General features: G+C 45.8%; 51 protein-coding genes and 2 tRNA genes (2 of these 53 running past the window's edge). 37 read left to right on the top strand and 16 right to left on the bottom strand.

Annotated features, from left to right (window positions below):
• Positions 1-286 carry the beginning of a zinc ABC transporter permease subunit ZnuB gene (znuB, locus tag J4N39_RS10550; protein ID WP_252018974.1) on the bottom strand. It extends 500 nt beyond the left edge of the window, so the window shows 286 of its 786 coding nt (coding positions 1-286); the start codon lies at positions 284-286; the stop codon falls past the left edge of the window.
• Positions 286-1,068, bottom strand: a complete 783-nt coding sequence (znuC, locus tag J4N39_RS10545) for a zinc ABC transporter ATP-binding protein ZnuC (protein ID WP_252018972.1) — start codon at positions 1,066-1,068, stop codon at positions 286-288. Before znuC ends, znuB begins: the two co-directional genes overlap by 1 nt.
• Positions 1,069-1,153: 85 nt before the next feature.
• Between znuC and J4N39_RS10540 the strand changes: the two genes are divergently transcribed.
• The 4 genes from J4N39_RS10540 to J4N39_RS10525 all read left to right on the top strand — a co-directional run bounded on the left by J4N39_RS10540 (position 1,154) and on the right by J4N39_RS10525 (position 7,699).
• Positions 1,154-2,161, top strand: coding sequence for a zinc ABC transporter substrate-binding protein (locus J4N39_RS10540; RefSeq protein WP_252018970.1), 1,008 nt, complete (start codon positions 1,154-1,156; stop codon positions 2,159-2,161).
• Positions 2,158-3,507, top strand: a complete 1,350-nt coding sequence (gene mepM, locus J4N39_RS10535) for a murein DD-endopeptidase MepM (protein ID WP_252018968.1) — start codon at positions 2,158-2,160, stop codon at positions 3,505-3,507. The genes J4N39_RS10540 and mepM overlap by 4 nt, the downstream gene beginning before the upstream one ends.
• A gap of 146 nt (positions 3,508-3,653) precedes the next feature.
• Complete coding sequence (locus J4N39_RS10530) at positions 3,654-7,052, top strand: AraC family transcriptional regulator (RefSeq protein ID WP_252018965.1); 3,399 nt, start codon at positions 3,654-3,656, stop codon at positions 7,050-7,052.
• A gap of 143 nt (positions 7,053-7,195) precedes the next feature.
• Positions 7,196-7,699 carry a hypothetical protein gene (locus J4N39_RS10525; protein ID WP_252018963.1) on the top strand — a complete coding sequence of 168 codons (504 nt, stop codon included), beginning with the start codon at positions 7,196-7,198 and terminating at the stop codon, positions 7,697-7,699.
• 442 nt (positions 7,700-8,141) lie between these two features.
• On the opposite strand, the gene J4N39_RS10520 is transcribed toward J4N39_RS10525, so the two are convergent.
• Positions 8,142-8,570: an HIT domain-containing protein gene (locus tag J4N39_RS10520; RefSeq protein WP_252018961.1), complete on the bottom strand. Its 429-nt coding sequence runs from the start codon at positions 8,568-8,570 to the stop codon at positions 8,142-8,144.
• A gap of 74 nt (positions 8,571-8,644) precedes the next feature.
• Here J4N39_RS10520 and lpxM point away from each other — a divergent pair, with 74 nt between their 5' ends.
• Complete coding sequence (gene lpxM / locus J4N39_RS10515; protein ID WP_252018959.1) at positions 8,645-9,586, top strand: lauroyl-Kdo(2)-lipid IV(A) myristoyltransferase; 942 nt, start codon at positions 8,645-8,647, stop codon at positions 9,584-9,586.
• Positions 9,587-9,680: 94 nt separating this feature from the next.
• On the opposite strand, the gene argS is transcribed toward lpxM, so the two are convergent.
• Positions 9,681-11,414 carry an arginine--tRNA ligase gene (gene argS / locus J4N39_RS10510; protein WP_252018957.1) on the bottom strand — a complete coding sequence of 578 codons (1,734 nt, stop codon included), beginning with the start codon at positions 11,412-11,414 and terminating at the stop codon, positions 9,681-9,683.
• Positions 11,415-11,708: 294 nt separating this feature from the next.
• Between argS and J4N39_RS10505 the strand changes: the two genes are divergently transcribed.
• Positions 11,709-12,293, top strand: coding sequence for a VOC family protein (locus J4N39_RS10505; RefSeq protein WP_252018955.1), 585 nt, complete (start codon positions 11,709-11,711; stop codon positions 12,291-12,293).
• A gap of 43 nt (positions 12,294-12,336) precedes the next feature.
• Here J4N39_RS10505 and J4N39_RS10500 read toward each other — a convergent pair whose 3' ends face one another.
• The 4 genes from J4N39_RS10500 to purU form a co-directional block, all read right to left on the bottom strand.
• On the bottom strand, positions 12,337-13,557 hold the full coding sequence (locus J4N39_RS10500) for a DNA cytosine methyltransferase (protein WP_252018953.1): 1,221 nt from the start codon (positions 13,555-13,557) through the stop codon (positions 12,337-12,339).
• A 79-nt stretch (positions 13,558-13,636) separates the two neighbouring features.
• On the bottom strand, positions 13,637-14,740 hold the full coding sequence (locus J4N39_RS10495; protein WP_252018951.1) for a hypothetical protein: 1,104 nt from the start codon (positions 14,738-14,740) through the stop codon (positions 13,637-13,639).
• Positions 14,741-14,844: 104 nt separating this feature from the next.
• Complete coding sequence (locus J4N39_RS10490) at positions 14,845-16,464, bottom strand: methyl-accepting chemotaxis protein (RefSeq protein ID WP_252018949.1); 1,620 nt, start codon at positions 16,462-16,464, stop codon at positions 14,845-14,847.
• A gap of 216 nt (positions 16,465-16,680) precedes the next feature.
• A complete protein-coding gene (purU, locus tag J4N39_RS10485; RefSeq protein ID WP_252018946.1) occupies positions 16,681-17,514 on the bottom strand; it encodes a formyltetrahydrofolate deformylase in 834 nt (277 codons plus the stop codon).
• 223 nt (positions 17,515-17,737) lie between these two features.
• Here purU and J4N39_RS10480 point away from each other — a divergent pair, with 223 nt between their 5' ends.
• From J4N39_RS10480 to rnd, 8 genes are all read left to right on the top strand, one after another.
• Positions 17,738-17,938: a hypothetical protein gene (locus J4N39_RS10480; protein ID WP_252018944.1), complete on the top strand. Its 201-nt coding sequence runs from the start codon at positions 17,738-17,740 to the stop codon at positions 17,936-17,938.
• Positions 17,939-18,048: 110 nt separating this feature from the next.
• Entirely contained in the window at positions 18,049-19,965 is a 1,917-nt protein-coding gene (gene yoaA / locus J4N39_RS10475) for a DNA repair helicase YoaA (RefSeq protein WP_252023702.1), read from the top strand.
• 13 nt (positions 19,966-19,978) lie between these two features.
• Entirely contained in the window at positions 19,979-20,671 is a 693-nt protein-coding gene (gene tsaB / locus J4N39_RS10470) for a tRNA (adenosine(37)-N6)-threonylcarbamoyltransferase complex dimerization subunit type 1 TsaB (protein WP_252018942.1), read from the top strand.
• 64 nt (positions 20,672-20,735) lie between these two features.
• Positions 20,736-21,029 carry a chromosome partitioning protein ParA gene (locus J4N39_RS10465; RefSeq protein ID WP_252018940.1) on the top strand — a complete coding sequence of 98 codons (294 nt, stop codon included), beginning with the start codon at positions 20,736-20,738 and terminating at the stop codon, positions 21,027-21,029.
• A 154-nt stretch (positions 21,030-21,183) separates the two neighbouring features.
• A complete protein-coding gene (locus J4N39_RS10460) occupies positions 21,184-21,732 on the top strand; it encodes a Slp family lipoprotein (RefSeq protein ID WP_252018938.1) in 549 nt (182 codons plus the stop codon).
• Complete coding sequence (locus J4N39_RS10455) at positions 21,732-22,583, top strand: alpha/beta fold hydrolase (RefSeq protein WP_252018936.1); 852 nt, start codon at positions 21,732-21,734, stop codon at positions 22,581-22,583. The genes J4N39_RS10460 and J4N39_RS10455 overlap by 1 nt, the downstream gene beginning before the upstream one ends.
• Positions 22,584-22,699: 116 nt before the next feature.
• Positions 22,700-24,388 (top strand): long-chain-fatty-acid--CoA ligase FadD, encoded by a 1,689-nt coding sequence (fadD, locus tag J4N39_RS10450; protein WP_252018934.1) that lies wholly within the window; start codon positions 22,700-22,702, stop codon positions 24,386-24,388.
• Between the two features lie 101 nt (positions 24,389-24,489).
• Positions 24,490-25,611, top strand: coding sequence for a ribonuclease D (rnd, locus tag J4N39_RS10445; protein WP_252018932.1), 1,122 nt, complete (start codon positions 24,490-24,492; stop codon positions 25,609-25,611).
• Between the two features lie 79 nt (positions 25,612-25,690).
• On the opposite strand, the gene minE is transcribed toward rnd, so the two are convergent.
• The 3 genes from minE to minC are packed head-to-tail and all read right to left on the bottom strand — an operon-like array spanning position 25,691 to position 27,457.
• Positions 25,691-25,957, bottom strand: coding sequence for a cell division topological specificity factor MinE (gene minE, locus J4N39_RS10440; RefSeq protein ID WP_252018930.1), 267 nt, complete (start codon positions 25,955-25,957; stop codon positions 25,691-25,693).
• A 6-nt stretch (positions 25,958-25,963) separates the two neighbouring features.
• Positions 25,964-26,776: a septum site-determining protein MinD gene (minD, locus tag J4N39_RS10435; protein WP_252018928.1), complete on the bottom strand. Its 813-nt coding sequence runs from the start codon at positions 26,774-26,776 to the stop codon at positions 25,964-25,966.
• Positions 26,777-26,794: 18 nt separating this feature from the next.
• Positions 26,795-27,457: a septum site-determining protein MinC gene (gene minC, locus J4N39_RS10430; RefSeq protein ID WP_252018926.1), complete on the bottom strand. Its 663-nt coding sequence runs from the start codon at positions 27,455-27,457 to the stop codon at positions 26,795-26,797.
• A gap of 335 nt (positions 27,458-27,792) precedes the next feature.
• Between minC and J4N39_RS10425 the strand changes: the two genes are divergently transcribed.
• Both J4N39_RS10425 and J4N39_RS10420 read left to right on the top strand, forming a co-directional pair.
• On the top strand, positions 27,793-28,074 hold the full coding sequence (locus J4N39_RS10425; RefSeq protein WP_252018915.1) for a YcgL domain-containing protein: 282 nt from the start codon (positions 27,793-27,795) through the stop codon (positions 28,072-28,074).
• Positions 28,075-28,109: 35 nt separating this feature from the next.
• Positions 28,110-29,084 carry a lytic murein transglycosylase gene (locus J4N39_RS10420; protein ID WP_252018912.1) on the top strand — a complete coding sequence of 325 codons (975 nt, stop codon included), beginning with the start codon at positions 28,110-28,112 and terminating at the stop codon, positions 29,082-29,084.
• 168 nt (positions 29,085-29,252) lie between these two features.
• On the opposite strand, the gene folD is transcribed toward J4N39_RS10420, so the two are convergent.
• Positions 29,253-30,107, bottom strand: a complete 855-nt coding sequence (gene folD, locus J4N39_RS10415; protein ID WP_252018910.1) for a bifunctional methylenetetrahydrofolate dehydrogenase/methenyltetrahydrofolate cyclohydrolase FolD — start codon at positions 30,105-30,107, stop codon at positions 29,253-29,255.
• Positions 30,108-30,306: 199 nt separating this feature from the next.
• Here folD and J4N39_RS10410 point away from each other — a divergent pair.
• From J4N39_RS10410 to J4N39_RS10375, 8 genes are all read left to right on the top strand, one after another.
• A tRNA-Arg gene (locus J4N39_RS10410) sits at positions 30,307-30,383 on the top strand.
• Positions 30,384-30,553: 170 nt separating this feature from the next.
• A complete protein-coding gene (locus J4N39_RS10405) occupies positions 30,554-31,321 on the top strand; it encodes a site-specific integrase (RefSeq protein ID WP_252018908.1) in 768 nt (255 codons plus the stop codon).
• A gap of 491 nt (positions 31,322-31,812) precedes the next feature.
• Positions 31,813-32,274, top strand: coding sequence for an RNase H family protein (locus tag J4N39_RS10400; RefSeq protein WP_252018906.1), 462 nt, complete (start codon positions 31,813-31,815; stop codon positions 32,272-32,274).
• A gap of 241 nt (positions 32,275-32,515) precedes the next feature.
• On the top strand, positions 32,516-33,859 hold the full coding sequence (locus J4N39_RS10395) for a hypothetical protein (RefSeq protein WP_252018904.1): 1,344 nt from the start codon (positions 32,516-32,518) through the stop codon (positions 33,857-33,859).
• A gap of 129 nt (positions 33,860-33,988) precedes the next feature.
• A complete protein-coding gene (locus J4N39_RS10390) occupies positions 33,989-34,279 on the top strand; it encodes a hypothetical protein (protein ID WP_252018902.1) in 291 nt (96 codons plus the stop codon).
• A 348-nt stretch (positions 34,280-34,627) separates the two neighbouring features.
• Complete coding sequence (locus J4N39_RS10385) at positions 34,628-35,449, top strand: recombinase family protein (RefSeq protein ID WP_252018900.1); 822 nt, start codon at positions 34,628-34,630, stop codon at positions 35,447-35,449.
• Between the two features lie 195 nt (positions 35,450-35,644).
• Complete coding sequence (locus J4N39_RS10380; protein ID WP_252018898.1) at positions 35,645-36,145, top strand: RNase H family protein; 501 nt, start codon at positions 35,645-35,647, stop codon at positions 36,143-36,145.
• Positions 36,146-36,335: 190 nt separating this feature from the next.
• Positions 36,336-36,412: transfer RNA gene (locus J4N39_RS10375), tRNA-Arg, on the top strand.
• A 131-nt stretch (positions 36,413-36,543) separates the two neighbouring features.
• Here the strand turns inward: J4N39_RS10375 and J4N39_RS10370 are convergent.
• Positions 36,544-37,347, bottom strand: coding sequence for a siderophore-interacting protein (locus J4N39_RS10370; RefSeq protein ID WP_252018896.1), 804 nt, complete (start codon positions 37,345-37,347; stop codon positions 36,544-36,546).
• Between the two features lie 98 nt (positions 37,348-37,445).
• Positions 37,446-38,300, bottom strand: coding sequence for an AraC family transcriptional regulator (locus tag J4N39_RS10365; protein WP_252018894.1), 855 nt, complete (start codon positions 38,298-38,300; stop codon positions 37,446-37,448).
• A 279-nt stretch (positions 38,301-38,579) separates the two neighbouring features.
• Here J4N39_RS10365 and J4N39_RS10360 point away from each other — a divergent pair, with 279 nt between their 5' ends.
• The 12 genes from J4N39_RS10360 (at position 38,580) to J4N39_RS10305 (ending at position 53,429) form a co-directional block, all read left to right on the top strand.
• Positions 38,580-40,880, top strand: a complete 2,301-nt coding sequence (locus tag J4N39_RS10360; RefSeq protein ID WP_252018891.1) for a penicillin acylase family protein — start codon at positions 38,580-38,582, stop codon at positions 40,878-40,880.
• Between the two features lie 73 nt (positions 40,881-40,953).
• Positions 40,954-41,874, top strand: coding sequence for a Fe2+-enterobactin ABC transporter substrate-binding protein (gene fepB, locus J4N39_RS10355; RefSeq protein WP_252018889.1), 921 nt, complete (start codon positions 40,954-40,956; stop codon positions 41,872-41,874).
• A gap of 120 nt (positions 41,875-41,994) precedes the next feature.
• Complete coding sequence (locus J4N39_RS10350; RefSeq protein WP_252023700.1) at positions 41,995-42,918, top strand: FecCD family ABC transporter permease; 924 nt, start codon at positions 41,995-41,997, stop codon at positions 42,916-42,918.
• A 1-nt stretch (position 42,919) separates the two neighbouring features.
• On the top strand, positions 42,920-43,978 hold the full coding sequence (locus tag J4N39_RS10345) for a FecCD family ABC transporter permease (protein WP_503063245.1): 1,059 nt from the start codon (positions 42,920-42,922) through the stop codon (positions 43,976-43,978).
• 14 nt (positions 43,979-43,992) lie between these two features.
• Positions 43,993-44,820 carry an ABC transporter ATP-binding protein gene (locus J4N39_RS10340; protein WP_252018884.1) on the top strand — a complete coding sequence of 276 codons (828 nt, stop codon included), beginning with the start codon at positions 43,993-43,995 and terminating at the stop codon, positions 44,818-44,820.
• A gap of 393 nt (positions 44,821-45,213) precedes the next feature.
• Complete coding sequence (locus J4N39_RS10335; RefSeq protein ID WP_252018882.1) at positions 45,214-47,268, top strand: TonB-dependent receptor; 2,055 nt, start codon at positions 45,214-45,216, stop codon at positions 47,266-47,268.
• Between the two features lie 268 nt (positions 47,269-47,536).
• Positions 47,537-48,217, top strand: coding sequence for a DUF6933 domain-containing protein (locus J4N39_RS10330; protein WP_252018880.1), 681 nt, complete (start codon positions 47,537-47,539; stop codon positions 48,215-48,217).
• 162 nt (positions 48,218-48,379) lie between these two features.
• Positions 48,380-50,083: a class I SAM-dependent methyltransferase gene (locus J4N39_RS10325; protein WP_252018877.1), complete on the top strand. Its 1,704-nt coding sequence runs from the start codon at positions 48,380-48,382 to the stop codon at positions 50,081-50,083.
• A 131-nt stretch (positions 50,084-50,214) separates the two neighbouring features.
• Entirely contained in the window at positions 50,215-51,039 is an 825-nt protein-coding gene (locus J4N39_RS10320; RefSeq protein ID WP_252018875.1) for a restriction endonuclease, read from the top strand.
• 136 nt (positions 51,040-51,175) lie between these two features.
• Complete coding sequence (locus tag J4N39_RS10315; RefSeq protein ID WP_252018872.1) at positions 51,176-51,973, top strand: hypothetical protein; 798 nt, start codon at positions 51,176-51,178, stop codon at positions 51,971-51,973.
• Between the two features lie 312 nt (positions 51,974-52,285).
• Complete coding sequence (locus J4N39_RS10310; RefSeq protein ID WP_252018870.1) at positions 52,286-52,852, top strand: pyridoxamine 5'-phosphate oxidase family protein; 567 nt, start codon at positions 52,286-52,288, stop codon at positions 52,850-52,852.
• Positions 52,853-53,006: 154 nt separating this feature from the next.
• On the top strand, positions 53,007-53,429 hold the full coding sequence (locus tag J4N39_RS10305) for a hypothetical protein (protein WP_252018868.1): 423 nt from the start codon (positions 53,007-53,009) through the stop codon (positions 53,427-53,429).
• An 82-nt stretch (positions 53,430-53,511) separates the two neighbouring features.
• Here J4N39_RS10305 and J4N39_RS10300 read toward each other — a convergent pair whose 3' ends face one another.
• The gene (locus tag J4N39_RS10300) at positions 53,512-54,567 is read right to left on the bottom strand and encodes a porin (protein WP_252018865.1); all 1,056 of its coding nucleotides are present in this window, start codon (positions 54,565-54,567) and stop codon (positions 53,512-53,514) included.
• On the bottom strand, positions 54,567-55,025 hold the full coding sequence (locus J4N39_RS10295) for a hypothetical protein (protein WP_503063204.1): 459 nt from the start codon (positions 55,023-55,025) through the stop codon (positions 54,567-54,569). Before J4N39_RS10295 ends, J4N39_RS10300 begins: the two co-directional genes overlap by 1 nt.
• 123 nt (positions 55,026-55,148) lie before the next feature.
• Between J4N39_RS10295 and J4N39_RS10290 the strand changes: the two genes are divergently transcribed.
• On the top strand, positions 55,149-57,671 hold the 5' portion of the coding sequence (locus J4N39_RS10290; RefSeq protein ID WP_252018861.1) for an ATP-binding protein. The gene runs 129 nt beyond the window's last position; only the first 2,523 of its 2,652 coding nucleotides appear in the window; it begins with the start codon at positions 55,149-55,151; the stop codon falls past the right edge of the window.

The following is a 57,671-nucleotide window of genomic DNA, read 5'->3' as shown; positions in this document are numbered from 1 at the left end:
GTGACAAAGCACTGTGGGCCAAAATACCTAATAGGGTATCGGTCGCCACAATTTTTTGTTTTTGCATGGTGACCAACATGACCGCCAAGGCCATACAACAGATCACCAAAGCTAGGTACAAATTGATGTTCAGTAACAAGCCCAAAGAGATACCAAGCAGTGAAGCGTGTGCGAGCGTATCTCCAAAATAAGCCATTTTTCGCCAAACCACGAATGAACCGAGAGGCCCTGTCAACAAGGCAATGATGGTGCCTGCAATGATAGAAGGTAGTAGAAAATCAAACATTACTGCTGGTGTCCGTGGTGCTGATGATTACATTGACCGGCATCACCCTCTACAGGTTGGCCAGCAAGATCGTGGTGGTGATGACGATGCTGATGTTGGTAAACGCCAAAAACATCTCTAGCACGATGTCCAAACAACTCGAGATAAGACGGGTGTTCAGCGACCGATTGAGGAGAGCCCGAACAACAAATATGGTGCTGAAGGCATACGACTAAATCCGTCTTGGCCATCACCAAATGTAAGTCGTGGGAAACCATCAAAACCGCACAATCAAAGCGGTGACGTAAGTGATCGATTAGCTCGTAAAGATCAATTTGGCCTTGCACATCTACCCCTTGCGCTGGTTCATCCAATACCAGCAAATCTGGGCGGCGAAGTAGCGCACGGGCAATGAGAATTCGCTGAGTTTCCCCGCCAGAAAGTCGATGCATGTTGTGCTCAGATAAATGGCTTGCACCCACTAAACGCAACGCTTCTTCGCGCTCTTGCTGGCTAAATTTGCCCGCAAGTTTTAAAAAGCGCGTAACCGTTAGAGGCAAAGTATCGTTCAAGCGCAGCTTTTGAGGTACATAGCCAATTTTCAACTTAGGTTCTTTGGTCAGTTGACCACTGGTATGTTTGACGAGACCTAATATCGTTTTAACTAGTGTCGACTTACCAGCACCATTTGGGCCGATGAGTGTCGTGATTTGTCCTCGATAAACCTCGAGGTTGATATCGGAAAGCACCGAATTGCCGTCAAATGAAACACCGACGGATTTTAATGAAACTAAGGGGAACATGTGAACCTGAGTTGCAAATTGAATATGTTATAAAGTAACATTAATTCTCATTCTCGACCAATCAACTAAATCAGTAGAGGGAAAAATGTTTCGTTTAGGCCTATTGTCTGCGTCTATCGCATTATGCTCTATCTCAAGCATAGCGAATGCAACCAACGTACTGAGCTCAATTAAACCAGTACAGCTAATTACCAATGAGATTACGCAAGGAGTTGCAGAGTCAGATGTATTGCTAGGCACGAATACATCACCGCATGATTATGCCCTAAAACCTTCAGATCTGAAAAAGATTCGCAATGCGGATTTAGTGATTTGGGTTGGTGAGGATCTGGAAACCTTTATGCACGATGTGCTGGAAAAGCACGAAGGTTCTTTTGCTTTAAAAGACCAGCAGGGTATTAAGTTCAGAAAGTATGGTGGCTGCAACTGTGGGAACCATGGTGATAAACATGATCACGACAAGCACGAGCATCATGACCATGATGAGCACGCCCATCACGATCACGACGGCCACGATCATGATAAACATGATCACGATAGCCACAAACATCATGATGATCACGGCCATGACCACGGCACTCATGACATGCACGTTTGGCTAGGGCCTGAGCAAGCTGCGCAAATTGCACATGCAATTGCGACCAAATTGTCTGAAATTGACCCAAGCAACCAAGCGAAATACCAAGCGAACCTAACGGCGTTTGAAACCAACCTAGAAGCGACTCTGGTGGAGCTGAAAGCGCAGTTAGAGCCAGTAAAAGAGCAAGGTTATTTTGTGTTCCATGACGCATATGGCTACTATGAGAATTACTTTGGCTTGAACAACCTTGGTCACTTCACGGTAAACCCTGAGCGTAAGCCGGGTGCAAAAACTTTGATAAATATTCGCAAAAAGCTTGAATCCAAGGACGCACATTGCGTATTCTCTGAACCTCAGTTTACCCCTGCAGTGATTAATTCTGTGACCCGTGGTACAGAAGTTAATCAGGGAGTTCTTGATCCACTTGGTGTGGACGTGAAGGTTCAGCAGGGGGCGTATTTCGACTTCTTAAAGTCACTTGGTTCCCAATTTTCTAGCTGTTTATCTGAATGACAAATTTTCAAAACGCTGCCACATTGACGTGGCAGCGTTTATCTAAAAACCACCGTACCGCCATCATGGGTGCATTTGCTCTCACAAGTGCATTTATGCTTTGGACCCCAAACGTTGTTGAAGTCACTCATGAGGTTTCTCGAAAACCGATTGAAATCACCACTGAACAACAATCTTCTTTAGCCGATCAAGATAGCGAACCTTTCAGCGAACCTTTAGGTGAGCAAATTGATTCTAATGCTCCTGAATTTTCTGCCCCCAAGGATGAACTCGATTACGAACTCGAAGCCGAGCCAGTTAAACACAGCCATGTCGTGGCCAAAAATGAGCTAGTCAGTGCGATTTTTTCTCAGTACGGATTAAGCTCGCGCGACATGTACGCCATGATAGGTGTCGACCGCTCACTTGAACGAGTGAATCCGGGCATGAACCTCGAGTGGCAGGTAGATGATGAAGGTAAAATCCTCGAGCTACGTATTGAGCGCAGTGCAAAGACCGCGGACGTTTATACTTGGCAAGACGACAAATACCATTTTGAGAAAATCGAAACTCAAGGTGAGATCCAACCTATTTTCCTATCAGGTCGTGTGACTGACAACTTCTACAATGCGGCCAAGTCTGCGGGCTTAACCGATGGACAGATCATCACTTTGTCTAACGCTATGCAGTGGAAGTTCAACTTTGGTCGCTCGGCACGCAAAGGCGACTCTTTTGCGGTTAAGGTCAATAAAGAATTCATTGATGGAAAACCAGTCGGACGCGGTGAAGTGTCAGCGCTTTTATACAAAAGTGGTGGCAAAGAGTACACCGCTATTAAGGCAAGCGACGGTCATTTTTACGATGTAAAAGGTGAAAGCCTATCTCGGGCATTTAACCGCCTACCGACCAACAAACGTTACCGTATCAGCTCTCCGTTTAACCCGAATCGTCGCCATCCAGTGACGGGACGAGTTGCCCCGCACAATGGTACTGACTTTGCCACTCCGATAGGTACGCCGATCATGGCAACGGGAGATGGCGTAGTCGTTAAAGCTCAGAAACACCCACTTGCTGGTAACTATGTCGTGATTAAACATGGTCGAGAGTATATGACTCGCTACCTGCACCTGCATAGAATTTTGGTTAAACCAGGGCAGCGTGTGACTCGAGGTCAGAAAATTGCATTAAGTGGTAATACTGGCCGTTCGACAGGTCCGCACTTGCACTATGAGTTGATCAAACATGGCCGACCGGTCAATGCGATGAAAGTACCGCTACCTCAAGCGGCACCAATCGCAAAAAGTGAGCGCAGTGCGTTTATATCACAAGCCAAGAGTGTACTCACAGCTTTACGTGATCAGGCATAACAAATAACAAAGGTGTATTTCGATACACCTTTTTTCTTAGCGGTTTTTCGATTACCTTTAAGAGATAATTTTTATCTCAAATTAATTAGAGCTTAGTGATGGCCAACATCAGCTAAGCTTTTTGTGTGAATCGATACCTGCTCTCTATGAACCTAAACTCTTTGATGCTGTGGTGTTTACTATTAATAAGCTCCAGTTCAGCGTTTGCATCATCAGTGTTTTATCCGTTGCCCTTTGAGCAACAAGGGCAGTTTATCGTCGCTAACAAACTGTTTAGCGCCGAAGGGGGAGGGTTATGGATTCACGACAACAAAGGGCAATTGCGCTTTTTCGACGGCCAGCACATGCTACCTCGCTCGGGCAGTGTGTTTGACTCCACTCTAGAAACCGTCACCTATCATCAGCAGAATTTTTGGTATGCAGAGGGCAACAAGCTTTACTGCTTCAAGCCATCACAAACCCCGCAAGTGGTTCTTCAACTTGGAAATGGTCGTAACATCACTAACATTGGCTCTGAAAAAGAGTACATATGGATGACAAGTGATGCCTATTTCTACACCTATAACACAGTAACGAAAGCATTTGCCGAATATCCACTCAGCACCATCTATCAACGTAGTCTTGGCAAAAAAGTACAGATTAATGACGTTGCGTTAGTCAAAACTAGCTGGGTGCTGGCGACCACCTCTGGCATTTACGTGGGTCGGGATGGGCAGTTTCGCCATATTCGAAAATCTGCACAAGTTAACGCAAAGACCATCCACTATTCACCGACTCGAGAAGAGTTGGTGATAGGTGAACAAAATGGCGCAAGGATCATCAATATCCACCAACCAGCCGTCACCGTGGCGCATTTTGGTCATGCGGTCGTACATGCGATCACAGAAACCCAGTCGGGTTATTGGGTAGGCAGTGACAGCGGTCTTTATACCTATCATTTTGGTGATGGTTCTGTCCGCCACTTTGAAGGCAGTTTTGACCAAGAGTACTCTCTTGGGGGGCAACGTGTTTACGACATCATTAATGACAAACAGGGGGGACTTTGGATTGCCACTAACAAGGGGATCAAGTATTACTCCTTGTATAGTCAACTCTTTGAACGATTCTCTAGTGCGGATTCTCCTGTAGGCACAATCAATGCTATCGCCTCAGATAGCCAAGGCGTTTCATGGCTTGCGACCAGCTCAGGGGCTTTTTACTATCATAATCAGGCCGAGTTAACGGCGGTGTACTCGGGGCGAGTCAATGATTTAGAAATCGACAGAAATAACGTTTGGCTAGCGACTCGCATGGGGGTCTATCGTTACGATCTTGAAGCGAGAATATTGCAAGAGCAGACGCTACCAGATGAGTTTGTTCTTACCAACATTGAACTGATCAGTCTTGATCACCAAGGAAAACTTTGGTTATCGGTAGCTAATGGTTTAGTTCGGCTAGATCTCCAGACAGGAGAATATAAGAGCTTTGATTTGGGGTGGGTTAACGATAATCACCAAGCGCCTATTATTCGAAATGTGCTCCACGCACGTGATGGAAGCAGTTGGATTATTGCAGATAATGGATTGTTTCGGCACACGCCGGGTGAATTTAGTTTAAAGCACTTCCCGAGTTCTTTGGTCGGGAATGTTTTAAGCTTGGCGGAAACTTCTCACTCTGACCACTGGTTAGTGAATTCGACCGGGGTGATCAGTTATGGTAAGTCGATAGACAGTGTCCAGCGTTTAACGCTTTATGAGCCTGACATCAAAGCACTTTGCTTGCTCTCGACACCTTCGGGTATGTGGCTCAGTAGCTCTAAAGGCTTGAGCCTTTACGATCATCATGGGGCATTAGTCCGACATTTTGGTGCGCCATTTGGCGTGATCAACAATGAGTTTTTGCCTTCTATGTGTCACTACAATTCGCACAGCAATAACTTAAGCTTTGGCTCAAGGCTTGGAGTGATCAGCTTTAACCCTCAGGATCTTATTTCAACCAAGATCCCACCCAGTCGAGTAAAGGTTGGATTGGTACAGATGGATAGGCAGGCCATTGCTCTAGCACCTGCAAGTAATGCGTCGTTTGAGTTTCCCCATGGAAAAGCGATCACTTTTACTATGGGAGTCTTGCCTGATTTTGATATCTGGAACTTGGAGTATCGCTTATTAGGTAAAGGAGTCGCAGAGCAAGAAGTTTGGTTACCATTTGGTGGTGCTCAACTCACCATTGACTACTTACTGCCGGGTGAGTATCAACTCGAGCTTAGAACGGTCGGGCAGATAAACCGCTCACCTCAGCCTACTTCGTTGGCTTTTCGCATCCAGACCCCATGGTTTATGTCGCAGTGGTTCATAATCTTGTGCGCCGCAGCACTCGTGATTGCGATTGGCTTGCTCTATGCGTGGCGCGCTCAGCAAGTGCTCCAGATGAACCGTACCTTGAAAGAAAAAGTAGACTTGAGGACTAGCCAGTTAAGGCACCAGAGTGATGCTCTAGTACAAAGCAATACTCAAATCACCAAGCAGTTTCAAACTCGACAAGACTACATCGATCATTTGGCGATATCTGCGCATAAAGCACTCGGCCATCCAGCCATGCAGTCTGATCTTCAGAGCAATCAAGCGTTGTTGGCGGCGATGGCTCACTTGCGTCAAATCATCAGCGTTAAACCCAACCGAGTTCAAGAAGTTGCTGTATTTGAACTTAATGCCGTGGTTGATGCGGTACTGCTAACATTGAAAGATGTGTTTAAGAGACATGGTCTGCAATTTAATTTTCATGCTCAGGGTAGTGAAGTATTTGCCCAAGCCAACGGGTTTAATCTCGACTTGGTGCTGCATGGCATGCTTTATAACGCCATTCGCCGTAGTAAAAGAGGTCAACAGATCGAGCTAAGCTTAGTGACTGGCACGGAAGGCGTTGGCTTTGTGGTGGTTGATCAGGGACGTCAATTTACCAACCAAGAGGTATACAACTATTCTAGCGTTGATAAAGGCGAGCAAAGCCATCATTTCAATGTTCTAACCGATGCAAGTTTGGCGAATATCCGACGTTTCGCTATCGCCAGTGGCGGAGAGTGTCGCTTTTTCCACAACCATAAAGGGTGTGTCGAAGTCGAAGTATTGTGGCCAACCGCACCTGAAAATCAAGAGCAGCAGAATATTGAGCTTAGCCAGTGGCTGACCAATGAGGCGATTCAAGCAGGTCCAATGGCTAAACCGCAAGAAGAACTCGACCCATGGTTGGCGAAGGTTTACCAGCTGGTGGACGATCACTATCAAAACCCTGACTTTGGTACCTCGCAAATGGCGAAGCTGCTTTATGTGTCGGAGCGAAGCTTGCAGCGTAAGTTCAAACAGCAAACCGATAAAACCTTTAAAGAATACCTAAACCAAGTGCGCCTTGAGCAAGCATGTCAGCTGCTGATGGCTGGGCAGAAAGTTTCTGAGGTAGCGTTTGACTCAGGGTTTAACGACCCTTCCTACTTTAGTCAGCGCTTTAAACACTATTTTGGAATATCTCCTTCACAATTTGTTGAGAGCCAGACGGGCGAGCTTGGCAGTTAATTTTACATTAAATCAAATTCACATCTAATTGACATTTAGTCTCATCGTCGACGTTAAAGTGTTTGATGTTGTCCAACATCGAATACAGAAACATGAAAAAATTTTACTCTCTAATTGCGCTACTTCTTTTGAATGGTTGTGCCATGACGTCTAAATCGCCTGTGGAAGGCAATATCGTTTTCGAACAAGTTCCTAGCCATACTTATGATAACTTCGTACATGGTTGGGATACGCAAGATTCCCCTGTATTTGCTGCTGTCTCTCGCACAGAGCAAGGTTATCTCAATGCCTATGGCATCGCTTCATTTGGTTATGGTGTGATCGACGAAAATGCCAAAAAGATGCCTAGCGAACATGAATTCGAACACTACTTGTATGTGACTGTTGCAGAGAGTGTCATGGCCCCAGAAGAGCAGCGAGAGCTGTTTATTGTTGATCAGTTAGTTGGGGTCGATGGAGAGCTGCATTTGCACTATCACCTAGAACGCGAGTACCGTCAGTCGACTTTTTCAATCAATGCTTTTACTGCACTGAAAGTGGATGACGCTAAGTATTCTAAGTTGAAGGTATATCGAGATGGAGAACTGGTGGTTGAACTGCCGCTGAAAAACGGTGAAGGTAGATTCCCAAGTTCATCGGAAGAGTAATTCCTAGAGAAGCAGAAAAAAAATAACGTGGTATAGCCGGGGGGACTATACCACGGGTGCCAACGACACCTTCGCTTGCTGCCGGAGTGATGTAGCGAACTACATCACTTCTGGAATTCAAAGAGGAGTATCTCCTCGAGATGGGTTCACTATACGTACCCCCACTTAATTTCCTTAGTGAATTAACGCCATTAGCCATAAGAAATCCGACACTGGTTTAAAGTTTAATTTAATCAATGGCTTACGGGGTTTTGTTGAGGTTGATTAGCAGTGAGAAAAGGTTTGGACTATGGTTTCTGCTGGGTCGTTTTAGCTATTTTTACGTTTTTGACGAGTACTAAATTGACGAAATTAACGTTGTTTTGCCGTGCATGGCATGAAAAATAAGAAAGCGCCTCTGATGTTAGAGGCGCTTTTTTATTTTTAAAGGTGGTATCGGGTATCAGTGAGAAACAAACTCAGGGAATTTTACTAACTCTGTTCTAAGTTGTTTGAGCATCTGTTGCTGGTCGCTGTCCGAACGTTTTTGTCCAGATGTGTTTCCCCACACCGGACCAGGCCATACTGGGTCAGATTTAAAACGAGCGATATGATGGATATGAAGCTGTGAAACAATGTTGCCCAGCATACCAATATTGAGTTTGTCGGGCTCAAAGCAGCGCTCAAGCGTATGGGCAACCGCTTGAGACTCACTCAAATACTGTTGCTGCTTTTTCATTGGCAGTTGGTGAAGCTCGGTGATATCGGCAATTTTGGGTACCAAAATGACCCAAGGCACGGCGTTGTCATAATGCAGAAGAGCGAGGCAAAGCGGAAACTCACCAATGGTGCTGGTATCCTTGTCCAGCTGAGGATGTAGAGAAAATTCCATAACTTACGTGATTTTGTTTTAGACACGCTTTGTTATACCATAACGCGCCACAGCGAACAGGAAAATGTGCCTCTATGAGCGACAATATCAATAAGCATTTATACAACCCGACCTTTCAATGGTCGTTTCTTCACCCTAAACATTGGCCGATGTGGATCGCCGTGGGCTTGGCTCTGATTCTTGCCTTTGTACCTTTCCGTCTTCGAGACAAAGTGGCCGCTCGTGTATCGAAATTCTTTGCCAAGCGAGAATCTGGTGCCTTGCGTCGAGCTAAGAAAAATATCGAGCTATGTTATCCAGAAAAATCGCCACAAGAGCGCCAGCAACTGCTGGAGAAAATGTATGAAGTCGCAGCGCAGTTTTTCTTCGGTTACGCCGAGCTGACCGTACGCAGCAAAAAGTACAATCAAAGCCGTGGGGAAGTCTATGGAGGAGAACACCTATTCCCACTTTTGGAAAAAGGGGAGAAGGTAATTGCATTGGTACCCCACTGTTGGGCGATTGATTATACTGGCATGTATTTCTCCTCATACGGTCATGACGTAGTTATCATGATCCGTCCGCAGAAAAACCCAATCGGCGACTGGCTGATGAATGTGCAGCGCATGCGCTACGGCGGTCGAATCGTGCCTCGTCACGCTGGTATCAAACCTTACATTCGTTCTATCAAAGATGGCTACATGGCGTATTACCTGCCTGATGAAGATCATGGTGCAGAGAACTCAGTGTTTGTGCCATTCTTCGGTACGGAAAAAGCGACGTTAAAAGGTTTTGGTAAGATGGCGCGTTTGAGTCGCGCTAAGGTTGTGCCAATGATCCCAGCTTACAATGCAGAAAAGGGTAAGTTTGAACTGTTTATTTTGCCTGCTTTGGAAGGCTTCCCAACGGGTGATGAAGAGCAAGACGCACGTATGATGAACCAAGCGCTTGAAGAGCTACTAAAAGATCGCCCAGAGCAGTACATGTGGATCTTGAATCTACTACGTACCCGACCGGATGGTACTGAGCTTTACTAGCCGTTTAAGCCAGACAGTACTAAACAGTATTATATTGAAGACAAAAAAATAGCCTCGCATTTGCGAGGCTATTTAGTTTCTAAGATAGGTATGATTACATACGCTCTAGGGTTTCAATACCCAGTAGTGATAGACCTTGCTTGATGGTCTTCGCTGTTAGTGCAGCCAGTTTCAGGCGGCTTTGCTTAATGCTTTCATCTTCAGCCACTAGGATAGGGCACGCTTCGTAGAAGCTTGAGAATTGACCAGCAAGTTCAAACAGGTAGCTACACATGATGTGTGGTTGGCCTTCACGAGCAACTGACTGAACTGCTTCTTCAAACTGAAGAAGTTTTGCGATTAGCGCTTTTTCTTTCTCTTCAGTCACTTTGATTTCACCAGATAGCTCATCCATAGATACGCCAGCTTTAGCGAATACAGAAGCAACACGAGTGTAAGCGTACTGCATGTATGGCGCTGTGTTACCTTCAAACGCTAGCATGTTGTCCCAGTCAAACACGTAGTCAGTGGTACGGTGCTTAGAAAGGTCTGCGTATTTAACCGCAGCCATAGCAACAGTGTTTGCGATGGTTGCTTTCTCTTGTGCTTCAAGTGTTGGGTTTTTAGATTCGATCAGTTTAGCTGCACGCTCTTCTGCTTCATCCAGTAGATCAGCAAGACGAACAGTACCACCTGCGCGAGTCTTGAATGGACGGCCATCTTTGCCAAGCATCATGCCAAATGCATGGTGCTCAAGAGACACATCTTCAGGAACGTAACCTGCTTTGCGAACGATAGTCCAAGCTTGCATTAGGTGCTGGTGCTGACGAGAGTCGATGAAGTAAAGCACACGGTCTGCGCCAAGCTCTTCGTAACGATATTTCGCACAAGCGATGTCGGTAGTGGTGTATAGGAAACCGCCGTCACGTTTTTGCACGATAACGCCCATAGGCTCGCCATCTTTGTTTTTGTATTCTTCTAGGAATACAACTTGTGCGCCGTCATCTTCTTGCGCAAGACCTTGTTCTTTAAGGTCAGCAACGATCTTAGGTAGCATGTCGTTGTACATGCTCTCGCCCATTACGTGTTCACGAGTCAGTGATACGTTTAGACGGTCATAGTTGCGCTGGTTTTGAACCATAGTCACGTCAACAAGCTTCTTCCACATTTCCGCGCAGAACTCGTCACCGCTTTGCAGCTTAACCACGTAGTTACGAGCTTTTACTGCGAACTCTTCATCTTCATCGTAAAGTTTCTTCGACTCACGGTAGAAAGCTTCTAAGTCAGATAGCTCCATAGAAACTTCGCCTGACTCTTGCTGTACACGCTCGAGGTTTGCGATAAGCATACCGAACTGAGTGCCCCAGTCACCGATGTGGTTAGCACGAATTACTTTATGACCAAGGAATTCAAGCGTACGAACAACAGCATCACCAATGATGGTTGAGCGAAGGTGACCAACGTGCATTTCTTTAGCCACGTTTGGTGCTGAGTAGTCAGCAACGATAGTCTTTTGCGCTTCCGCAGCAACACCTAGGCGAGAGTCCGCAAGAGCAGCGTCTGCTTGCTTAGCAAGAAACGCTTCGTCTAGGAAAATGTTGATGAAGCCAGGGCCTGCAATTTCACACTTGCTTGCAACGCCATCAAGGTCTAGAACATCCAGCACTTTCTGCGCAAATTCTCGTGGGTTTGTGCCTAGTTTTTTCGCTACGCCCATTACGCCGTTTGCTTGGTAATCACCAAACTGAGGTTTTGCAGATTGGCGAACCGCTGCAGGGCTGCCTGCAGGTGCGCCAGCGGCTTCAAGAGCCTGAGATACTTTGTCATTGATCAGTGCTTGGATATTCACACGCGTTTCCTTCAATTCTAAGAATTGTTCGGTCTCTCTGTTGGTTTGAGTCAGAGAAACTGATATCTGTTTGAGTTCACAAAAATGGGGCTAATGATAGCAATATTATTGGGTTGGTAGTAGAGGTTTTTGATAGATGTCTCGGGAAAAGGGAAAAGGGAAAAGGGAAAAGGGCACAGAGAAAAAGAAAATGTTGAACGTTTTGCCTTAGCTAGTCCATTTCCCTTTAGCCGCAGGCGTCCTTTTCCCTTTTCCCCAGCTCTGATACGATGAAAAAAAACAATGAAGCTAACTATGTCTCTATTACAACAACTGAATTTAACCCCACCTCAAATGCTGGATGGTATTGAAGACTTCTTTGGACAGATCCGTACGTTTGCATCAGATATTGGTTTATCACTGGATGGCTTGCAGGCTGATCATATCGCTTTGCGTATTAATGATAGTGAGCTGGCAGCAACAGCGCACCAAGCGTGGCTTGAGTATGGCAAGGTAATTTCGCAAGCGGTGATTAATGGTCGCCCGATTATTGTACTGCTGTTTGACGAGCCGATTAACGTTGGACAATGGTCGATTGAGTGTTTAGAGCTGCCGTATCCTGCTGAGGGTAAGATCTACCCAAGTCAGGGGTGGGAGCATGTTGAGTTTGTAGTGCCTTCACAAGCGCAAACCGCTGATGAATTTTTCGGCGAAGTGAAAACGCAATTTCCGCAACTTGAAGCCGCACTGAGTGAGCAAAACATCAAAGTAAAGCTGTCCAGCCCTAAAGGGGAAGGGGAGCGATTAGCGAATCCGACCGTGGCATTTAAAAGAGAAGGGATTTGTATCAAGCTGCATCCACATTCGTTAAAGGATGTTGTGGCTTCGGAGCAATCGTAAGAGCCAAGGGGGAGTTAGCTCTCCCCCTCTTCAGAGGTTAGGACTAAAAGATCTCGTCCCAAATAGATTCGATGTGTTTGGCGATATTAAACGCCATCAAAGGTGGTACTGCATTACCGATCACTTTATAAGCGCCTGAGCCTGACAGCTTGTATTTGCCAGTTTGCTTGGCAGTGAATACAAAATCATAGTCATCGGGAAAGCTTTGGATACGAGCACATTCACGCACGGTCAAACGGCGTTGAGGTAGCCCCTGTTCAAGTTCATGAACAATCTTACCTTTGTTCTCTTCAGCAAGACGGCGGAACTCGATGTTGCCGTGGTGCTCGGAACGGATGGTCGGTCCCAATCCCCAGTAGTTTACTTCCGTCTGGCCTTGGCCTTTACCTAGGTATTTGGCTTTAGAAAATGCCTGTTGGGCTTTGTCTTTACTAAGCTCAGGTTCAACCAAACCCTCTAACACTTGACCACACTGACTGAATGCTTTGCGCTTGTCGACAGGTTGCTCTGCATGGGTTGCTGGTGGGTAAACTTCAAACTCACCATTTAACACTTTATCAAGCATATCGGCTTTTAAGTATTTCTTGCTAAGACCGATGAAAATCACGCGCTCACGGCGTTGAGCCACGCCGTAGTCACCTGCCATTAGTACTTTCGCAGGAACCACAATGTACCCATCACCGATGTTACGAAAATCATTTTCAATAATGGCTTTTACATCACCAAGGGAAACCAAGCCCTTTACGTTTTCTGCGATAAAGACTTTCGGTTGGGTGATTTCAATGACATCACGCATCCAAAGGTAGAGCTTGCCGCGTGTCTCTTCACTTGGGATCTCGTCTAATACTTGGTTGTGGTGATTTTTGTGCGAGTTAAAGCCGCCTCGGTTACCCGCAACGCTAAAGTCTTGGCAAGGGAAGCCACCAGTAACTACATCGATATCTTCGGGGAAGATTTGCTCACCGTTTTTGTGCGCTTTTACTGCGTCAACGATACTGCCTTTGTGGAACACCGACTCCACATCGGTGCCACGCTTGGCAAAATAGGTTTTCCAAGCCGCTTCAGCGTAATCAAGAATGTCATTAGCAAACACGGTTTCGAAACTGGTTTTCTTCAGATGAACCCAGCCTTCTCTTTGTGACTCTTGATACCAATCTTGCGGGTGAACCGCCAAGTTGACACAAGAAGCAGGGACATCAAAGTCACCCTCAAAGCCAAGGTCCATACCACCGCAGCCACTAAACAATGACAAAACTTTTTTCATAAAGCGCTTTTCTACACTAGCTAGAGATTAAATCGACGGGCGATTGTAGCACCAAATAAAACGAAAGTCGCGTCCTAAGCTAAATTTCTTGGATCATGGCGGACATGTAATCCAACAGGCCGGGTACGGAAGTGACTTCCGAGTTATTTTCCAGCTCTTTGATCAGAAGAGATTTCCACAATCGGATCCTTAGTAACTCGTCAAACTCCAGCCCCCAGTACTCCTGCAAGACTTCTACATCGAGCGCAATTAGGCGATCCGCAATGCGTTCTAGATGTTCTGTCGTGGCGATGTGTTGCAGATATTTCGGTGCTTTAAAGGTGTGAATATCCGCTTTGCCACCCCCAGAGAATGGGTCTCGAAGAGAGCGACAGACTACCCCTTGGCGAGAAACGAGATAAAGCGCTGGTTGAACATATTTGTCTTGGCTTTTACTCACCAAGTTAGGGAACAAAGCGTACATGGTTTCGATAAGCTCTGTCTGTTCCCCCTTGCTAAGATCGCCCCACATGCGAAACGCCTGCGGGCCTTGTTGTTCGACAGAATCCTCGTTCGTTGGCTCAATCCACCACAGCTCGGTATTTTTGCCGCTTTTCTCTTTCATGTACTTGCGCACTTTAGCAAAGGGATTGCTGGCATTGCGGATTTCATCGTAGCTGACCTGAGCTTTATCAAACAGTGTCTGAGTGGCATCCATATCAATTGCATAGCGAGGCTTATGGGTGATCACCACATCAGAGATGCAAAGTTCATGGTCGCAGAAGCGAAATTCTGGTTGCTCTGGATCTGAGAAGTTGGCGAAAAACAGATAGATGCACTCAACACCTTCGACTCGGGTGGATTCAAAAATACTGCCGCCGAGCGTCGTCCAGCCTTGCTTTGAAGTTTTCACTTCTACTCCAAGGGTTAGCTCCTCAGTACCGATAATGGTGTCTCGGCGGCTAAGCGTGGCGTGCTCGGTGTGGATTAAGATATCAGGAAAGCGTTGACCAGAGACTAACTCGACTCCTCGCTCACTGATGTTCGAAATACCCAGTTCAACAATCGCTTCTTCGATGGCTTCCACCAGCACAGGTTCGAATTTATGCCCCTGTTTAGACGCCAAGGCACCACGAGGTTTTTGGCGTAGTAACTGGGCACAGGTGTGAAGCAGGTCTTGAAGGTTGTACTGGTCTAGGATCATGGTGGTCTCTCAGGAATATTACGAGCGCTTGCATAGCCTACATAAATAGCTAAAAAAGCCAAGTGCTTGATTGAAAAGCACTTGGCTGGTGTGTGTAAAGAGGATTATTTGACTTTGAAGTAACGCAGTTGGTCGTGGAGTATCTCAGATGCACTGGCCAGTGATTGACTCTCTTCGGCTAACAGCTGAGAGGCTTGTTTCACCTCGTTAGCCGCCAAATGAATGGTGGTAACATTTTGGCTCATCTCATTGGCCACTTGTCCTTGCTGCTCAGAGGCTGCGGCAATTTGTGCCACCATGTCGTTGGAGCGTTGCAGTTCATTGACCATATCGCTGAGTTTATCTTGGGTCGAGTTGGCAATATCAACACTCTTTTCGACTTGCTGATTGCTGCGCTCCATGGCCTTCACGGTGCGGTTGGTACGCTCGGTTAACGAGTCGATGGTCTGCTGCACTTCATTGGTTGACTCTTGAGTGCGGCTTGCAAGGTTACGCACTTCATCGGCAACGACAGCAAACCCACGGCCTTGCTCTCCAGCTCGCGCCGCTTCAATCGCAGCATTCAGTGCCAGTAAATTAGTTTGCTCAGAGACATCACGAATGACGCTCACTACCGCACTAATGTCGTTTACACCAGCTTGCAGCTCGGTAACCAGTTGGTTAGCAGCACCAATTTCATCGGACACTTCTGAAATTGTCGAAGAAGTTTGGCTCATGGCTTGGCCACTTTGCTCTGCGTGGTCAGTGACTGTTGCTGTGCTTTGCGCTGTGTTTTCAGCATTACCTGCAACATCAGCAATGGTCGAGCTCATTTCAGTCATGGCCGAAGAGAGCTGTTCTAGTTGAGCATGTTGAGAGTTGACGCTCGTCGCGGCCTCTTCACTCGCTTGGGCAATACTTTGCGCCATGTTGGATGATTGCTCTGCGGAATCGTTGGCTGCAAGCATGGTCATTTGCAGCTTTTCTAACATTCGGTCAATCTCTTGGCACATCTCACCAAGCTCATCTTTGCGACGAGCATTAAGGCGCACAGTAAGATCACCATCGGCGATTTTGTGGGTGTTCTCGGTCAATCTGCGCAGTGGCACTAAGATATTGTTAGAGATCAAGAAGCCAAGTCCGGCAAGTGCAGCCATGAGCACCGCAAGTACAATGCCTGCTTCAAACACCTGTGCGTAAAAGGTTTCTTGGATGTCCGCTACCAAAATGCCAGATCCTACGATCCACTGCCATTTTGGAAACAGTTCGACAAAGGAGATCTTGTCTTGCAATACCCCTTGTGGGCTTTTGAACTGATAATCCAAAAATCCAGCACCACTGCTTCTGGCAATACTCGCCATTTCCTGCCAGTGGTGTTTTCCACCACCATCTTTAAAGTTGGTTGAGTCCGTCCCATTGAGTTTAGGTTTGGTTGGGTGCATCAGCACAGTCATGTCAGGGGATAGCAACCAAAAATAGTTGTTTTGGTCGTATCTAAGTCGACTGACTGCCTCGATCGCTTGTTGCTTGGCGACATCTTCCCCAAGTACATTGCGCTGCTGGTAGTAATGATCGATAAGACTTATGGCTACATCGACTTGTGCTTGCAACTTACCTTGACGCTCGTTAAGCGTCGATATTCGTTGCTCGTTCAAGGCGTAGATGCACGCCATTGCTAGTAGCATAGAGGAGAAGATTACCAAAGTGAGCAGTTTTGATTTCACTGGAAGGTTACTTAGCTTCATAGCGGTACCTTTTAATTTTTTATGCCAATTGACGTCACCAGACTAATACTAAAGAGTAGGTAACTTCTGACACATATCAAATTGAGTGCGTAATTTGGTAATAGGGATGAGAAAGTGTCTATTAGCGCACACTAATTTGTTCTATGGCTCATGATGTGTCTTAAAGTGGACACAAAAAAAGAGCGCCAACAGGCGCTCTTAGATAGCTATTTATTGCTACAGCAACACGGTCTTATTGCCATACACAAACACGTGGTCATTAACCACTTTATTCAGCGCCTTGCTCAAGACATTCTTTTCAACATCTCGACCCGCTTGCGCCATATCTGAAGCACTAAAGTTATGATCGACTGGGATCACGTCCTGCTTGATGATTGGCCCTTCATCAAGATCGTTGGTTACGAAGTGGGCCGTTGCACCAATGATCTTCACGCCGCGGTCAAATGCCTGTTGGTAAGGCTTAGCACCGATAAAGGCAGGCAAGAAGCTGTGATGAATATTGATGATTCGGTGGTGGTACTGTTCAACGAAGCTTGGGGTCAGTACACGCATGTATTTCGCAAGAACCAGATAGTCAGGCTCGTAGCTATCCACCACTTCTAGGATCTTCGCTTCGTGCTCTTCGCGGCTAAGCCCTTCGTGAGACACGCAGTGGTATGGGATATCAAACTTTTCAGTCAGACCTTGCAGAATATCGTAGTTACCCACAACGGCGGCAATATCGACATTTAAGCTGCCGTCGAAATTCTTCATCAGAATATCGCCCAAACAGTGTGCTTCCTTGGTCACCAAAATAACGACTTTCTTAGAAGAAGAGTCAACTAGACGACGTTTCGCACCCTCTGGCAGTGCTTGGTCTAGGTCGGCCAAAAAGGTGTGGTCGTTAAAGTAGCCTTCTAGCTCAGTGCGCATGAAGAAATGGCCGCTGGTGTTATCCACGTACTCGTTGTTGTGGATGATGTTCAGCTGGTGCTTGTAACAAATGTTGGTGATTTTTGCGATTAAACCTGGCGCATCATTACAATGCGTCAGAAGGGTTTTCTTTTCCATCTACTTACTACTTCCTTGTTATATCTCCAGCTCATGTAGGCTGGATTATTTTATCGGATAAATAAAAATGTTTGCGACACAGGTGGGCTTTACAAAACGGTAAACGAGCGCAAGCGCCCAATTCACCTTCTATAATTAAACTATATTGGACTTGGTTTCAATGAGTTCGACCCCTGCAAAGGGCTTGTTGAAGATTTCTCTTTTTATTATCAAGGTGAAGCCTATGGACAAAGACCTACTCGCAAGAAAATTATATGCAGAGCGTATTCACTCGTTGATGGGCGATCAAGAGTTGGATGAAGCGCAAATTGAGCAATTGTGGGAGAGCAAAGCATCGCCAGCAGAAGCAGCTAAAACGCTGCAAGATAATCAAGGGTTTGAGGGCCCAGCTTGGCTGGAGCGTTACTTACATCGAAATCGTTAATCATTGGCGGCCGAGGCTCATTCCTCTCGGAGCCTTGGTCGCACTTCCACGCAAAAACTGCCATAATCTCGGCCATTCTTTCTTTTCACTTAGGCTTGTGATCTTTGTCTATCATCGCAAAAACCTTTTCTTCCCAAGGCGCACTCGGTAAAGCGATCGAAGGCTTTCAGCCTCGACAAGCTCAGCTCGATATGGCTGAGGCGGTTGCGCAGGCAATAAATAACGAGACCCAGTTAGTGGTTGAGGCGGGAACGGGAACGGGTAAGACCTTCGCTTATCTGGTACCTGCACTTCTCAGTGGAAAAAAAGTGATCATCAGTACAGGGTCTAAAAACCTGCAAGAGCAGCTTTTTCATCGTGACTTGCCGTTGATGGTCGATGCCCTTGGGTTTCATGGCCAAGTGTCGCTGTTAAAAGGGCGTTCAAATTACTTGTGCCTAGATCGATTGAGCCGCCAGATGGTCGAAAGCCATGGAGTACATGCTGACCCAACCTTGTTATCTCAACTGGTTAAAGTGAGGAGCTGGTCTTCTGAGACCAAGTCAGGTGATCTGGGGGAATGTGATGATCTTGCTGAAGACAGCCCAGTGATCCCAACCATCACATCCAGCAATGATAACTGTTTAGGTAAAGACTGCCCAAGCTATCAAGATTGCTTTGTGCTAAAAGCACGTAAAAAAGCCCTCGATTCCGACATCGTGGTCGTTAACCACCACCTGTTTTTTGCCGATTTGGCGATTAAAGAAACTGGCTTTGGCGAGCTTATCCCCGAGGCGGATGTGTTTGTATTTGATGAAGCCCACCAGTTGCCAGACATTGCTAGTCAATACTTTGGTTCTTCTTTATCTAGCCGCCAGATGCAAGAGCTGGCAAAAGATATTGAGATTGGCTATCGCACTGAAGCCAAAGATATGGCCCAGCTGCAAAAAGTCGCTGACCGACTCAGCACTACCGCTATGGATATGCGCATGGTTTTGGGTGAGCCAGGATTTCGTGGCAACTGGCGAGAGGCGTTAAAGTCGCCCTCTATCGAGCGTGAGCTAGTACGACTACAAGATGTGTTGGAACTGGCTATAGATGTACTCAAAGTTGCACTAGGACGCAGTCAGCTGCTCGATACCGCCTTTGAGCGTGCTAACGCTCTTAAAGCCAGATTGGACCGAGTATGCGAAGTGGATATCACCGGATACTCCTATTGGTATGAGTGTTCGCCACGCCATTTTAGCCTCAACATTACACCGCTCTCTGTAGCCGACAAATTTCACGAGCAGATTGCTCTCAAGCAAGGGGCATGGGTGTTTACCTCGGCTACCTTGGCGGTGAAAGACGACTTTGGTCACTTTACCCACCGATTGGGCCTTGAGCCTAAACAGCAATTTTCGCTGCCGAGCCCATTTGACTATGCTGAACAAGCAAGACTGTGTGTGCCCAAGTATCTGCCCGAGCCTAACAGTGTCGGTATGGCCGATAGGCTCGCTGACATGCTCGGCCCTATCATCGAGAGAAATGGTGGGCGATGCTTCTTTTTGTGTACCTCTCACGCTATGATGCGCAGCCTTGCTGAACGCTTTAGAGAGCAGCTTGAAATTCCAGTGCTGATGCAAGGCGAAACCAGCAAACAGAAATTGCTGGCGGAGTTTCTTGAGCTGGGCAATGCGCTCTTGGTGGCTACAGGCGCATTCTGGGAAGGCATCGACGTTAGAGGTGATGCCTTGAGCTGTGTTATTATCGACAAATTGCCGTTTACCGCCCCTGACGACCCGCTGCTCAAAGCACGTATTGAAGATTGTCGTTTGAGTGGTGGTGAACCTTTTGCTCAGGTCCAGCTACCTGATGCGGTTATCACTTTAAAACAGGGGGTTGGTCGCCTTATTCGAGATAAAAAGGATAAGGGTGCACTGATCATCTGTGATAACCGACTTGTTACCCGAGATTATGGGGCGGTGTTCTTACAAAGTTTACCGCCTATTCCAAGAACACGAGATTTGGAGCAGGTGAGTCAATTCCTGCATTCCGATTCTGAATAAACTGAGATACTGATTGAGCATGAAAATTCTTGCTTTAGATACCGCAACTGAAAACTGTTCGGTTGCCCTGTTGATTGATGGAAACCTTATTAGCCGTAGCCAAGTGGCACCACGTGACCACACTAAGTTGGTACTGCCAATGGTAGATGAAGTCCTAAAAGAAGCAGGTATTCGCCTACAAGATCTAGACGCACTGGCGTTTGGCCGTGGTCCGGGTAGTTTTACTGGGGTTCGAATTGGCATCGGTATTGCACAAGGTTTAGCATTTGGCGCAGATCTTCCGATGATCGGTGTATCAACCCTAGAAGCCATGGCGCAAGCAAGCTACCGTCAGCACGGCGCAGAGCAAGTAGCGTGTGCAATTGATGCACGCATGAGCGAAGTGTACTGGGGTCGTTTTGAGCGTCAAGAAAATGGCAGCTGGCTAGCAACTGATGAAGAGTGCGTAACACCACCGCAAGAATTGGTGGATAACCTCGCCAAAGATGCGCACACATGGCGCATGGCAGGTACAGGTTGGGACGCTTATCCAGCCCTTAACGAGCTAGCGATTGAGCGTGAGCAGGGTGATGTACTTTACCCACAGGCTCAGGACATGGCTTTCCTTGCGCAGTTTGCAATGGATAGTGCAGTGTCTGCGGAAGAGGCAAGCCCTGTCTACTTGCGTGATAAGGTTGCGTGGAAAAAGCTGCCGGGGCGCGAATAAGCTCGGGCATCAAACGGACTAAGTGGTGTTGAATAACGCCGCTTAGTTATAAACTGGAGCCACTATGGTATCGATTCAGGGTCTACCTCCTGCAAGAGTAGGTCAAACCAACAAGACCAATAAAAAGTCTAAGGTTAATAAGCAATCCAAGCAGCCTGTGGCAGAAACCACCAAGGTGGCGACAGCGGTTGCCCAGACCATTCGCCATGTGGACGAATCACAAATTAATGGCGCTCGAATCCAGTACGACTTGCCTGAAGGTCGCAGCCGCAAAGCGATGCAAGAGTATATGGATGTGATGAACCAAGCCAAACGTGACGAACTCGCCAAACTGATGGGCGTTGACCTATACATCTGAGTTAACTCTATTTCTTATCTAAGCCTATTTCTTTCTATTTGTAACACTCTCCTGACGCAGACTGGCTAAAACTTTGGTATATTGAGATTAATTCTCAATAACGCATCTCAAGCTGATTAAATCAATGCAGTTTTTTAGATGATTAGGAGTCGTTATGTCCTTACGTACTTTATTCTCATTATCCGTTCTTGCTTTCTTAGCTGGCTGTTCAAGTCTCCCTGAATCCCTCAATGCTCAAAGCGACGCTGTGGTTACAGATTTCCAGCAGTGGTCTAGCCAAGCTCAGCAAGCAGAGCAAGATGTTCGCCTTGGTGGTGTGATTGCAGGCATTACTAACTTAAAAGATAAAACACGCATCGAGCTGGTTAACATGCCAATTGATGATGTTGGTCGCCCAAACCTTAAGGATGATCCCGCAGGTCGCTATGTGGCTTATGTCGATGGTTTTCTAGACCCGGTGGCGTATTCTGCGGGCCGACTCATCACTGTCGTGGGCACCAGCGCAGGGGTAGAGAAAGGCAAAGTAGGCGAGTCGGAACTGACCATGCCGGTGATGAATGTTTATGGGCATTATTTGTGGCGTATCGAAGAGTGGGTTGCTGTCGACAGAACCGAGTCTTACCTATCGACCTGCCACGGGATCCATTGTACAACTTTCAGCATGGGCCCAAGCCGAGGCCGCGTGATCCAGGAAGTTAAATAGTGAGACATCAACAGTATCGCTTGGGGCAAGATTTGATACTTGCCACCAGTGAACTCGGAAACCCAAAAACGGCCGCTAAGACGGTCGTTTTTATTCATGGCTGGTTAGATAATGGGGCGAGCTTTTATCGCAACATGTACCAACTGCATCAACGTCATCCAGACTGGCACTTGGTGGCGCTTGATCTGCCGGGACACGGTGCATCTAGCCATAAGAGTGCAGATAATTACTACCCATTTCACGACTACTTGTCCGACCTGTATTGGTTCTTGACTGTTTTGTCACCAAACAAGCTCTGTTTGGTGGGGCATTCCCTTGGTGCATTGATCGCATCTTGCTATAGTGCCGCCTTTCCTGAGCAAGTCAGCGCCTTGATTCAAATCGAAGGGGCTGGCCCGCTTGCCGAAACTGCATCCAATGCGACCGGGCGATTGCGTCAAGGCATTTTAAGTCGTGCCCGTATCGCAAAAAAGCCGCCCCGAAGTCTCACGACTTTTGATAAGGCTCTAGCGTTGCGCAGTGCCAGTTGTGGGGTCGATAGCTCGCTCATCGCACCGATCGTTGGGCGAGATTGTTACTTTGATAGCAAGCTTCAAGCGTGGCGATGGCGTCATGACAGCAAACTCAAATGCGATTCACTTTACCGAATGACACTTGAACAAGCCAACCAACTGGTGAGCGATATTCAGTGTCCCAATTGGGTCGTGTTGGGAAGTGATGGTTACGCACAATTAGCGCAGCGAAGTCAGGTATTTTCTGAGCGCAAAGTGGTCGCAGGTGGACACCATTGCCACCTCGAATCCTCAAGTGAGATTGTGTCGTTAATTGGCGATGTAGTTAACAAAATTTAAACAAGTGTTCGAGCTTCCCGTGCTCGGACACAAACACTGTGGTCTAATGAGTATTCAAACGAATACAGTATCATTCTGCGAAACAAAGCAGTTGCCCAGAATTTAGGAGTATATACGTGGATAAAGTTTGGCTATCTCGCTACCCGAGTGACGTACCTAACACCATCAACCCGGATGCTTACCCATCGCTGGTGGAAATGTTCGAACAGTCAGTGCATAAGTTTGCAGACCAACCTGCGTTTATGAACATGGGCTCAGTAATGACCTTCCGTAAACTGGAAGAGCGCAGCCGTGCATTTGCCGCTTACTTGCAAAACGATCTTAAGCTGAAAAAAGGCGACCGTGTTGCCATCATGATGCCTAACTTGCTGCAATATCCAATTGCACTGTTTGGTATTTTGCGTGCAGGTATGATTGCGGTGAACGTTAACCCACTGTATACCCCTCGTGAGCTTGAGCATCAGCTGTGTGATGCGGACGCAAAAGCGATCGTCATCGTATCGAACTTTGCTAACACCCTAGAGCAAGTGGTTGACCGCACCCCAATCAAACACGTAGTTCTGACCAGTCTGGGCCAGATGCTGCCACGTGCCAAAGGCACAATTGTTGATTTCGTGGTGAAGTACGTCAAAGGCATGGTGCCAAAATACGATCTGCCGAATGCTATTTCATTTCGTAAAGCGCTGACCAAAGGTCGTCGTCTACAGTACGTTAAGCCGTTCATGTCTGGTGATGATATTGCGCTGCTGCAATACACTGGCGGTACAACGGGCGTGGCGAAAGGTGCAGTATTGACTCATCGCAACATGATTGCCAACGTAATGCAGGCCAAAGGTGCCTACAGCCCAGTGCTGGAAGAAGGCCGTGAACTGGTCGTGACGGCGCTTCCGCTCTACCACATCTTTGCGCTGACCGTGAACTGCTTACTCTTCATTGAAATGGGTGGTCGCAACCTGCTGATCACCAACCCGCGTGATATTCCGGGCTTCATCAAAGAGCTGCAAAAATACCCGTTCACGGCGATTACTGGTGTAAACACACTGTTTAACGCCCTAGTGAATAACGAAGACTTCAAAGAGCTGGACTTCTCTAACCTGCATATCTCCGTTGGCGGTGGTATGGCGGTGCAAGAAGCGGTGGCAAATAAGTGGAAAGACATTACCGGTGGCTTCTTGCTTGAAGGCTACGGCTTGACCGAGTGTGCGCCACTGGTTGCGGCTAACCCGCACGACTCTAGCGCCTACAACGGTGCTATCGGTCTACCTGTCCCGTCCACTGATGTTCGTATTGTTAATGACGATGGCGAAGTGGTTCCACAAGGTGAAGTGGGTGAGCTTCAAGTTCGTGGTCCACAGGTGATGCAAGGTTATTGGCAGCGCCCTGAAGCGACCAAAGAAATCATCGACCAAGACGGTTGGTTGGCAACTGGTGATATCGTACGTTTTGATGATGAAGGCTTCTTGCACATCGTTGACCGTAAGAAAGATATGATCCTAGTGTCTGGCTTTAACGTTTACCCGAACGAGATTGAAGAAGTTGTCGCACTGCACGGCAAGGTTCTGGAAGTGGCTGCCATTGGTGAGCCTAACGAAGCCTCTGGTGAGCTGGTGAAAGTATGTGTTGTAAAACGCGATCCAAGCTTGACCAAAGAAGAGCTTATAAGCCACTGCCGTGACCACCTAACAGGTTACAAGGTGCCTAAGATCGTTGAGTTCCGTGATGAACTGCCAAAGACCAACGTCGGTAAGATTTTGCGACGTGAACTGCGAGAAGAAGCGGAAGCTAAGCGTGCGAAAGCGTCTTAATTGAGAAATCACGCCTGATTACATAAGTAATTGATGCTAAAATGTCGGCCATTGTTGCCGGCATTTTTTATGCCTGCTAACCACCGATGAAAGAGAACCTTGTGAACTATACCATTATCACCACAAGCTCAGAGCTGGAAAAAGTGTGCTTACTCGCCCGTGACACCGAAACTGTCATGCTAGATACCGAGTTTGTGCGCACTCGTACCTTCTACCCGCAGCTGGGTCTTATCCAGCTGTTTGATGGCGAGCGTTTGTCCTTGATTGACCCAACCGTCATCGAAGACATGAGCGCATTCACTGAACTGCTGAAAGATACTGCTGTACTGAAAGTGCTTCACGCCTGTGGTGAAGACCTTGAAGTGTTCCAACACAGCTTTGGTGCAATGCCGACTCCTATGATTGATACCCAAATCATGGCGGCATTTTTAGGTCACGGGCTTTCAACCGGTTTTGCTGCTCTAGTCAAAGAGTACATTGGTGTTGAGCTGGATAAGAGCGAATCTCGCACCGATTGGCTAGCGCGCCCACTGACCAAAAAGCAGTTAGAATACGCCGCCGCTGATGTGCATTACCTGATGCCAATCTACGAGCAACTAAACAGTAAGATCCAGCAAGCAGGCTGGTTGGAAGCGGCTGAGCAAGAATCGGATCTTATCGTGGCTAAGCGCATTCAAAATTTCGAGCCAAAGCGTGCTTATCTTGATATCAAAGGTGCTTGGCAATTAAAGCCGAAGCAGCTAAACGTGCTTAAGCATTTGGCCGAATGGCGACTGAAAGAGGCACTAAAGCGAGATTTAGCGCTAAACTTTGTTTTTCGTGAACAGCACCTTTGGGCCATCGCTCGCCATAACCTTGGCAGTATCAAGCAGTTTGAAGAGCAAGAAGAGTTTGATGCACGAGCCGTGCGCCGTCATGGTCATAAGCTGGTGACATTGGTGAAAAAAGCCAAGCAAGTACCAAGCGAAGAGTGGCCAGCGCCTGTTGAGCGTTTGATGGATGAGCCAAACTACAAGCAGCTGTTCAAGTTGCTCAAAGATGAAGTGAAGAAAGTGTCACAACAAACAGGCCTTGCGACCGAGTTCTTAGCTTCGAAAAAACAGCTTAATCAAATGATCACTTGGGTATGGCGTAAAGATCGTGATGTGGAGTCACTGCCTGACGTGATGCAAGGCTGGCGTAAAGCCTTGCTTGCAGAGCCGTTGGAAAAACACTTCGATTAAAAAATGCCCCGCAACGAATTGCGGGGCATTTTTTTAAAGACAACCAAGTTAATTCAAACACAACGATGGTCTGAAAATATTACTTCTCTTCGTCTGGCAGCTTGACATTAAGCTCCAGTACCGACAGATGGTCTTCATCATTCTGCTCTAGTGAAAGCTCAACCATATCTGGGTCCACTTCCACGTATTTCTTCAGCACTTCAAGAATGTCTTGCTTAAGCTGCGGAAGGTAAGTTGGGGCACCTTGGCCTTCACGACGTCGCTCAGCCACGATAATTTGCAGACGCTCTTTTGCAACGTTTGCCGAAGCTTTCTTAGCTGGGCGGAAAAATTCCAGTAGTGACATTATCGATTAACCCCCGAATAGACGTTGGAAGATGCCTTTCTTTTGCTCGGTCAGGAAGCGAAAATCCACTTGCTCACCTAACAGGCGCTCTACTGCATCAGCATAGGCAAGACCTGCGTCTGACTCTTCGTCAAAGATAACTGGCACACCTTTGTTTGATGCGTTAAGTACCGCTTGGCTTTCAGGGATAACACCCAGCAGGCTGATGTGAAGGATCTCTTCAACATCTTCAACACTTAGCATTTCGCCAGCGGTAACACGAGCTGGGTTGTAGCGTGTAAGAAGCAGGTGCTGCTTAACTGGCTCCATACCTTGCTCAGCGCGGCGGCTCTTAGAATCCAAGATGCCAAGGATACGGTCAGAATCTCGAACCGAAGAAACCTCTGGGTTGGTGGTCACAATCGCTTCATCAGCGAAGTACAGTGCCATCAGAGCGCCTTGCTCAATACCGGCTGGTGAGTCACAGATGATGAACTCAAAGCCCATTTCATCGAGCTCGTTAAGCACACGCTCTACACCTTCACGAGTCAGTGCGTCTTTATCGCGAGTTTGCGATGCTGGCATGATGTATAGGTTTTCGTTGCGCTTATCTTTGATCAGCGCTTGGTTCAGCGTCGCTTCACCATTAATAACATTAACGAAATCATAAACAACGCGGCGCTCACAGCCCATGATCAAATCAAGGTTACGTAGACCGATATCAAAATCGATTACCGCAGTTTTCTTACCTTTAAGGGCAAGGCCAGAGGCAATAGCAGCACTAGAAGTGGTTTTACCCACGCCGCCTTTACCTGATGTAACAACAATAATGCGTGCCATCGTATAGATTCCTTTAGTTTAAATACTGAGAGTTTCGAGCTTAAGTTGGTCATCAACCATGGAGACCATTACCTTCTTCTTCAAAAGCTCGCTATCAATTTGGTCGCTTAGCCAGTAGTTCCCATTGATGGACACCAGCTCTGCTTGTAAGTCGTGACAAATAATCTTGGCTTCGGTTTGACCGCTCGCCCCAGCGATGGCGCGTCCACGCAATGTGCCGTGGATATGAATGCTACCATCGGCAATTACTTCCGCCCCAGCGCTGACGTGATTTAGGATCACCAAATCACAGTCTTTGGCATAAATCTGCTGACCAGAACGGATCGGTGTACGGATCACCTTAGTAGGCGGCAATACCACTTGCTCACGGGTGGCGCTTTTGCTTGAACTCATCACTGCAAGACCAGCTTCTGCGGCCATGGTGCGAGCACGAGCGTCTTTACAACCAGCCACTCCAACCGGGATCATGCCTGCCGTGAGCACGCCATCTTTGAGTGCTTTAAAGTCCACTTCCGCCGTTACCGCTTCGATGTTGAGTACAACAGGGGCATTGGTAAAAAAACTTGGGGCAGTTTCGACTTTCTCGGTAAGGAATGCCAAACTTTGTGACAAATCGTTACCTGCAAGGTAAAGCACTGGCAGGGTAAAGCTGCTGCCTTTTAAATCAGTGGTAGGGCTCATAGTGGTTCTTCGAACGTCTAAGGGTTGGCGTAGCCAAGAGATAACAGCATGTTATAGTGCCGTGCAAGGCTGGGCAAGCAATCAATAGCGATTTTGGCGCTTAAATCACCACTTCGTGGCTAACGCACTATTTTGCTCGCTTATCGCTTTAAATTTAGGGGGAGATGCCCCATATTATGTGCAAATTGGCGTGTGATCTTGAAATGAAATTGTGGTGAAAAATTCGCCGCTTCGTCATCTTGGGTTCATACTTTAAAGATAACTGTCTCAATAGGGGCAAACTTTGCAAGCGGTTAACTTTTGCTTGCGAAAACTTACAGAAAAATGGATTACCTATGCTGGTTTATGTGTATAAAAGTAGCAAAAAGGAAGGTACTTACCTGTACCTTACAAAAAGAGATGATTTCTCGTCAGTGCCGAGCCAACTTAAAGAGGTATTCGGTACCCCAATTTTTGTCATGATCGTGAACCTAGCAAAGCGCGACCTTGCGACTGTCGATGTCGAAAAAGTGAAACAGTCACTCGAAAGCGAAGGATTCTTTTTGCAATTACCACCACCACCTGAGAACTTATTAGATAAGCATAAAGAGTGGAAAAAGACTCAGCGTGACAGCTAGGTTTTAGGTCACCTTGCACTCAAGGAGAGAGTCGATTGAAAAAGTTAATTAGTGTTGCCATCGGGCTCTGCCTGTCTACTTCCGTTCTGGCAGAGAAGATCACCTTTGAGCGTTATGTGGAAGGCCTCAAACTTGAAGCGATAGAAGAGGGTATCGATGTCGATATCATCGAAGAGGCGTTCGAAGGGGTGGAATACAAACCTCGGGCGGTGAAAGCCGACCGCAACCAGCCTGAGAAAAAACTCACCTTGGATGAATACATTCCAAGAGCGGTCCCTGACTGGAAGGTGAAGAAAGCTAGAAAGCTTTACGATCAACACTACACCGAACTCAAGCGAATTGGTGACGAGTATGGCGTTCAGCCTCGCTTTATCGTCGCATTGTGGGGCGTTGAAAGTAACTTTGGCTCACTTACAGGTGGTTATGATGTTATCAGTGCGCTGTCTACCTTAGCCTATGATGGCCGCCGTGAAGCCTTCTTCCGCAAAGAGACCATGGCTGCGCTTAAAATCCTAGAGCAAGGGCATATTAAACCAGACAACATGAAAGGCTCTTGGGCGGGTGCAATGGGCCAATGTCAGTTCATGCCGAGCTCATTTCTCGCCTTTGCCGCCGACGGTAACGGTGATGGCAAGAAAAACATCTGGCAAACCAAAGCCGATGTCTTCGCCTCAACGGCAAACTACCTCGCTAAATCTGGTTGGGATGACAAATATACTTGGGGTCGACAAGTTAAAGTGCCAAATGGCATAGACACCAACTTGCAGGGCAGAGGGGCAGACAAAGCCAAAACACTCAGCGAGTGGAGCAAACTTGGCATCACCCGCTACAACGGGCAACCACTGCCTCAGCCAAGTGAAGATATTAACGCATGGCTGATCATGCCAGACTCAACCAACGGCCGTACTTACCTTATCTACAACAACTATCAGGTATTGATGAAGTGGAATCGTTCGTTCTACTTTGCCACTGCGGTTAGCCACTTGGCGGATAGGATTGTTGCTCGGTAGGTTCGGGAAAGGGTAATCGGCTAGCGGACGCTGGCGCTAAGGGTTTTAGTACAAATAAAAAAGAGATTTGGTTTTTGCATTCAAATGCTCGACCAAATCTCTTTTTCTTTAAGCTCTTAACCCTTTTTCCCTTAAATCCTTAGACCCTTAAATCGTTAAACCGCTATATCAACTATGGTATTGCTCACACGCCAACATAGTATTCTCAATCAGGCTTGCAACCGTCATTGGGCCAACACCACCTGGAACAGGGGTGATGAAGCTTGCTTTAGTTTTAGCAACGTCGTATTCCACGTCACCCACCAGCTTGCCAGATTCTAGACGGTTGATACCGACATCGATCACCACAGCGCCATCTTTGATCCAGTGACCCGGAATAAAGTTCGGCTTACCTACGGCAACGACTACAATATCCGCTTGGCTAACATGGTGCTCAAGGTCATGGGTAAAACGGTGACAAGTGGTCGTGGTACAGCCAGCTAACAGCAGCTCAAGCGTCATTGGGCGGCCTACGATGTTTGAGGCACCGACGATCACAGCGTGTTTACCACGCATCTCGATGTTGTAGCGCTCCATCAAAGTCACAATTCCTTTTGGTGTACAAGAGCGCAGTTTAGGAATGCGCTGACATAAACGGCCAACATTATAAGGGTGGAAACCGTCCACATCCTTTTCAGGAATGATTCGCTCCAACACCTTGGTAGAATCAATACCTGCTGGAAGCGGCAATTGAACCAAAATGCCATCAATTTCAGCGTCGTTATTTAGCTCGTCTACCAGTGCAAGAAGCTCTTCTTCAGTGCTGGTTGCTGGCAAGTCAAAAGACTTAGAAATAAAGCCAACTTCCTCGCACGCACGGCGTTTACTGCCTACATATACTTGCGATGCAGGATCTTCCCCGACCAATACCACTGCAAGGCCCGGTGCTCTTAGCCCAGCGTCTAGACGAGCTTTTACTCGTGCAGCAACTTCCGAACGTACGGTTTGTGAAATTAACTTGCCGTCAATATTTTGCGCAGTCATGATGATCCTTGTGATGCCTGAGTAACAATTGATGCGCATTGTCGCAAAATTTGTTAATAAACACCATATCGCAATCGTTTGCTTATAGAGTAATGCCGAAAATAAAAACGTAATGGCTCTTTTTTGCCCATTCGAATCATAATGTTAGATAAATCCGTTGACCTGTAGTCTGCAAATCGTATAATCCTTTCCCTGTAGCGCGCCCTTAGCTCAGCTGGATAGAGCACGTCCCTTCTAAGGATGTGGTCGTAGGTTCGAATCCTACAGGGCGTGCCATTCTTAAAGCGGGCACAGTCTCCCCTATGAATTACTAAGAGGACTGTGCCGTGCATCCCGTGAAATCCATCACACAATCTCTCCCAAATCAGAACCCAACTCTGAGTACTCCTATACCTGTTTGTATTGATTTCTATATCAAGGTTAAGGCTCAATATCATAAGAGTTACTTGGGTACTATCCGTTATCGCTTAGCTAGACTAAGTACCTACTTTGCTTCTTATTCAATTAAAGACCTAACAACAAGCCCGCAGGCAAGAGACAACATTGATCGCTTTATTAAGGCTAGATGTGCCAAAGTCAGTGCTGGTACCGTTCGCAAAGACGCATCAACACTTCAAGCTATGCTGAATTGGCTTAGACGAGATATTGGTTTACAAATCCCAGATATCTTCAAGCAGATTCGCTTACCGAAAGACTACGGCACTAGACAGTTTATCCCTACTGACGAACAGGTATACACAGTCATAGGTCATCTCCAGAGCGAAGAACTGAAAGACATCTGTTTGTTGCTCAGTGAGACTGCATGCCGTCGAAATGAAATCCTTAAGCTACGTATTGTAGATGTGCACTTAGACAAGCGATTTATTCAGCTCTATGACACAAAGAACGGTGATGATCGTCGAGTCCCTTTGTCTGCTCCTGCAATGGCTATTTTGGAAAAGCGCTTAATGTTGCTGGAAGGCAGGGCACAGACATATCCGATCTTTTCTGCACTTCCTGAGTTCGTCAGTAAGCAATTCAGACGGGCTGCTGACATGGAGGGGCTGGGGGAGTTTGTAGTGCACTCGCTACGACACTACAGGCTGTCGAAGCTTATCCAAGCAGGGCATGACAGCATACTTGTATCAAAGGTGTCGGGGCATAAAGATCACCGGATGTTGAGTCGCTATGTGAAGCTAGATGCAACGTCTTTAGCTTGTACCTTATTTGATTAAATACTGACTTAGCATAGGCAGACAAACGAGGGCGGCAATTTAAGCGCCCTCATGCGACTCTGTATTGTTTCTAGCTTTTACTATCTGACCTATCGTCAAAACCTTCAGGCGTTGACTCTTCTCTTTTGGGTCTTAGAATTCCGTTTGTACCTTTCCGGGTCTCTGTCATTACAATAGGGTTTAGATCAACATCTACCCCCAGTTGGCTATCCTCGGTTTGTCGAGGCGTGTCTATACTGCCTTATCTTCGACTGTTTTTTCTTCACTTTAAAAGCCGCCCTATAAGAGAGTTTAAAAGTACCCCTATAGATTTAAAAGTCGCCCTATGGATTTAAAACCCGCACTATAGATTTAAAAGTTGCTCTATAGATTCAAAGAGTGCTTTTATATTCAATCCTACCAGTGCCATTCCTACGCACTGACTACTCTCATGCCAGCCCCTTAGTCTTATTTAGGTTACCCTGCTGGCAAGTCTACAAGGAAAACAGACAATGGAACGCAAGTTCACTTTAACAATCGAGGGTGCATCTCGCACTAATATCAAGAAGACTGACGACAACAGCCGAGCTGGTTGGGCTACAGACATCTATGTGAATGGAGAGCGGACTCAGACCCTCACAGGCGGATTGCTTGGTCTAGACGCAACGACAAACCGTGCAGTGTTTACAGCCATTATTGAAGGGCTGTCCACGACTCCAGCTAACAGCTCTGTTGAGGTAAAGACAGACAGCCAATATGCCATTAACTCTATGACTCTTTGGTTAGACAATTGGAAAGTTAAGGGCTGGAAGAACAGCAGGAAGAAGCCAGTAGAAAATAAGGATCTAATCCAGAAGCTAGACCAACTATGTAACGAAAGGACTGTCACCTACAGCAAGGTTGAGTTTGATGCAACAGATGAAGCATGTGATCGTTTAAATGCGTTAGCTCGTGCTGCACAGTACCAACAATAGTTAATACCTACCCATCTAACATAGAGCTAAGGCGCAATGCCTATATCGCTCATACACCTACCAACTAGCACTGATACCACTATAGCTACCACCTCATAGCATTATCTCGTGAATCTGCCTAGAGCTGCTACCTAGAGATTACCTGTGTCCATTTATGAGGATATTAAGAGGCTAATAAGTAGCCAGTACTCTACCCCCCACCCTCAATCCATCCATGAACAACATTACTGAAATTTGTGGTGTGTCTTCACTCCCAATTCCAAACTCAACTCTGAGCAAGTTTGAAGACATGCCTGCCGAAGCCCCAAATCCTATGAAGCTTAAGTTCCGCTTCAAAACCATTAGCCGAAATCACCAATCTCTGATCGAAATGCTGAATTTCCGATTAATGAATTACCTTGAGAGAAGTCGTTCAGCTCCCAAACTCAAGTTAGTACTAGACAATGTACTGGCTGCCTTGGTTCAAGCTGTTCACTTTGACAAGCAAGTATTGTACAGCCGCCGAAAAGGTAAGCTGAATAAGCAGTACAAGCATTTGATTGAGGTAACGAGCTTTCTTGAGAGCGAAGGACTTATTGTTAATGTCATAGGAGCTAATAACGAATACCAAGGATATCGCTCTTATATGATTCCCACCGATAACTTTGCCAACCTTGTCTCTGTACTTAAAGTCACGGTAGCGCTTCTAGAAGATGTACCAATGATTATGGTTCGTGACAATGAGAAAAATGAACTGCCATTGGAGACAATCCCCACTTTGTACCCATTACAAGTATATGACTTGAGTCAACCAGTTAAGGCATATAACAGCTTATGGACACGACATCATGCAACTCTTGATGGCAAGCCGTTAGTTCCGTTTGTAATGCGGATATTCAATAACAAACTTGATATGAATGGGCGTTTTTACGCTGGTGCTGGGTCGCATATTGGATTGAAAAAGCACTTGCGAGAGAACATCTTGATCAACGGTAGTGCGACCTGTGAACCTGACTTTAAGTCTCTACATATTTGTCTGCTTTATGCACAGGTTGGAATTCAATTAAACCCATTGGTAGATGACCCGTATCTTATTGATGGGTACGAGAGGTCTACTGTAAAAGCAATCATGCTTCAGCTCGTGAATAGCCCAAACCTCAGTGGCCTAAAGAGTAAGATTACTCGTAGCGGTAACGTTGAGCATAAAGCTGCTTACGTTAAGTATCAGCAGGACAAAGCTAACTACGAGAGACTTAAGTCTCAAGGGATGCCTACACCCAAGTTAGACAAACCACCGTTTATTGACAGCTTTATTGAAGGTCTTCCCGATGGAATCAACGGTGGTGAGTTTCTTGAAGCATTCTTAGCTAAGCATAAGCTCATTGCCGATCTCTTCGGAAGTGACAATATCGGTCTAAAGCTACAGCATCGAGATAGTCAGATAATGTCATCTATTCTCAGTCAGTGCTGCGCTTTGGACATTCCCGTGCTACCTGTCCATGACTCTGTTAGGTGTCGTGAAGAAGATCTTGAGCAAGTGGTTGGAATAATGCTTGCTGCTTACAAGAGTGTTGTCGGCTTTAAAGGATGCGTTGATATGGTATAGATAGAAAAAGTACGATAATAAACCTTGCACTTAGCAGTTTCGACTGTATCATCCGCTCCTTCTTTCGTTCAAGCATATCTGTACTGTAGGTATATTGGACAAACATCTACTATAACTTTTGAGGGGACCATGACTTACTTATTTTATTTTTTAGGGTGTCTGGCTATGATCGGATTAGGGGGAGTCGCTGGATATAATCACTCTTTGGGGTTGTATGCGAGTGATCAGTCGGAAGCAAGAACATTCACTATTATAGGAAATATTTGTTCATGGCTGATTTGGATTGTCCCTTTCGTCATTTATTATCAAGACATTATTCCTGGGTGGTTGTGCTTTGTACTTATTGTTTCAGGGACCATAGGTTTTGGTAACGGTAAAAGCCAATTGCAATCTGATGCCGCTCAATCAGAAAATAAGTAATTAGCTAAAATCAACAGCAAGGACGCTATGTGGCGTTACTCATTTCCAAGTTCATACCCACTTGAATTTTAGATAAAAATTTGTGGGGCTCTATACATATATAACCCTCACCACTTTACCCCCTCAGGGGGTGACTTAACCATTCATTACTTTTTCAAGAGAGTACTGTGCTTTCGTTTCTTGAAGTAGTAGTGATATAGCTCGCCAGTATCCTAGCCTTATCCCCTTTGTGTCCAAAAGTATACCTTATGGTCAGTGTCCGTTAATGTGTCCGAAAGTCCTTGACAGATACTTTTGGACACTCTAACGTAAAAAGCCTTAGAACTTTCGGACACTTTAGGGCTCCCAATGAAATACTCAACAGTTCGTCTTTCGGACTACGACTCATACGAAGAATGTCATGAAGCCATTGAGGCTATCGAGAATGATCCGTCCAATATTGTTGGTGGCTCAAAGGCCTTCTATAGCGGTTATGAGACAACACTGCTCAAAGGTGCGCAAGATAAGATCAAGGCTCTGGAGCGTCGTGCTGAGCGTTTTCTTCCTGATGATGAGGATGAGTTTGACTTTGAGGAAGACACCGCTCAGGAGATCACTACGGAGCCACAGGAGGCTACTAAAGGCCAACAGGTAGGGTACATTCGAGTCTCTACCGCAGACCAGAACACAGCCCGCCAGTTAGCAGACGTAAAGCTGGATCGTGTCTTTGAGGAGAAGGTATCAGCTAAGACAGTGGATAGACCTGAGCTGGTGGCTTGTCTTGAGTATGTTCGGTCTGGTGACACCCTTCATATCCATAGCCTTGATCGAGTGTGTCGTAGTGGCGCTGGTGATGCAGTAGCTTTGGTTGAGCAACTAACAAACAAAGGTGTAGGTGTTCGCTTTCACAAAGAAGGTATGGAGTTCTACGGTGATATGAGTGCGGCTCAGCGTGGTGTCTTGAGTATATTAGCTTCAGTTGCACAAATGGAACGTGAGCTTATTCGAGAGCGACAGTTAGAAGGGATAGCAGCGGCAAAGGCAGCAGGTAAACATATCGGCCGACCTAAGGCTGATGCTAGGCCAGAAGACGCTCAGAGGCTCAAAGCTGATGGGCTGTCGATAGCTGCTATTGCTAGAGATTTAGGCGTGGGTAGGGCGACAGTTTATCGGTTACTTGAACGGAGCTAATTTCAATTCTAATGATGTCCCCATCAGAAATTAACTCCAATGAAGCTAGCAACTTACCTTAGATTATAGTGACCAAAACTCCATCCGTTAACGGATGTTTATCCTTTTGTTTCAATCACTTAAGTTAATTTTGTGTTGATGGCATCCATAGGGCTGTGTAGGATTGGATTCAAATTACACAAATATGGAGTAACAATGATTCATTTATATTGCTTTGGGACTAAAAGAACAGGGGGCAGTCTAGGAGATCATCAGGCCGCTGCATGGGCTTTTTCCGTGGATATGGGACTGGAGCCATTAAGTCGATCAGGAATCTTAGCTGGTGGAAAAGTAGAAGGCTTTCGTGCTGACCTAAATGCAATTGTTGAAGGGTTAAAGCTTACACCTATCGAAACTAAGGTGACAGTCTACACTCGTAACCATCATGTGGTGAAAGGGATGATGGAAGGGGTCAGAAAGTGGCAGCAGAGGGGGTGGCAGACAGCAAATAAGAAGCCTGTAGCATGCCAAGAGCTTTGGTATCAACTATTGTACATGTGTGAAGTACGAGAAGTGTCCTTTGAGCTGGTTGTGGATGAAGATCTAGTTAAGTCTAATGAGCTCAAGCCATTAAGGAACATCGCCAAAAAAGCACTGGATGAATACGAGGAAGCTTTCATCAAGTACGCTCCCAATGTTTCTCCACCCCTGTTTTAACTGGTTGCATGCCGTTGTGATGCAATATTGATCACTTGGTTTAGTATTGTCGATTATCCCTTGACTCATTGAGCACAGTCCTGCTAATTTTCGCCACGTAGACTGTGTCTTGCACATAAAGAAGTATAAGCGGGAATGATATTAAGTTGTTGAAAATTAAACACTTAATTCTGTTTTTCTCTGCTGTAGCGCGCCCTTAGCTCAGCTGGATAGAGCACGTCCCTTCTAAGGATGTGGTCGTAGGTTCGAATCCTACAGGGCGTGCCATTATTAGAGAAAGCCGTTAACAAGTTTACTTGTTGACGGCTTTTTTCGTTTTTTGGGGGGTAGTTTTAATTGGAGTGAATAGCCTTCCAAATTCCGCTGGTAAATTGGCTAACTAAGCTATGAACTTTGCTCTAGTAAGCGGCATTCATAACCTCATGGCGCTCGTCATGATAGGTATCTTCATCTTTGCCTTTGCGCCAGTATGGCATTGCGTTGATATTTTTTCGCTCAACAGACAGTGTATTGCGGAGATAATTTCTGCATTGAATAACACACTCATTTTCGGCAGCAACAAAGGCGGAAATTTGATTCACATCTTCAGGAATTTGGCATTCTACTAAGACGTCAAATAAACTTCTCTTATCAGAATTTTTTAGTAACCAAACTAGTTTAATGCCTTGCGGGCATTGAATCTCATGAATATCCTCAGCGTTATATACTTCAAGTACGGCTATGCCTTTGGCTGCCGAATCTAAGTTTTCCAACAGAGCACTAAAGGCCGCAGCACCAGTTAGATCTGCTAGTACAATATGCCAATCGCTGTTATTGATTAGAGGGTATTGCCCACCTGGGCCCGCAACAGCAATGGTGTCGCCAGTATTCGCTGAAATAGCCCAGCCAGAAGCAGGACTGTTCGCACTATGGGTGACGAAATCAACATCAAGTTCATTCTGCTCTGGGCGATAGTACCTTACTGTATACGCCCTAGATACTGGCTTGTTTACTGGCCAGTTCATCACGCCATCTTGCATGTAAGGCAGCTCTAAAAGGCCCGTTTTAGCATTAGGAAAGAAGAGTTTGATCATCGCACCGTTCTGATCGTCTGGGAAGCCGTCCAGCTCGTCACCACTAAAGGTAATCCGCAAAAGATTTGGTGTAATATATTCCTTGCGAACGCAGTGAATAAGGCGAGGGCCAGTTCCTTTAGTCATCATGATTTCCTTAAGCTTAGTTAATACCCATGCTCTTGCACCGGCCAATTATCATTAGCAGGTGCAAAATATATTAAAATAGAATGTGCTTTTAATTATTACTACTGAATTGGAAGGTTGATGTCAACTTCAAAATATCGATCTTCAGGTTTAACTACTTTATAGGAGTCAAACCTAATTCTATTATCTAGGCTATATCCACTGTTGGGTAACCATACATTAAATACACCTTTATAATCATGTGCAATTATACTTGGATTGCCTTTCGCTGAGTAAGATGCAAACTTACCACCTTTAATAATACGTGTGTCGGTGGTTATATGTTCTGGTAAGACAGTATCCGAATCTATTTTAATGCAAATATCATAGATGCAGCGTTTTCTGTCAGTGATGTTAGGGTCGCTATAACACACATCAATTAACTGTGAATCATCTTGGACCAGGTCACTATGCTCATCGATAAACTTTGGCCAGTGCTCGACAAGGTCGCCATAGTCACCTATGTAGCGTCGGTACAATACTCTAATGTCTTCTAGCTGTCTAATAATCACACTTTTGTCATAGTATTCATAATCTTGGTATATAATTTCTTTCCCGTCGACATGGTTTACTAAGTCAAATTTTCTGTCTTTTTTGAGTTTTCTAAATTTTGCTGGAGAGATCCCATGGTGCTTGGTAAATGCTGAGCTGTAGTTTGATGAGCTGTACCCGTAACCTAAACCAATATCGGTAATAGAGTTGTTGGTATTGGTGCCAAGCACGATGGCACTATCCTCCATCTTAAGTCGTTTGATTAACGAGTAAATACTTTCGCCAGTAGATTTCTTAAATAGGCGACTAAAGTGAAACTTCGATAAATTGCAATAGCTTGCAACCTCTTCGACACCTAGATCACTGGTTAGGTTGTCGAAAATGTATTCAATGGCATTGTTAATGACTTTATTTGTTATTTCCATATAAGAATCGCTTGGTATATCAATAACCGACTTCTGTTCGAATTAAATACATTCTCCCAGAATCCTAAGTACTATTTAAATTTGACAAAAAAGCACAAATTCAGAAGTACAGAGGGATAAAGCTTTGTATCATCACTGGTTCGGTAATGATAATCATTATCTTATCAAAAGGAAGGGCATTGAGAAAGCAGCTTGAGATTATCAAATGGATTCGTTTGTTATCTTCGCCAGCTGTTAGACAAGTGTCGGGTAAACGCAAGTACTAGGATTCAAAACAGCATGAGTCGGATTTCTCAATCGGTTCCAGAAAGCAAAACGTTAACCTATAAAACTCAAGGGAAGTTTAGCCAAGTAGAGATTGTTTGGAGCGATAAGGACGTACCTCGTATCCAGGCGGATAACTATGAAAGCTTAGGGTTTGGTTATGGCTATGCGCATGCCCGAGATAGGTTAATTGAGCTCGTTGGACAGGCGATTGCAATGCGTGGCCTGCGTTCCAGATACTATGGCCCAGAAGCTTTTTCGACTTTAGGCTTTCTAAAAACGACTAACCTAAATTCCGACTTGATGTTTAAGCTTAGAGTAGCTGATGAGTGGGTAAAAGAAGAGTTTGAGCGATTAAACACCGAAACACAGGATTATATTTCTGGCTATGCAAACGGCCTAAATTACTTTGTTGATAACCTTTGTGACACACAATACCAGCAGCTCGTTGGCCAAGAGCCGATGGTTCGATTTAATGTTGAAGACATCGTACGCTTCACCATGCGCTTTGGGGTAATGAAGGAGTTAATTGAGATCGGCCCGCATCTAGTTGCTTCAGCCAATTGCATCAGTACTGGTGCGACAAATGAAAAGGTGTCACCTCATTGCACACCAGTTGAAGTAGAAGGCGGCTTTGGCAGTAATGCTTGGGCTTATGGTGGTGATGTTGTAGAAGGTGACAGTGCTATCTTAGTTGGCAATCCTCATTCTGCATGGCAAAGAAATCCTCATCAATTACGTATTTACATGCATCAATGTCATCTCACGATTCCCGGAGAGCTTGACGTGGCAGGCACCACTTTCCTAGGTTTTCCACTGCCGTTGACTGGATATAACGCCGATGTCTCTTGGAGCATTTTGGATGCAGCTACAGTCACTTCATATGTGATCCAATATATGGAGGTTAATCTAAAGCAAGACTCTGTTGAATATTTGATGGATGGTAAGTATCACTCGGCAACTATACGCAGCATTGATATAGAAACCCTGCAAGAATCTGGTGATGTAATTGTTCAATCCTACCAGTTCGCACAGACCCATTTAGGCACAATCTTCAAACTTCCCCAATCGCAAAATAGGCCAGCTGGCTGGTATGCAATTACCAATCCGGGGGAGAGAAATGCTAAGGGCTTGGATCAGTTTCTATCGGCGGCAAAGGCTGGTTCAACTAAAGAATTTATTGAGCAGATAGAACAGAACCGCGGCGTACTTTGCCAATTAGTTGTCGCTGACAAGTATGGTGATGTGGGTTACGTCGTTGCGGGGAATGTCCCACCAATCACTGACGATGCAATGGCAAGTGCCCATCTAGGAGGAGAAGGCGTGGCGTTTAACGTTTTGGATGGAAGCCAGTCAAAAAATTCGTTCCGTGACCAAAATCAGAGACCCTTGTTGGCAGCCAAATCGTTTTATCCCAACATTATCTCTCGTGGCATCATCCACAACACCAACAATAGCTATAAGTACAGCGAGTTTGGAAAGCAGCAGCCGGACTACCCGTCGGTATTTGGCCAACATAAACAGCAGCGAACACTAGCGGCAGCTAGGCTCGACTATGATCCTCGCCTGATAATGTCATATAAACGAATGCAAGAGATAAGTTCTAACGGCAAGGTTACAGCTCGTCGGGCGTTAGAAGTGGTATTTGATAACCGTAATTATGCGGCTGAGACGTTTCTTGATTGGATTTTGACGCTAGAGTCAAGTGATAGCTCAGCATCAATTAAGCAAGCATTTAAAGTATTGGCGAATTGGGATCGAAAGAACAATTCAGACAGTCGTGGGGCATTATTGTTTCATCAGCTTTGGGGCAAGATGATTCAAGCTGGATTGGTACGAGTTGTCGGTTTTGGGAACCCAGAGGTCGAATCCGAACTCTCTACTACGTTACAAAGCCAAGTAGCGATAGTAGAAGCATTAGAACAATCCGTGAGCGAGCTTGAGCAACTAGGTTTTGCTTTGGATACTGCCTGGGGTAGCGTTCTCTATCAGACGTCAGAGCAACATCCAATTTCTATGCATGGTGGATCTTACGAGCAAGGTATTCTTAATGGCGAGATGCCAGCGGAACTCACTACCGATGGCTTTGCGTATATCTTATTTGGTACGGCTTATTTGCAGCTAACTCAGTGGCAGGGAAGTTCAATTTGCCCACAGGTGCTATTGGCACATGGTCAGCGCGATGGGGTCGACTCTTTAGCCCGTACTTGTCAATTGAAGATGTTTTTGAATAAAGAGTTGTACCCGATGCCTTATTATTCGGAACAGTGGGATAAAACCAAGATTGTTGATCGAGTCACCATTGTCAGTAGTTAGTGTAATTTCCAGTCTCGGCTTTTAGTTTGCCTTTGTCTCCACATTTATTAATTCCACAAGAGTTTTTTCAAGGATGAAAAAGATTATTTTTGCGTTGGTGGTTGTATTAACTGTAGCTACCTCACCCAATGTTCTGGCTTGGCCAAGAAGTTTTGTTAATGCCGATGGAAGTGTCACAACCATCACCGCTAAACCCGCTAGAGTGCTTTCTACCTCAGTAACCGTAACAGGCACTTTACTAGCTATTGATGCACCGTTAATAGCAAGTGCAACCGATACGGTTGGTGGCTTTTTTGGTCAATGGCAGGTGATAGCTCATCAGCGATCGGTAAAGAAGCTTTGGCCAGCAGGTAGTGTGGATCTCGAATCTGCTTACCTTGAGCAGCCGGATTTGATTGTGGTATCCAAATCAGGGGCTGACTCAGCGCTTGATCAAATAGACGAGTTTAGAGCAATTGCGCCTACGATTGTTGTCGATTACAGCACCCAGTCGTGGCAAGCGTTGGCGAAACAACTAGGAGAAGCAATGGGCCGTGAAAAGCAAGTCGAACAAACAGTGACAGAGTTTGATTTACTGGTTGCCCAAGCTAAGGCCAAACTGAATCTGCCTGACGGGAAAGTTAATATTATTAGTTACCATGGTCCCGGGGTGACTAATGCTGTGGCCAAGGCCGAAGGCGCACATGCTCTATTGTTGGCTTCCTTAGGCTTTCAGCTTGAATCGCCAGATCCTAGCTGGCATACCGGGGCTACCTTTCATAGTGACTTTTTACGAGTTAATTATGAAAAGCTAACCCAGCTTGAGGCTGAGACCAGCTTTTTACTTGAGGCGACTGATCAACGAGCTAAGAACTTAATGTCAGATGAAGTGTTAAAAAATCTTCCGTCGGTAAAGAGCCAGCAAGTTTATGGGCTTGGCGAGAATACTTTCCGGGTTGATCTCTATAGTTCGAAAGAGATCATCAATAATATGCTTAAACGATTTGGTAGTTAGTGACTGATTGTGGCAGAAAAAGTTAATCCAGTGGCTGTGCATTTTCCTCAAAGCAAGCATTTGGAAAAGCATCGACTGAACGTCTCTCTACTGCTTGCATTAGTGAGTTTGCCTGTCTTAATGGTGCTTAGCCTTTTTGTTGGGTCTAGAGATATTGCTATAGCCACTACGTTAGAGGCTTTATTTCACTTTGATCCACAAAACTCTCAACACCTAGTGGTGCACTACTTGCGAATTCCGAGGACCCTACTCGCTGTAGTGGTAGGGGCTGCCTTAGGGGTCTCAGGTATCATAATGCAAGCCCTTACTCGTAACCCTTTATCTGATCCAGGGATCCTTGGAGTCAACGCAGGTGCAATGACCATGGTGGTGTTAGGCATTGCTTTGTTCGGCCTGACAAGTCTTGTAAGCCATATGTGGCTTGGGTTTTTGGGTGCTGCATTGGCTGGTTTTATGGTTTACCTGTTTGCGGGCAGAGGCAGGAAAGTTGATACCGTTCGAGTAGTTTTGTCCGGTACAGCATTAACGATTATGTTGCTGGCATTCTCCAGTTTAATCACCATTAATAGCCATCAAGAAGTCTTTCATCAGTATCGCCACTGGTCTGTCGGTTCATTGCAAGGACGTGGCTACGACGTGTTGTACCCAGTGACTATTTTTATTGCTGTCGGGCTACTTTTGTCGTTGGCTCTAGCGAAGCCGCTTGATTCCATCGTACTGGGTTTCGAGAAAGGCATAACACTAGGGATTAACCCAAAACTGGTTTGGGCTGGGTCGTGCTTTGTCGCAACGATATTAGCGGGCAGTGCGACCGCAGCCGCAGGCCCGATTAGCTTTCTTGGCTTGACGGCTCCCCATATTACCAAATTGATAGTGGGTACTGACCATAAAAAGCTTTTACCAGCATCTATGTTGATTTCAGCGCTATTGTTGCTTTTCGCCGACATATTAGGCCGTATCGTTGGTTATCCTGATGAAATAAGTGCCGGAGTTATGGTGGCATTAATCGGCGGGCCTTTCTTCCTATTTTTAATTAGGCGTTAGTGTGGTTACTGTTACAAAAGTACTTTCTTCTCGACATGTATACGCAGTGCGTTATAGGTCTGCTTCGGTCGTAGTAAATATAAAGAATGCATCTGTTGCAGGGCTAATGTTTCTTGCAGTTTTTGCATTGGCTTTGTTTGCGTTAACGGTTGGAAAATTGCCCTTTACTGTTACTCAAGTGATAGAACTATTACTGTCCCCACAAAGTGCAGAGTCAGGCTTTCAAACTAAGATCTTATGGGATATTCGCTTACCCAGAGTGCTAACCGCAGTTTTTGCGGGGGCAGCGCTAGGGATCGCAGGTTCAATTTTCCAGTCAATTTCCCGTAACCCTTTGGGTTCCCCCGATATTATTGGTTTTACCTCTGGTGCGGCAGCGGGCGCACTTATTCAGATCATCTACTTTGGTGGTGGCTCAATTCAGGTTGCAATTGGGGCTATTGTTGGTGGGGTCGTAACAGCTGCGATCGTTCTGGTACTGTCTTATCAAGGAGGTACCATTAAGCGTCAAAATCTGGTTCTAACCGGAATTGGCGTGGGCGCAATATTGAGTGCATTTAACGGGCTGTTGTTGGTAAAAGGAGAGATAGATAATGCTATCAGCGCCAACTTATGGCTTGCTGGTTCACTCCATGCTAGGACATGGGAACATGCACTTCCAGTGATCATTGGCGTTGCAATACTTCTGCCCGTAGCCAAACTATTTTCAACAGCAATCGCAGCCCTAGAGGTAGGTGAGTTACGTGCCCAATCAATCGGGGTACGAGTTTTAAAGCTACGCCTTATTCTAACGTTGTTGGGTGTATCACTGGCCGCATTGGCTACTGCATCAACTGGTCCTATCGCCTTTATCGCATTAGCCGCACCACAACTTGCAGTTAGACTAAGATGCACTGCCAACCTACCCATTTTTTCATCGGCCTTAATGGGAGCGCTGATATTGCTCATCGCCGACGTAGCCACCCAATTGATACCATTTGATATTAATTTGCCAATCGGAAGAGTATGCGGAATTATCGGTGGATTCTATCTGCTTTGGCTCCTCACCAGATCTCGTTAATTTAGTCACTTATTATGAAAATTTCTGACACTATAACCGCCAAAAAACCATCGCTGAGTGCAAAAAGACTTACGCTTGGCTATGGCTCTACGATCGTATGCGAGTCGCTAGATGTCACCATTCCAAGCGAAAAGTTGACAGTTATCATTGGCCCAAATGGATGTGGAAAGTCGACCCTGTTAAAAAGCCTGTGTCGACTCCTGAAGCCCAAACAAGGGCATGTAATTCTATGTGGCGAGCAAATACAGCGAATGCCAAGTAAAGACATTGCGAAACTATTAGGATTTTTGCCTCAAAGCTCTCCCATGCCAGAGCGAGTTACTGTGTCTGAGTTAGTTGCACGTGGCCGTCATCCTCATCAAGGAATATTTAGCCAATGGAGCCCAGAAGATGAGCAAGCCGTCAAGCAAGCAATGCAGATTACCCGAGTCGAAGAATTTGCTGATGTGACTGTTGATGCGTTGTCAGGCGGCCAAAGACAGCGAGTCTGGATCGCTATGCTGCTCGCCCAGCAAACGCCCGTCTTACTGCTTGATGAGCCAACCACCTACCTAGACATATCTCATCAATTGGAGTTGCTTGAGCTGTTCAAAAAGCTCAAGCAACAACGTGGGAATACAGTCATTGCTGTATTGCATGACTTGAATCAAGCCTGTCGCTACGCAGATCATTTGATTGTTTTAAGTGACGGTCAGGTAGTTGCTCAAGGAGCCCCAGATCAATTGGTGACTGCGTCGCTAGTTAGACAAGTTTTTGGTCTAGAAAGCCTAGTTGTTCAAGATCCAGTGACAAACACACCGATGATCGTACCTAAACCACCATTGATACCAGATGTCGTATGAGTAGTATTTTATCTTTTATGGTCTAGGCCTTATTTTTCACTTTAGCCCCGCCTAATACTCGATTTTGCTTATCTGAACGAAAGGCACAAATTCAGAAGTAAGTGCTTAAAACCCTTAGTAACATACGCCTAGTCAATGAGAATGATAATCAAAATCACAGTATGTAATTCGATAAGTTGACTGTAAAAACTAACGGTATGTACTTGGCAACGGAGCCTTTATTCTCGAGGAAAGTCCACATAGCACATGACCTTTTTACTCAGGTCACGTTATAGACGTGTCGGAAAATTAACAAAGCAGTGCTAAGCCGTACCCCCATAAAATCGAACTAAGGGAAAGCGGGCCCGATGGCTGGCAATACGGCGACTGAACAAAATCTAGGAGATTGACCCAATGGAATCATTGCGCATGGATCGCCACGCGAAAAGCCACCCGAAGCGATACCAGGTAAGTACACTTGCCGCATCTATCGCCTTTGTATGTTTTGGCATGCAATCTGGCCTAGCGATAGCTGCGGAAGAAACTAAAGATGGTACGGTCCCCACTTTAGTGGTTTATGGGGATAAAACAGAGCGCTCACTCCAAGAGACCAGTGCAAGTGTTGTGGTTTATGACCAAGACTCGATGCAGGAAAAGGGTATTAACTCGACTCAAGATCTATTGAGAATGAGCCCAAACATTGTTGATACAGGCTATGGCAATCAGATAGCAACTGTGCGAGGGGTGGATGGTTCTGGCCCAGGGGTAGGAGCTGCCGCATTTATCTCTGGTGCTAAACCAAGGCTAAATGTGTCTTTAGATGGACGAGCCCTTACCTACAACGAACTCGCCTACGGGCAGAACTCTATGTGGGATATGCAGCAGGCCGAAGTGTATCTTGGTCCTCAAAGCTATATTCAGGGACGAAACTCCATTGCTGGCACCCTAGTATTGAAAACGAATGACCCTATTTTTGAACGTCAGTTTTCGGTCAAAGGTGGTTTGGGAAATCATAGCCTCCAGCAAACGGCATTCGTATATAATGATGTTTTGGTCGATGATCAGGTTGCTTTTCGTATCAGTGCAGACAGGCAATATCAAGAAAGTGCTGTTGCGCTTGCAAGCTATGAGCCTGCGGGAAATTCTAAAGAAATAGAATCAAACGTTATCCGAGCCAAGCTACTGGTTGAGCCGAGTCAGATCCCTGAGCTATCTTCAACTCTTACGGTATCGCGCAATGACCACCGTGCCCCGCAAGGTGAGTATGTCCCAGATGACTCACCCAATGCCCCGTTTCCTTCTAAGCGTCCAGTATCTGAAGGAAAAACGAATAGCTACGTGTGGGACCTAACCTATGGAGCAACATCAAATATTGAGTTGGCGCTTAATACTAACTATGCCAACTTTGAAATCGAGCGTATCGTTCCTACAGGTGACAGATTCTCAGCTGAAATTAAGGGTAAGGAATATCATATTGAGCCTTCTCTACGGTATATTTCCGATTCAGAGGTGTTAGATCTTCTCGTTGGTGCGAGATATTTCAGCAACGACCAAGATGACTTTATTGACGGCATGGGCAGCTATGAAGACTACACCAAGACACGGTCTGTTTACTTACAAACTATTTATAACCTTAGCCCTAATTTGGTACTGACTGCTGTTGGCCGCTATGAGAGTGAGAAGCGCTTTAGAGAGGGTGGGACAGGCCCGTTTGCATTAGAGCTGGATAAGACCTACAACAATTTCTTACCTAAACTGGCTTTGGCGTGGAACGCAGACAAAAACAATACCTTTGGTGTGAGTGCAGCGAAAGGGTTTAGCTCTGGTGGCGCGGGGGTTAGCTTTACCACCACACCACCAGAGGTGTACACGTTTGGTGAAGAGTCAGTATGGAACTATGAGTTCTTTACTCGTCACCGACTGATGGACCAAAGCCTTCAACTTACAACCAATGTATTCTATAACGACTTTAAAGACCTACAGCAGCTTACAGGCTCTACTATTTCTAACTTAGATGGTGCAAAATCGTATGGTGCAGAAGCCACGATGGACTGGTATACAACAGAAGATCTCAGTGTGTTTGCTAATGTCGGCTTACTGAAAACTAAAATAAGTGACACGACCCAGAGCATCTATGATGGCAAAGAGTTTGCGCGTGCCCCAGGATTTACTGGTGCCGCAGGATTGAACTACTGGCTAGGTAATTTTGAATTCAATGGTAACGTTCAGTACGTGGGTGATCATTACTCGACTACAGATAATGTTGAAGAAGGTAAGATCTCAGCTTACACCACTGCAAATGCATCGATTGCGTATGTATTTGACTACGGCCACGTAAAGCTGTTTGCAAACAACTTGTTTGACTCAAACAGCGTAGTTCTCTACGAAGCTCGAGGGGCAGTCTATACCGACTCACCACTACGACAAAAAGCTCGTACAGTAGGTATATCTGCTCAGCTAGATTTCTAAGCCTAAACTTAGGCCAGCCCCGATGGTGCTGGCCTAATTTGGTTAGGGTGTGCATCACTACATCTAATTAGCCTAAGGCCCCCCTCACATTTAGTGCATATATATCTTAGGTTTAGCTCAAATTCTCTTAATACTTTTCCCTCCAATTCACATAATTAGTATACTGAGCGGCAACTTTTCAACCTACCTTACCTGTGTCTAGGATTGCTGAATGCTATGAAAAAGCTTCTATAAGGCATATTTCAGTAGCTGTACAAGGGAATAGCCAATGTTAGTCTTTAATTGCACCAAAGCGGCCGCAGATTTTTTCACAGTCACTCGTGGTGGCAAAAAACAATCCCCAATTGAGCAAGCACCCACATCAGTAATTGACGATACTGAGCAAGACAACCAGTTGGTCAGTTCTTGGTTAGTGCATGCCATCAAAATCCAGAGAAAATCTGTTCTTATCGCAGTTCACGTCCAAACTCGTTATGCCATGGTGTTTGTCGGGCTTAAAAAGGGCAGTTGGGTGGAGTTTACCCAGCAATTTACTGAGCGACTGTTTTACAACATGCAATTCTTCGGCGAAGCGTTCGACCTATGCGATGAGCAAGGCATTGGAAACATGTTGGCCAATTTCATCTCGATACATCATCCTCCCCATTTTTGCCAACGTGGCGACCGAAGCGTACAGAGCCACATAAACGAACTAGCATGGCAGTTTGAAGACCGAGTGCATGAGATTGGCTGCCTACCAGATGGCCCCGAACAGACCGCCACTTTTGATGAGTGGGCCAACAGCATGATTCGCTCGACCAAAAATCATAAAGGCTATTTTCACCCTGATGAGGAAATGTTCATCATATGGATGCAGTCTTATCGTGGGTTGGAAGAGAGCCAAGTTCAGTCGGTGCGGGAGAAGTTTATGCGATTGCGTGGGCATGTGGTTAGTCGTTCAAGTAGCTAATTGTTTAGGTGTACCCAAAGGCTAATATTGGGTGCTCACTTGGCTGCAATTAGGCCTTGAATGCTAGTCAACGGTAAACTAGTTCATTCTTTCCTAATACTTTTTGCCCACTTATCCTCATTATTAGTATACTGATCAGCAATTTCCCAACTCGCATTATCTATGTCCAACACCACCGCATTCTATGAGCAAAATGCTCACTCACTCGCTAATGAGTACAATTCAGTTGCCGCTGAAGATGTTCACGCATCTTGGAAAACCTTTTGGCCGCAACAGGGTGATTCAGTGCTTGATGTGGGAGCGGGCATTGGTCGAGATGCCAGTTGGATGGCTGGGCGTGGAGCCGATGTGATTGCATTAGAGCCAGCTCAAGCGATGTTGGATCTTGGTAAGCAGCACACAGGTGACAGTGTTACTTGGCTTGCTGACCAGTTGCCGTCACTTAAAAAGGTAGAAGATCTAGGGCTTCGCTTTGATCTAATTCTTGTCAGTGCCGTGTGGATGCATCTAGCACCTTCTCATCGAGCCAGAGCATTTCGAAAACTGTCCAACTTATTAAAAGCCAATGGTCGCTTAGTGATCACGTTACGTCATGGTGATTTCAGTGATGGCAGAATTAGCTACCCAGTCTCGGTGGGGGAAATTGAAAACTTCGCCAAAGACAGTGCTTTGTTAGTAAAAGATGTCACCAGTAGTGATGACTCTTTAAAACGCTCAGAGGTTTGGTGGCAGACAGTCGTACTCAGTTTGCCTGATGACGGAACAGGTGATCTTAATAAAGTTCGCCATATCATTGTAAACGACAGTAAAAGCTCAACATACAAACTAGCGTTACTCAGAGTACTGCTTCGTGTCGCAGATGCGCACCCAGGTTGTGTGATGAACCGTAGTGATGGTCAAGTAGAGATCCCTTTGGGGCTAGTGGCCTTATATTGGGTAAAAGCCTATAAGCGACTGATTGATTTCGGTAAGTTGCAGCAAAACAGCAATACCAATAAAGGCTTGGCTTTTGTGACAGAAGATGGTTGGCAGAAGATCACCCACTTATCACCAGATGATCTCGCAGTAGGTGCAGTGTTTTTGAAGGAAGAAGCAACAGCGCTACAAAAGACCCTCCAAGCCTCAATCAAAGCGATGAAAGACGGCCCAATCAAATTCATCTACACGGGCAGTTCCAGTGCGCCAAATCATGAGTTTTCAACGGTTAGCCCCAAAAAACGTCGGAAGGTCGAAGAATCGATTTGCTTAGATAGTCACTTCTTTGAAAGCTTCGGGTCGTTCATTTTGAAAGAGAGCCTTTGGGAGTGTTTTCGCATCTATAACTCGTGGATAGAGCCGCTGGTAGTGAATCAGTGGGTAATGCAAATGCAACGCTTTGAGTTGAACAAGCAAAACAACGTCTCACTACAAACTTACCATGACAGCATGTTGTGGCTCGAACATGACCACGATACCAGCTCAGTCAGAAAGCGTATTTCCGAGCTACACAACCAAGACCAGACCATCACTAGTGCTTGGAGCAACACCAAATTAAAAACAGGTATTCATGTTGACCACTGTTTGCCATTTGCCTATTGGCCAAACAACGATAAGTGGAACCTGCTACCCACGACAAGCAAAGAGAATCTAAATAAAAAGGATCGATTGCCAAGCCAACAAAGATTACTTGCAGCGCAACAGCGCATCACCGATTGGTGGGATATGGCTTGGGGACAAGATCCCAGCCATAAGCAACGATTTTTTGTCGAGGCGTCACTATCATTGCCTAATGTTCCTCCTGAGTGTGAGGACTTTGAAGAGGTCTTTGAGGCAATGGGTTTACAAATCCGTGGGGTGAAAAGCCGTTTGCTGGTTGCTGAGTGGTAAACACTATTTTTGATAATTGAGTCAATAGCTTACAAGCGAAAAGGCAATAGCCAGTTTTGAAGAGTGTCTCTAAAAATAGTGATTAACACTGTGGTTTAATACTTATATGCAACAGCAGGAGTATTTAAGTCATGGCAAGGAAAAATGACGGCATAATTTGGCATTTAATGGATGCACCTTGGTGGGTAAGTATCCTCTTTTCTCTGACATGTTATGTCGGTCTTACGTACATCCTTCCAGCATTAGCCGCTGAAAGTGACAACTTCTTCTATCAAGCGGTTTCAGTACATTTACCAACAATGGGTACTTGGTTCGCTATTCTGTTTCTCATTCCTGCACCTATCGCTTTTTGCAAACAGTATTCAAGAAAGCGAAGCTATCAAATAACCACCCAAGCCATGCAAGTTCAGATGAGTTCAGAACCGCTAGACTCACTCAACTGGTTAGAGTTTGAAAGCTACGTCGGTGAATACTTCAAGCAGCAAGGCTATGAAGTAAAGCAATTTTTCTCGCATAAACCCGACGGCGGCGTCGATATATGGATGAAAAAAGATGGGGAGCTAACCCTTGTGCAATGCAAACACTGGCGAGCACGAAAAGTCGGGATTCAAGTGCTGCGAGAAATGTATGGGGTGATGATCGAGCACCATGCGGCAAAGATGATTATTGTCACTTCAGGTGATTTTACGTCTGAGGCTGTGAAGTATGCTGCGGATAAGCGACTGTGGCTGGTGAATGGGTCGGAGCTTGCTCACATGGTTGCGGATGGTCGTCATTTTATGAGTGAAAAGCCCAAATCTACTGAAGCTCAAGAGGTGCCAGATTTGATTTGTCCTAGATGTAATTCGAACTTAGTCACGAGGAAGGCGAAACGAGGGCGTCGGCAAGGGGAAATGTTTTATGGGTGTTCGTCGTTTCCTAAGTGTCGGTATACGAGAGAGCTGGGTAAGCAATAACTTAATTTTGCCCCTTTCTGTGCTAGAGCTGATACTCGCAACATATATATAAATTCCTCTTTGACTTAATTTATCTAATTTCCCTATTATGAAACGAAGTGTCTATATGCTGAGTGGCAGTTCAAAGGAGGCATTGATGTTGATATACGAAGTAACCAAACCGGGTACTTGGATAGTTCACGAAGATCAAGATTGGGCATTTGAAGTTGAATCGCTTCTTAGGCACATAGAAGGTCAATTCTATGAGGCTAACTTAACGCTCAATATGTTCTTAGAATCGATTAGTTACCACCGTGCACCACCTAGCCGTGACCAGTGGCAACGTGACTCTGACCGTAGACGTGTAATTCAAACTGAAATCGAAAAGGGCTACCCTGACCCATACGCCCGTGAAGTCCATGATGAAATCTACATCAAGACTGAAATCCAGTTTAAACGTGAAAAGTGGCAAGCAGGTGAACTACCAAGAGAGTTTACACACAATCAGTCGTTCATCTATGCCAGAGCATTTCTATATGCCCTTGATTCATTCGATAAATTCATGAAAGTGCTCAAGAACAAAGAAGGCACACCAGAGGTTGTCGCTGAGCTTCACAATGAAATAGGTGATAATTTCCCTGACCTACGTGGAGTACGCAATACAGCGCAACACATGGAGGACAGAGCTAGAGGTCTTGGTGCTGGATATAGAGGTAAGCCGCCTCAACAATTAGACTTAAAACCTATAGACAATCAATTAGCTAAGGCTGATGGTGGCATTCTGTTATTGAACTGTCTCAATGGTACTAGGTATGGCTCTACCATGGCGGATGGCCACTATGGTGAAGTGGACGTATCGCCCAATTCAATGAATCACTTACACTCGATATTTGACCGATTACTCAATGCCTTTGAGTGGAAAGGTCCAAAGGCACATCTACCTAGTAGACCATGAATGCTAGTTACTAACTATTACCTCAAAGGTGAGAAAGCGCTCTTTTCGCATCAAAATGCAGATTAAGTGCGCTTAACAAACGTTAAAGGATTCAAGGTATTTTTATAATCTATAGCAGCTGCGTTGGTGCTATTACGCTAACGCATCTCTGCCCAAAAGTATGTTAGGGCGGTAAGAGGCTTCAACAAACCCCTAGCATTGAGCTGGGAGTAGCTGAATTATCCAACAATCCTAAATTCTCATGCCTAATACTTCATTTCCCCACGCCCAAACGCTACCTTACCTATACAAACAACAAACAAGGACGTCAGCATGGGAAAACAATTCAAATCACTCACCCATCAACACATAGACTTCATCAAAGCCCAAAAACTCTTTTTCGTTGGCACGGCGGCCGATACGGGCCGAGTGAATATTTCACCTAAAGGTGGAGACTCACTGCGGGTTATTGATGAAAATACCATTGCTTGGCAGAACCTGACGGGGAGTGGTAATGAGTCGGCGGCGCATGTGCTTAAAGACCCTCGTATGACCATTATGTTTTGTGCTTTTGAAGGTGCGCCGTTGATTTTGCGTGCTTATGGGGAGGCGAGGGCGATTCATCGAGGGGATGGCGATTATGAGCATTATGTTTCCCTGTTTCCACACAGTGTGGCGACTCGCCAGATCTTTGTGGTCGATGTGGATATGGTTCAAGGGTCTTGTGGTATGTCGGTGCCTTTCTTTGGTTATGAGAGCGATAGAGATGAGCTGGCTCGTTGGTCTGACAAACAGGGCGAAGAGGGGATTGAAAAATATTGGGCTAAGAAGAACCAGTCGAGTTTGGATGGATTTGAGACTGAGATCTTAAAGCGCTCTGGGATTGCGGAGGCCGAATAGCGACCTGTCTCAGCGTTAATCGTTGAAAACCATGTAACTATGCAATTTATAAGTGAGACTCGTCGCATAAAACTGGGAATAACAAATCATCTCTAGTGAAAATACAGGGTAGGATGAACGTCCCCCGTAAATAGTATGATTATTAGAGGTTTATATGGATAAGACCCAAATCTATCCGGAGTTTTCTGCGCAATTCGCTGCTAACATGGATGCGCTAGACTTTTGTTCGCCAAACGGCGGCTTCACCAGTTTTTCTGCTGCTGTCACCAGTGGCAGTGCGATGACCCAAGCACTGAATACACTGGCACCGAATGCCAGTTATCAAGAACTTCAGCTCAAGCTACCTCAGATTTCGCTTAGCGATCTTGAGCAAGAGTGTTTGGCCAAAGAGTATGTAGCGGCTGTGATTGCTAGCATCGCTTTGGCAGCAACACATAGTTTAGAGTGCGGTATGTCGGCAACTGAGTTGGCGAGCTTTCAGCGTCGTCATGGCTTGGAATTTGAGCAAAGCCTGAGCTTGTATGCGAAAAATGCGCACTTCTATGCGCCAAAACAGTTGCTAGCGGAAGCGAGCTAATCGCAAGCCAAGCACTGTGTTGCAATTAAGCACAATAGAGAACAGTAAAACGCCACGGTTTCCCTCACCGTGGCGTTTTTTATTAGAAGGTAAAATTGATCATGAAGGTGTAAACGTGGGCATCTTTTGGTTCACCTTCAAATTTCGGGGCATACAAGAAATAGGCTTCATGGAAGGCTTGATAGCTTTCATCTGACCCTGTCACGTATTGATATTCTGCATTGAGCGAGATCTGTGGGGCTATGTAGTAGCGTACGCCTGCGATGGTGTTTTGGCCTCGGCGACGTTGGTGCGCTTCACCGTAGGTGATGTAAGGCGTCCAGTCGCCCATGGTGTAGGCCAGCGTGGTATCCCAAGCCGTTTGCATGTTGTCGCTTTCTACTTCCGCCATGATACGCCAGTTATCCCACTGGTAGTCAGCACCCAAAGTGTAGAGGGTTAATGTCTGTTTGCGGGTGCTTCTAAACAAAGAGAAGGTGCGCTCAAACTCGGTATGCATAACTGCTGAATGAATGCGATAGTTATATCCTGCAAAATCTAAAGCTAAGCCGATGGAATAGTCCGACTTTATCTCAATTTGGTATTTGTTGAAGTCGAGCTCAGTTTCGGTGCCAATGCCATAAAATGGGGTTACCGTTGCCACCAGTTCATCAGTAATTTCGACGTTCCAGTCAATGGAAACACCATCATAATAGGTGTAGCCGAGCAACGCCTCATACACATCTTGCGGTGGTCTTGCCCAAACATAGGCGTGACCAACGTAGTAATATTCAGAAGCTAGGAACAGTGGCAAGCGTTGGCGGCCAGCGTGCAGTTCAAACTGGTTAAATTCATAACTGGCGTATAGCCATTCCAGTTCAGGTCTGGACCACTCATCGAGCGGGCGTTTCACCACTTGGGTAGAAAATCTCAGGTTGTCACTTGGCTGATAATCGAGCTGCAAGCCAAAGATGGTGTCGCAATCAAAACAGGTTTCGTTTTCTATGCGTCTTGTGACGAACAAAGGCACGTTATGGTCGGTTCTAGTGATTGAGGTGGAACCAAAGCCGCTGAGTGTTAGGTCTTCTCCCAACTGAATTACCGCATAAGATACTGGACTCAAAAGCAAAGAGGCTAGGAGAGTGAAAAATAGTTTCATTATTTTTCCCCCTGCAGAATGGTGATCAGTATATTGGCGTTTTCTGGGACCTTGTCCACAGGAGCATACGCTATTCCGTTGGGGTGTTGGTTTAACCACTGGATAATGTCTTTAATGTCGTCGCTGTCTAATTCTTCAGGTGGTCTGCCTTTGCCTGAAAATGACAAACTCGCCCAATAACCGTTCATTTGAGAAATAGATTTCCCCAATAACATTTTATAAAACTCTTCTCGATGGATTGAGGCTTCAGGAAGATCCACCAATACGATCTTAATGCTGCCGTTAAGTTTTTTTGTTCGCCCTTTGTAGATCATACGAGCTTTACTTTTACTCAACTGTGGGATGTCGTCGTTGAGAGAAAACACAGCAAACTCAACCTCTTGTGAATCATCTGCTAACACAGGTGTGGCACATAAAGAGATCGCTATAAAGGTTAGGGTGGTGATGAGTTTACTCAACACTCTGTTTTTATTTAACCAAACTGACACGAAATTATTTTTACCAGTAATATAAAAACCGCCTACTATTTATAGTATAGAGATCCATATAATGACAAAAAATTAATATTCCAAGGAGTTGGCATGAGCTTATTCAACCGTCTCTCGATAAGAGTGAGGTTGTTAGCGCTGGTAATTTTACCGATAGCTTTCGGTGGAGTTTTAGCTTGGCAAGATATCCAAAAACAGTATCAGCACGTCGAGGTACTGGGTCAGGTTGATCATAAAGTTCAATTAGTTAATGCCATTGCCCTATTAAATGCTCAAGCCCATACCCTGCAAACCAAGACTACTTCCAGTTCTGATTCTTCATCCCTTGAGCAACAGCTTGAGCAAGTTAAACAGCAAATCCAAACCGTTTCTAAGTTGGCATCTTCGGCACTTTTGCCGAATGAGCAGCCAGAGTTCTTAACTGCTTTAGAAGATCTTGATGGTGTTCTTTCTGAGCACAATGAGCTAGATAAGCAGGATATGTTGGATTGGTCGCTGTGGCTTAAAGACTTGCTAGAACAGATCTTAATGGTTACCGAAAAGAGTGATTGGGTTGGGGAATTTAGCGAGCAGATCCATCAAGACTTACAGGTGCTTTATCAGTTGCAATGGCTGCTTTTGTGGTCGCAACAGGAAAAAACTTATATTCATTATTTATTGATTGACCCCAAAGACCCCAATGGTTTGGCTTCTCAGTTGGTGAGGCTCAGTGAGCGTCAGCAATTGGTGGTGGATCGTTTCATTAATATCAACGCCAACGACCAGCAAATCTCCATGCTGCTCGAAGCATTTTCTGATCCTGCCTTTATGACCAGCTATCAGTTAAGAGACGTGATACTGACTGGAAAACCTACCCAGAAGCAAATTTTTGAAGGGTTAAGTGGTTATGACCGCCGTTTTGCTTTGATTCAAGCGACAGTGGATCACGTTAGTCTAGAGATCGTCAATGGCATCGGGCGGCAAGTACAGTATGCCAAGCAGCAGATGTGGTTGCTCTCGGCCACTGTTGTGCTCTTCTTACTTGGGTTGAGTCTGTTTGGGGTGGCTTTATCTCGGCGCATTACCAAGTTCTTATCTAATGTACTTAGTACGCTTGAGAATATTGAAAACCATCGTAATCGCACGACTCGATTGCAACTGGAAGGCAAAGATGAGTTGACGTCGTTTGGTCACAGCTTAAACCGACTGCTTGATGAGCGAGACAATAACCAAGCAAGGTTGATACTGGCAAAAGAAGAGGCTGAGCGAGCGAATGTGGCGAAGAGTGCGTTTCTGGCTAATATGTCTCACGAGATCCGGACACCGCTAAATGGGGTGATCGGCATGTCTTCGGTCTTGGCAGAAACAGAGCTTAATCCATCCCAACTTGAGTATTTGCAAACGATAGAAACCTCCTCCCAAACACTGCTACTGCTGATCAATGACATTCTCGATTTGTCCAAAATCGAGTCTGGCGCTTTGGTTCTGTCGCCATCCAACAGTGATGTTAAAGAGTTGGTGTATGATACTGTGTCTATTGTTCGCCACAAAGCGCAGGAGAAAGATATTCAGTTGGAAGTCTCTTTCTACCCAGATGTAGTGCCAATGTTCACCATTGATGAGCACCGTATTCGTCAAGTGATGCTTAACTTGGTGGGAAATGCGGTGAAGTTCACCGAACATGGCTCGATTAAGATAAGCGTTCGCTTCAGGCCAAGTACGCTAAAAATGGGTGAGCTTATCTTTAGCGTTAAAGATACTGGCATTGGTATCAGCCCTGAAAAGCAGCAAGCGATTTTCAATCCGTTTACCCAGGCTGATGGGTCGATTACCCGTGATTTTGGCGGTACAGGTCTGGGGCTGGCCATTTCTCAACAGCTGGTGGAAATCATGGGCGGGAAAATCTGCGTGCACTCCAAGCTTGGGGTTGGCAGTGAGTTCTATTTCTCGATATCCGTCCCTTATCTTGAAGGGCCAAGTGCTAAATTGCCGTTTGTGAATAAACAGGCCTTGGTGATTGAGAAAGACCAAGAGTATACCAAGCTGCTGGCGTCTGAGCTGAGTGAATTGGGCTTTGAAGTGGTGGAAGTCACTGAGCCGGATGCGCATCAAATCCAGCTAATTTCGCCTGCGGTGGTGTTTCTGTGCTTGGAGGAATCTCAAGACAGTAAAGCGCAAGTCAAAGCGGTGGTGCCTCATTTATCTAGCGCTTGTGTGGTGATTGCGTGTGCCCGAGACAAGCAAGTGTTAGATAAGATCAGCGATGATATTGATAGCCTGCTCGTGGCGCCAGTATTTGGTAGCCGATTACGCCGCACTCTTGCTAGCGCTTTTGCCCACAAGCGAAAAGGCAAAGGTCAACAAGTGCTCAATGAGGTCAAACCTAAAACGGGCAAGGTGCTTATCGTTGAGGATAACCAAGTTAACCAGCAAGTGGTCTCTTTGGTGTTGCAACGAGCAGGTTATGAATATGCGGTGGCCAATAATGGTGAAGAAGCGGTGAAAATGCTGCAACAGGGCGGTAACTACATCGCCATCTTGATGGACTGCATGATGCCAGTGATGGATGGTTTCAGTGCGACCTTGGCTATTCGAGCATGGGAAAAAGAGCAAGGCTATCGACGCATTCCAATCATC

Origin of the sequence: Vibrio sp. SCSIO 43136 (assembly GCF_023716565.1) — a bacterium.
Classification (GTDB): domain Bacteria; phylum Pseudomonadota; class Gammaproteobacteria; order Enterobacterales; family Vibrionaceae; genus Vibrio.
This window is presented reverse-complemented; position numbering and strand designations above follow the sequence as displayed.

Coding starts and splice junctions, on each gene's coding strand:
- J4N39_RS10350 (WP_252023700.1), top strand. CDS start 41,995: ATGGTGCTTAGCCTTTTTGTTGGGTCTAGAGATATTGCTATAGCCACT.
- J4N39_RS10300 (WP_252018865.1), bottom strand. CDS start 54,567: ATGAAACTATTTTTCACTCTCCTAGCCTCTTTGCTTTTGAGTCCAGTA.
- J4N39_RS10400 (WP_252018906.1), top strand. CDS start 31,813: ATGGAACGCAAGTTCACTTTAACAATCGAGGGTGCATCTCGCACTAAT.
- mepM (WP_252018968.1), top strand. CDS start 2,158: ATGACAAATTTTCAAAACGCTGCCACATTGACGTGGCAGCGTTTATCT.
- J4N39_RS10425 (WP_252018915.1), top strand. CDS start 27,793: ATGCTGGTTTATGTGTATAAAAGTAGCAAAAAGGAAGGTACTTACCTG.
- fepB (WP_252018889.1), top strand. CDS start 40,954: ATGAAAAAGATTATTTTTGCGTTGGTGGTTGTATTAACTGTAGCTACC.
- J4N39_RS10365 (WP_252018894.1), bottom strand. CDS start 38,300: ATGGAAATAACAAATAAAGTCATTAACAATGCCATTGAATACATTTTC.
- J4N39_RS10490 (WP_252018949.1), bottom strand. CDS start 16,464: ATGAAGCTAAGTAACCTTCCAGTGAAATCAAAACTGCTCACTTTGGTA.
- J4N39_RS10325 (WP_252018877.1), top strand. CDS start 48,380: ATGTCCAACACCACCGCATTCTATGAGCAAAATGCTCACTCACTCGCT.
- minE (WP_252018930.1), bottom strand. CDS start 25,957: ATGTCACTACTGGAATTTTTCCGCCCAGCTAAGAAAGCTTCGGCAAAC.
- J4N39_RS10305 (WP_252018868.1), top strand. CDS start 53,007: ATGGATAAGACCCAAATCTATCCGGAGTTTTCTGCGCAATTCGCTGCT.
- J4N39_RS10525 (WP_252018963.1), top strand. CDS start 7,196: ATGACGTCTAAATCGCCTGTGGAAGGCAATATCGTTTTCGAACAAGTT.
- J4N39_RS10530 (WP_252018965.1), top strand. CDS start 3,654: ATGAACCTAAACTCTTTGATGCTGTGGTGTTTACTATTAATAAGCTCC.
- J4N39_RS10385 (WP_252018900.1), top strand. CDS start 34,628: ATGAAATACTCAACAGTTCGTCTTTCGGACTACGACTCATACGAAGAA.
- lpxM (WP_252018959.1), top strand. CDS start 8,645: ATGAGCGACAATATCAATAAGCATTTATACAACCCGACCTTTCAATGG.
- J4N39_RS10505 (WP_252018955.1), top strand. CDS start 11,709: ATGTCTCTATTACAACAACTGAATTTAACCCCACCTCAAATGCTGGAT.
- J4N39_RS10465 (WP_252018940.1), top strand. CDS start 20,736: ATGGTATCGATTCAGGGTCTACCTCCTGCAAGAGTAGGTCAAACCAAC.
- folD (WP_252018910.1), bottom strand. CDS start 30,107: ATGACTGCGCAAAATATTGACGGCAAGTTAATTTCACAAACCGTACGT.
- purU (WP_252018946.1), bottom strand. CDS start 17,514: ATGGAAAAGAAAACCCTTCTGACGCATTGTAATGATGCGCCAGGTTTA.
- J4N39_RS10320 (WP_252018875.1), top strand. CDS start 50,215: ATGGCAAGGAAAAATGACGGCATAATTTGGCATTTAATGGATGCACCT.
- J4N39_RS10370 (WP_252018896.1), bottom strand. CDS start 37,347: ATGATGACTAAAGGAACTGGCCCTCGCCTTATTCACTGCGTTCGCAAG.
- J4N39_RS10310 (WP_252018870.1), top strand. CDS start 52,286: ATGGGAAAACAATTCAAATCACTCACCCATCAACACATAGACTTCATC.
- J4N39_RS10495 (WP_252018951.1), bottom strand. CDS start 14,740: ATGATCCTAGACCAGTACAACCTTCAAGACCTGCTTCACACCTGTGCC.
- J4N39_RS10460 (WP_252018938.1), top strand. CDS start 21,184: ATGTCCTTACGTACTTTATTCTCATTATCCGTTCTTGCTTTCTTAGCT.
- znuC (WP_252018972.1), bottom strand. CDS start 1,068: ATGTTCCCCTTAGTTTCATTAAAATCCGTCGGTGTTTCATTTGACGGC.
- J4N39_RS10540 (WP_252018970.1), top strand. CDS start 1,154: ATGTTTCGTTTAGGCCTATTGTCTGCGTCTATCGCATTATGCTCTATC.
- J4N39_RS10390 (WP_252018902.1), top strand. CDS start 33,989: ATGACTTACTTATTTTATTTTTTAGGGTGTCTGGCTATGATCGGATTA.
- J4N39_RS10500 (WP_252018953.1), bottom strand. CDS start 13,557: ATGAAAAAAGTTTTGTCATTGTTTAGTGGCTGCGGTGGTATGGACCTT.
- J4N39_RS10315 (WP_252018872.1), top strand. CDS start 51,176: ATGTTGATATACGAAGTAACCAAACCGGGTACTTGGATAGTTCACGAA.
- J4N39_RS10335 (WP_252018882.1), top strand. CDS start 45,214: ATGGAATCATTGCGCATGGATCGCCACGCGAAAAGCCACCCGAAGCGA.
- J4N39_RS10330 (WP_252018880.1), top strand. CDS start 47,537: ATGTTAGTCTTTAATTGCACCAAAGCGGCCGCAGATTTTTTCACAGTC.
- minC (WP_252018926.1), bottom strand. CDS start 27,457: ATGAGCCCTACCACTGATTTAAAAGGCAGCAGCTTTACCCTGCCAGTG.
- J4N39_RS10520 (WP_252018961.1), bottom strand. CDS start 8,570: ATGGAATTTTCTCTACATCCTCAGCTGGACAAGGATACCAGCACCATT.
- J4N39_RS10480 (WP_252018944.1), top strand. CDS start 17,738: ATGGACAAAGACCTACTCGCAAGAAAATTATATGCAGAGCGTATTCAC.
- minD (WP_252018928.1), bottom strand. CDS start 26,776: ATGGCACGCATTATTGTTGTTACATCAGGTAAAGGCGGCGTGGGTAAA.
- J4N39_RS10360 (WP_252018891.1), top strand. CDS start 38,580: ATGAGTCGGATTTCTCAATCGGTTCCAGAAAGCAAAACGTTAACCTAT.
- J4N39_RS10380 (WP_252018898.1), top strand. CDS start 35,645: ATGATTCATTTATATTGCTTTGGGACTAAAAGAACAGGGGGCAGTCTA.
- J4N39_RS10340 (WP_252018884.1), top strand. CDS start 43,993: ATGAAAATTTCTGACACTATAACCGCCAAAAAACCATCGCTGAGTGCA.